This is a genomic window from Corallococcus sp. CA041A, from assembly GCF_003612075.1.
Taxonomy (GTDB): Bacteria; Myxococcota; Myxococcia; order Myxococcales; family Myxococcaceae; genus Corallococcus; species Corallococcus exiguus.
On record NZ_RAWF01000048.1, the window covers coordinates 1 to 42,089 of the forward strand.

28 protein-coding genes and 2 pseudogenes are annotated in these 42,089 nt (G+C 68.0%); 9 read left to right on the plus strand and 21 right to left on the minus strand.

What is annotated here, in order from left to right; genetic code table 11:
• The first annotated feature begins 247 nt into the window (after positions 1–247).
• The gene (locus D7V77_RS44250; protein WP_169820494.1) at positions 248–955 is read left to right on the plus strand and encodes a hypothetical protein; all 708 of its coding nucleotides are present in this window, start codon (positions 248–250) and stop codon (positions 953–955) included.
• A 63-nt stretch (positions 956–1,018) separates the two neighbouring features.
• Here D7V77_RS44250 and D7V77_RS44255 read toward each other — a convergent pair.
• The 3 genes and pseudogenes from D7V77_RS44255 to D7V77_RS11135 all read right to left on the minus strand — a co-directional run.
• Positions 1,019–1,456, minus strand: a pseudogene (locus D7V77_RS44255) (thermonuclease family protein); the annotation flags it as partial.
• Positions 1,453–3,147, minus strand: coding sequence for a lamin tail domain-containing protein (locus D7V77_RS11130; protein ID WP_306770472.1), 1,695 nt, complete (start codon positions 3,145–3,147; stop codon positions 1,453–1,455). The pseudogene D7V77_RS44255 and the gene D7V77_RS11130, both read right to left, overlap by 4 nt.
• Positions 3,148–3,159: 12 nt before the next feature.
• Positions 3,160–5,184 (minus strand): hypothetical protein, encoded by a 2,025-nt coding sequence (locus D7V77_RS11135; protein ID WP_172814329.1) that lies wholly within the window; start codon positions 5,182–5,184, stop codon positions 3,160–3,162.
• A gap of 192 nt (positions 5,185–5,376) precedes the next feature.
• On the opposite strand from D7V77_RS11135, the gene D7V77_RS11140 reads away from it, so the two are divergent.
• Together D7V77_RS11140 and D7V77_RS11145 are read left to right on the plus strand one after the other, a co-directional pair.
• Positions 5,377–6,150, plus strand: coding sequence for an alpha/beta hydrolase (locus tag D7V77_RS11140; protein ID WP_120576248.1), 774 nt, complete (start codon positions 5,377–5,379; stop codon positions 6,148–6,150).
• A gap of 10 nt (positions 6,151–6,160) precedes the next feature.
• Complete coding sequence (locus D7V77_RS11145) at positions 6,161–6,739, plus strand: DUF2378 family protein (protein ID WP_233596808.1); 579 nt, start codon at positions 6,161–6,163, stop codon at positions 6,737–6,739.
• A gap of 3 nt (positions 6,740–6,742) precedes the next feature.
• Here D7V77_RS11145 and D7V77_RS11150 read toward each other — a convergent pair whose 3' ends face one another.
• Positions 6,743–7,903 carry an acetyl-CoA carboxylase biotin carboxylase subunit family protein gene (locus D7V77_RS11150; protein ID WP_120576250.1) on the minus strand — a complete coding sequence of 387 codons (1,161 nt, stop codon included), beginning with the start codon at positions 7,901–7,903 and terminating at the stop codon, positions 6,743–6,745.
• A gap of 129 nt (positions 7,904–8,032) precedes the next feature.
• Here D7V77_RS11150 and D7V77_RS43680 point away from each other — a divergent pair, with 129 nt between their 5' ends.
• Positions 8,033–8,179 carry a hypothetical protein gene (locus D7V77_RS43680; protein WP_158624381.1) on the plus strand — a complete coding sequence of 49 codons (147 nt, stop codon included), beginning with the start codon at positions 8,033–8,035 and terminating at the stop codon, positions 8,177–8,179.
• Between the two features lie 580 nt (positions 8,180–8,759).
• Here the strand turns inward: D7V77_RS43680 and D7V77_RS11160 are convergent.
• From D7V77_RS11160 to ettA, 10 genes and pseudogenes are all read right to left on the minus strand, one after another.
• Entirely contained in the window at positions 8,760–15,941 is a 7,182-nt protein-coding gene (locus D7V77_RS11160; RefSeq protein WP_158624382.1) for a polymorphic toxin-type HINT domain-containing protein, read from the minus strand.
• A gap of 258 nt (positions 15,942–16,199) precedes the next feature.
• A complete protein-coding gene (locus tag D7V77_RS11165) occupies positions 16,200–16,979 on the minus strand; it encodes a putative metal-binding motif-containing protein (protein ID WP_233596809.1) in 780 nt (259 codons plus the stop codon).
• Between the two features lie 90 nt (positions 16,980–17,069).
• Positions 17,070–17,306, minus strand: a pseudogene (locus D7V77_RS45940) (hypothetical protein); the annotation flags it as partial.
• 531 nt (positions 17,307–17,837) lie between these two features.
• Positions 17,838–18,623 carry a zinc metalloprotease gene (locus D7V77_RS11170; RefSeq protein ID WP_233596810.1) on the minus strand — a complete coding sequence of 262 codons (786 nt, stop codon included), beginning with the start codon at positions 18,621–18,623 and terminating at the stop codon, positions 17,838–17,840.
• Between the two features lie 180 nt (positions 18,624–18,803).
• The gene (locus tag D7V77_RS43240) at positions 18,804–19,133 is read right to left on the minus strand and encodes a hypothetical protein (RefSeq protein ID WP_147452042.1); all 330 of its coding nucleotides are present in this window, start codon (positions 19,131–19,133) and stop codon (positions 18,804–18,806) included.
• Positions 19,134–19,152: 19 nt separating this feature from the next.
• Positions 19,153–19,422 (minus strand): hypothetical protein, encoded by a 270-nt coding sequence (locus tag D7V77_RS11180; RefSeq protein WP_120576256.1) that lies wholly within the window; start codon positions 19,420–19,422, stop codon positions 19,153–19,155.
• Positions 19,423–19,486: 64 nt separating this feature from the next.
• Positions 19,487–19,777: a DUF3349 domain-containing protein gene (locus tag D7V77_RS11185; RefSeq protein WP_120576257.1), complete on the minus strand. Its 291-nt coding sequence runs from the start codon at positions 19,775–19,777 to the stop codon at positions 19,487–19,489.
• A gap of 45 nt (positions 19,778–19,822) precedes the next feature.
• Positions 19,823–20,551: a hypothetical protein gene (locus D7V77_RS11190; protein WP_120576258.1), complete on the minus strand. Its 729-nt coding sequence runs from the start codon at positions 20,549–20,551 to the stop codon at positions 19,823–19,825.
• A 19-nt stretch (positions 20,552–20,570) separates the two neighbouring features.
• Positions 20,571–21,668, minus strand: a complete 1,098-nt coding sequence (locus tag D7V77_RS11195) for an AAA family ATPase (protein ID WP_120576259.1) — start codon at positions 21,666–21,668, stop codon at positions 20,571–20,573.
• A 72-nt stretch (positions 21,669–21,740) separates the two neighbouring features.
• Positions 21,741–23,420, minus strand: a complete 1,680-nt coding sequence (gene ettA / locus D7V77_RS11200) for an energy-dependent translational throttle protein EttA (RefSeq protein WP_120576260.1) — start codon at positions 23,418–23,420, stop codon at positions 21,741–21,743.
• Between the two features lie 188 nt (positions 23,421–23,608).
• Between ettA and D7V77_RS11205 the strand changes: the two genes are divergently transcribed.
• The 3 genes from D7V77_RS11205 (at position 23,609) to D7V77_RS11215 (ending at position 27,082) form a co-directional block, all read left to right on the plus strand.
• Complete coding sequence (locus D7V77_RS11205; RefSeq protein WP_120576261.1) at positions 23,609–24,550, plus strand: ABC transporter ATP-binding protein; 942 nt, start codon at positions 23,609–23,611, stop codon at positions 24,548–24,550.
• Positions 24,551–24,576: 26 nt separating this feature from the next.
• Positions 24,577–25,338, plus strand: coding sequence for an ABC transporter permease (locus D7V77_RS11210; protein ID WP_120576262.1), 762 nt, complete (start codon positions 24,577–24,579; stop codon positions 25,336–25,338).
• Positions 25,339–25,468: 130 nt separating this feature from the next.
• A complete protein-coding gene (locus D7V77_RS11215; protein WP_120576263.1) occupies positions 25,469–27,082 on the plus strand; it encodes a serine/threonine-protein kinase in 1,614 nt (537 codons plus the stop codon).
• A gap of 54 nt (positions 27,083–27,136) precedes the next feature.
• Here the strand turns inward: D7V77_RS11215 and D7V77_RS11220 are convergent, their stop codons facing one another.
• The 4 genes from D7V77_RS11220 to treZ form a co-directional block, all read right to left on the minus strand.
• Positions 27,137–27,556, minus strand: coding sequence for a VOC family protein (locus D7V77_RS11220; protein ID WP_120576264.1), 420 nt, complete (start codon positions 27,554–27,556; stop codon positions 27,137–27,139).
• A gap of 68 nt (positions 27,557–27,624) precedes the next feature.
• Complete coding sequence (locus D7V77_RS11225; RefSeq protein ID WP_120576265.1) at positions 27,625–29,055, minus strand: M20 family metallopeptidase; 1,431 nt, start codon at positions 29,053–29,055, stop codon at positions 27,625–27,627.
• A gap of 153 nt (positions 29,056–29,208) precedes the next feature.
• Positions 29,209–30,471: a discoidin domain-containing protein gene (locus tag D7V77_RS45670; RefSeq protein ID WP_120576266.1), complete on the minus strand. Its 1,263-nt coding sequence runs from the start codon at positions 30,469–30,471 to the stop codon at positions 29,209–29,211.
• A gap of 148 nt (positions 30,472–30,619) precedes the next feature.
• Positions 30,620–32,464 (minus strand): malto-oligosyltrehalose trehalohydrolase, encoded by a 1,845-nt coding sequence (gene treZ / locus D7V77_RS11235; RefSeq protein ID WP_120576267.1) that lies wholly within the window; start codon positions 32,462–32,464, stop codon positions 30,620–30,622.
• 214 nt (positions 32,465–32,678) lie between these two features.
• Between treZ and D7V77_RS11240 the strand changes: the two genes are divergently transcribed.
• Positions 32,679–33,827 carry an AAA family ATPase gene (locus tag D7V77_RS11240; protein ID WP_120576268.1) on the plus strand — a complete coding sequence of 383 codons (1,149 nt, stop codon included), beginning with the start codon at positions 32,679–32,681 and terminating at the stop codon, positions 33,825–33,827.
• A 132-nt stretch (positions 33,828–33,959) separates the two neighbouring features.
• Positions 33,960–34,337, plus strand: a complete 378-nt coding sequence (locus D7V77_RS11245) for a DUF5335 family protein (protein ID WP_120576269.1) — start codon at positions 33,960–33,962, stop codon at positions 34,335–34,337.
• An 83-nt stretch (positions 34,338–34,420) separates the two neighbouring features.
• Here the strand turns inward: D7V77_RS11245 and D7V77_RS11250 are convergent, their stop codons facing one another.
• The 3 genes from D7V77_RS11250 to D7V77_RS11260 form a co-directional block, all read right to left on the minus strand.
• Positions 34,421–35,236 carry a matrixin family metalloprotease gene (locus tag D7V77_RS11250; protein ID WP_120576270.1) on the minus strand — a complete coding sequence of 272 codons (816 nt, stop codon included), beginning with the start codon at positions 35,234–35,236 and terminating at the stop codon, positions 34,421–34,423.
• Positions 35,237–35,551: 315 nt separating this feature from the next.
• Entirely contained in the window at positions 35,552–36,946 is a 1,395-nt protein-coding gene (locus D7V77_RS11255) for an MBL fold metallo-hydrolase (RefSeq protein ID WP_120576271.1), read from the minus strand.
• A gap of 292 nt (positions 36,947–37,238) precedes the next feature.
• Positions 37,239–42,074 (minus strand): DNA topoisomerase 3, encoded by a 4,836-nt coding sequence (locus tag D7V77_RS11260; RefSeq protein ID WP_199733765.1) that lies wholly within the window; start codon positions 42,072–42,074, stop codon positions 37,239–37,241.
• Positions 42,075–42,089: the final 15 nt, after the last annotated feature.

A 42,089-nucleotide genomic window follows, 5' to 3' on the forward strand; every position in this document is an offset into this window, starting at 1 on the left:
GTGGGGTGGGTTGCCCACCTCTGGGATTGAACCCGGGGACATGGCGGGCAGCCATGGGAGGCCTCCGTGAACCGCTGGGCCCCGTCAGTGACCTGGGGGAGACTGACTCCCAAGAACACGGGAGGCAGCAGGTCATGGCATTCGCGGAACGTAGGACCGGCGGGCAGGGCGCGCGCACGCTGGCGACGGGGCGGTTGCCCCCGAGGACGTGGACCCGAGTACACGTCCAGAGGGGCGAGGGCCGGTCATGAGCACGACCCAGGCGGTGGATCCACTGGAGTCGCTGGCCCGGGGCCCCGTGCGCAGCGTCTGGGAGGTGCTGGAGGCGATGAGCGTCCTCATGCGCCGCCGCAACGAGGGCCTGCCGCTGAACCTGCCGCAGGTGTCGCTGTTCCTGCGCAGCGGGCGCGAAATCACGGGGCTCGTCCGGGAGTACGGCGAGTTCCGCCAGGGCCGCGGCGTGCTGCTCATCACCTCCGGGGGCTACGGCTCGCGCGGGGAGAACCTGGACGTGACGTTCGTCCCGGACGGCGTCATCGAGGCGCTCACGCTGCACGACGCCACGGTGCTGGACACGCCCGCGAAGTCGATGCCCGAGTCCTCGCCCATGCACCTGCGCCGCCACCTGCCCGCGCTGGCCGACAAGTTGTCCACCGCCTGGGGCACGAAGGTGACGGCGGAGTTCGGCACGGCCGCGGAGCTGGAGCAGGAGGCCCACATCCAGCCCCTGGCGTGGCTCGTCGAGCGCACCGGCGAGGTGCTGGCCAAGCTGGCCACGACACCCGACGTGGGCGACGTGCTCCGGGAGCGGGTGCGCAGGGTGCGGCTGTCCGTGGGGGACGACTTCGGGGCGAGGCTCTCGGATGGCACGCTGGCCCTCACCACGTCGCGCCGCCCGGCGGCCTGGCCGCTGGAGTCGGAGCTGGCCCGGGCGGTGATGGACACCTTGCCATAGGGTGGACGCTGACGAGCGCCGTCCCCGGGGACACGGCGCCGGGCAGCGACCCCACAGGCCCCGGCGTGCGCGCCGGGCCTCCAGCTCCAACGCTTCGAACTCGCCGCGCCGGGAGGCTCCGGCCGGCGGGATGAACAAAGTGCACGCATAGCCCCGTTGCACGAGCAGCGCGTTCACGTCCTGGCCGTCCACGGACACGTAGGCGAGCCGCCGCCCGTAACGGTCCGTGCACGCCTCCGCGTCCCGCAGCCGCACCGTGCGGCCCTCCACCAGCGAGCGGTTGAACGCCGTGGCCTCCTCACCGAAGCAGTCGTCGTGCCCCTTCGTCGTCTCCGGGGTGTCGGCCAGCAGGTAGCGGATGCGCTCGCCGTCCTGGAGCACCACCGTGTCCCCGTCGATGACCTTCGTCACCACGCCCGTGCTCGGACCGCACTCCCCTTCCTCGCCACCACAGGCGGACAGGACGGTGAGCAGCATCCCTCCCAGGACAAGAGTCCTCATCGCGTGCACGTGCGGTTCTCCCGGCCCGGGGTGCCCCGGTCGCCCGTGCCGTAGGTCACGCCGGCGGGCGTGGGACAGAAGGCCCCGGCCGCGTCGTTGCCGGCGGCGTCCCTCACGCGCGCATCCAGCTGCGACGACACGCCGGCACTCGCGGCATTCGTGAAGGCCACCGAGTCCAGGACGGTGCCCTGCGCCGACAGCTTGAGGACATGGGCCCCCGCGCTGTTGCCCAGGCCGAACGCGAACGTGCCGAGCACCGAGGGCAATCCACCATTGAGTGAGGCATCGTCGCTGCGTGCGAGGACCGCGAAGCCTCCTGCCTTCATCGACAGGCACAGTGGGGACTCCAGGACGGAGCTGCCCGACTCGTTGGCGAGCGTCACTCCGTTGAGGTCCACCTCGCGCAGCGCGAGCACCTCCACCCATTCCCCCTGCGCATCCGGGACGGCGGCGGGGTCGGCCATGAACTCGTTGAGCACCAGGGAGCCCACGGTGGGAGCTCTGAGCGCACGGGTCTGCCCCGTGGTCCGGTCGATACAACCCGCCTGCGCCGTTCCCGCGTCCGCTCCCGTGCACGCACGGTTGGTCCGTCCCGGCGTGCCCAGGTTGCCCTTGTCGCCGTAGGCCTGCGTGGCCGCGCACCAGGATGCAGTGACGTCGTTGTTCTTCGCATCGGCGGTGAGCGGCGCGGACACCTGGGTGGCCACGCCGTCCTGGGCCGGGCCATACAGCGCGCTGTCGATGAGCACGCTTCCCGCACGCACGGCGACCATGCCGCCCGCGTTGCGCAGGTCCACGGAGAACGTGGCCAGCGGCTCCGGCAGGCCACCGTTCACCTCCGGCTCCCGCCTTCGCGCGAGCAGCGCGGACTCTCCGGCGGCGAGGGACAGACAGCGCTCCGACTCCAGGCGTGTGCCGGACGTGTCCGTTCCCACCGTCAGCCCATTGAGGTCCACGGGCACGGTGGCGCGGACCTCCAGCCACTCGCCCACGGTGTCGTCGCCGCGCGGGTTGGCCATCACCTCGGTGATGATCAGCTCTCCGGGTCGCGGGGACTGGATGTCCCGGGGAGCGCTCGCGCCCGGCGGCAGGCACGTCGCTCCGGAGGTCACTCCGCCATCCGGCAGCGAGGGGCACGGCGCGTTCGCGACGCCTGGACTGCCCGGCGCATCGCACCAGCCCGACAGGCCGTCATGGGTCCGGGCCAAGCCCGACTTCGCAGGCGCTTCGAGCACCACCGAGTCGAGCACGCGCGTCCCGCACCGCAGACCCAAGAGCCCCGCGCTGTTCCCCAGCGCGCCGAGCGCATCCCCATAGGTCTGATCCACATGCTCGGGCAGCGCGCCCTCACGCACGTCGCCCAGCACGACGTAGGCCCCCGCGTCCACCGGCAGGCCCGTGGTGAACGTGTAGACCCGCTCCTGTGCCGCCTCGTCGCGCGCGGTGAAGAGCGTGACGCCCAGGAGGTCCACGGTCTCCCCGGTGGGGTTGTGGAGCTCCACGTACTCCTTTCCCGTGTCCGAGCCCACGGGGTCGTTGAGGTACTCCGTGATGACCAGGTCCCCCGGCAGCAGCGCTTCACAGGCCGCTGGCTCCTCCTCCCATGTGGGCAGTCCGCACGCCCCCATCCACCCCAGCACCCATCCCAATCCCAACCGCACGCCCCATCCCCGCACTGCCCAAGCCGCCACACTCCGCTCCCTTCAGAACCGCGTCTCCACTTCCAGCGCGAACAGGTGCCGGGGCGCATCCGGCGGCGTCCGGGCACCTCTCGCGTCCTTCAAGTCCACGACCCACGCGTACCGGGCCCGTGTCGTCACGGCGTCCGCCGTCCAGCTCGCATCGAGCGTGGCCCGGAAGGCCTGCTCCAGCCGGTTGCGCGTCGACAGGTCCTCGTCCTTCCACACGGCGCGGCCGCGCAGCCTCACGGCATCGCAAGGCCGCACCTGCGCCTCCACCACCGCATGCGCGTCCTCACGCACGCCCCGGTTCACCGGATCATCCACGCGGGCATGCGCGTACTGCGCGGCTACGGACACGGCGTCGTGAAGCTCCGCCTTCACCCGGGCCGTGATGCGCAGCAGCGACCCTGAACAGGGGTCCTCGCCCGAACCGTCGAAGCAGTCCCCCGCCACGCCGACGTCCTTGTCCCGGTACTCGGTCCACAGCGACGGTTGGAACAGCGCGTGCGCCCGCCAGTCCACCCGGGCCGAAGCCCGCAGGTTCACGGTGCCGGCACTGCCCACCGCCGCGCCGTCAGCGGGCAGCGTCCACGCATCCACCTCACCTCGAAGCCGCAGCGCGCCCTCCACGCGGTGCAGGTAGCGCACGCGAGCGCCCACCTCATTTCGCGCCCGTGAGCCCTCCAGTTCGTCCGGGCCGGACATCGCGCCCGTGTAGGGATTGGCGAAGCCGCGCCCGTAGGCACGCAGCGACAGCTCCAGTTCCTTCGATGTGTCCGCCACCACCGTGCGTTGAAGCGCGCCGTAGCCACCGCCTCCGCCCGGCGCCGAATCGAACGTGCGCGCCGCTTCCACGAAGAGGTCCACCGGCCCCAGCCCCCACGCGCCATCCACGCCCACCGCGCCGAAAGCGCCGCCCGCCGGGTAGCCCGCCGTGGAGCGGAAATCGAGCGCCGCGCCCTCCACGTTCCACACGGGCCGCGCGCCCCAGGCCGTCACTCCAGCCTGCGCCCGCCGGGTCCACGCCATCGCCGCGTGGCCGCCTCCCGCCCACTCGTGGAACACACCGGGCAGCGTGCGCGACACCACGCGTCCCATGGGCGAGCCCGTCCCCTCGAGCCACACCGCTGGCGCCTTGCAGGCAGTGCCCGCACAGGACGCCCGCTCCATCAGGGCATGCGAGAGCAGCGAGCGGGACTGGTACGAACCGAAGCCCGTCACGGACACGCCCGAAGAGGTCCGCACCGTGCCCACCACGCCCCGGAAGCCTTCGTCCCACTGGAAGTCCGGCGTCACGTCCGCGGCGCGCTCCTCGGGGGTGCAGGCGCCTTCTCCCAGGAAGCACCAGCGCTCCACGTCGCCCGGCACTCGCACGGCATCGTCGGGCAGGAAGCCGTCCGGCGTGGGAAGCCCGGTGGTGTCCAACGTGAGCCGCTGACCGAAGCCCAGCCGGTACGAGCCCACCAGCACGGAAGCCCGCTCGCCCGTCCACTGACCGTGGAACTTGGGCACGGCCACCGACACACCGGGCGCCTCCGCCACCAGCGCTCGCCGGTTCGCATCCCGGTGCACCGCGCCCAGCCGGCGCCGCGTGAGGGACGTGAGCAGTCCCACGCGCCATCCTTCCGGCCCCGCCACGCGCACCTGGAGCGCCATTGGAGGAAGCACCGGATCCGACGCGGCGAACGCCGTCAGCAGCCGCGCATCCCCCGTCACCCGCTCCGGCGCGGAGGTCGTCAGGAAGGGCGCCAGCCGTCGCCGCTCCTCCTGCGTCAGCGTCCCTGAAGCCTCGACCCCATCCACGCGCGCGTACGTCAGCCCCGGCAACGCATAAAGCGAGGCGCGCGACGCATGCGCCGGATCCACTCCCGAGCGCCGCAGCACCAGCAGCGCGGACAGCGTCTCCGCCGTGATGGCGCCATCCTCCCTCAACGCGAACAGCGCCTGCTCTCCCGTGTCCTCGGGGTCTACCTCATAGGTCGCGCCGAGCACCGTGAAGGGAAGACCCAGCAGGAACAGCCACACGCAGACGAGGACGGAACGCACGCGGCGGGCCCTCTGCACGAGCGGGACCACCCTTCCCTACAGCGAAGGCTCTACGCGCGGTCCATCCCTTCCTCGGACCCGCCGTCCAGGCCAGGGACGGCGGTCCACGCTTGCCGCGTCGCGTGGGGCGGTGCGGCTATGCTGCGGTGACATCCTCGCGAGGCCGGTCCCGTCCGGCCCCAGAAACAGCGCATGGGCTACGTCCACATCCTTCGCCACTTCCCCTCTCCCCAGGAGGGCTTCAACCGCACCGTCCGCATCTACACGCCGGACGCCTACGACTCCTGGCAGGACCACCGCTTCCCGGTGCTCTACATGCACGACGGGCAGAACGTCTTCGCGCATCCGGAGTCCGCCGTCTTCGACACGTGGTGCGCCAACCGCGTCGCGGAGGAGAGCGTCCAGGCGGGGCGGATGGAGCCGTGGATCATCGTCGCGGTGGACTCGGGCCCCGGCCGCTTCCAGGAGTACTCGCCGTGGGACGAGCCGCGCAACGGCGTGTCCGCGCGAGGCGAGGCCTACGGGCGCTTCCTCGTGGAGGAGCTCAAGCCGTACATCGACCGGACGTACCGCACGCGTCAGGGCAGCCAGTGGACCGGCGCGATGGGCTCGTCGCTGGGAGGGCTCATCTCCCTGTACCTGGGATGGAAGTTCCCGCGGGTGTTCGGGCGCATCGGCGCGCTGTCGCCCACGGTGATGTGGAGCCAGGGCCGCCTGTTCGACGCGTGGCGCGAGCACAGCCAGCGCTGGACGCGCATCTACCTGGACGCGGGCGCCACGGAGTCCATCCACGCGGGCGGCATCCCCCTGGACTACGGCCGGGGCACGCGCGACTTCTTCCACCACCTCAAGGGCCTGGGCTACGGAGACCACGAGGTGTCGCTGGTGCTGGAGCCCGGCGGCGAGCACCACGAGAAGGACTGGCAGCGCCGGCTGCCGGGCGCCATGCAGTGGCTGCTCGGGTGAGTCCTCTTCCGTGACACGACGGCCCCGCTCGGTGCCGCCCGAACAGCGGCAGGTCTATGTGCAGGTCGTGGAGGGCCTCCTCCAGCACGGCCTGAGAGGCCAGGTGTCCCCCCGCCTGCGTGAACGGCTGCGCCAGGCGGGCGTGGACCTGGACCGGCCGCTGTTGCCGCTCTACCCCGTGCCGCTCTGGGCGAGGTGCCTGGAGATCGTCGTCGAAGAGGTGTACCCGGGCCTGCCGCAAGCGGAGGGCTTCGCCCGGCTCGCCCGGGCACACGTGGAAGGCTACGGGGCCACGCTGCTGGGGCGCGCGGTGATGAGCGTGATGCGCGTGCTGGGCCCCCGGCGCATGGTGCAGCGGCTGCCGGAGGTGCTGCGCGGCACGGACAACTACACGGAGGTGACGCTCGTGGAGCGCGGCCCCGCGCACTTCGAGCTGCACTTCAACTCGAGCCTCAAGGGGCCCGGCTACGTGGAGGCCCTCTTCGAGGCCCTGCTGACCGCGGGCGGCGCGAAGGCGCCTCTCGCGACGAAGCTGTACGACGACGGCGAGCGCACCGAGTACTCGCTCACCTGGACGCAGGAGCCCTGAAGCTCACGTCGCCTGGATGAAGCGCACCGCGTCCTGCATGGATTCCGTGTCCGTGTGGCGCGTGAGGTACATCTCTTCACCCAGCAGCGAGTGGTAGATGGGCGGCAGCTCACGGTGCACGAGCAGCGACTTGCCCAGCCGTTCGACAATCTGCGCGTGGGAGTGCTTGTAGCGGCGGCCGTGACGGCGGGCGCTATGGCAGACGTGGTGGCGCGGCGTGTACTGGAAGTCCGCCACCGGGTCGCCCGTCACCACGCGGGCATAGAGCCGGTACACGTCGATGTCGCACGTGTAGTTCATCATGTCCGTCATGAAGCCGCCGGGCGGGCGCAGGTTGGCCTCCAGCACGACGAAGCGGCCGTCTGGCAGGCGGAAGAACTCCAGGTGGAACCAGCGCTCGCGCAGGCCGAACGCGGCGACGACCTGGCGGCCCAGCACGTCGAGCGCGGCGGGGATGTGCTGAAGGCTCCAGAAGGAGATGTCGCGCCGTTCGGTGACGGTCTCCATGCCGCCGTCGCTGTATTCGTGGCTGAGGTTGAAGACGATGACGCCGTGGCGGTCCACGATGCCGTCGTAGGTGACGATGGTGCCGCGCACGAAGGGCTGCGCGACATAGGACGTGGGCAGCGGGTGCGCGAGCGCGGCGTCCACCTCCGCGTCACTGGCGACCTTGAACGTGTGGGCGGCGCCCACGCCCACGTCGGGCTTGAGCACGAGCGGATAGCCCACGCGGGCGGCGAACTCCTTCACCTGGTCCGCGTCGCGCACGCGCAGCAGGTCCGGGTGGGGGACGCCGGAGGCGTGGAAGACCTCGGCCATGCCGGACTTGGAGCGCAGCTTGAGGATGTCCGAGGGCTGGAGGCCGGGGACGTGGAAGTCCTCGCGCAGGCGGGCTTCGAGTTCGAGCCAGGACTCGTTGAGGGACTCGATGCGGTCCATGCGGCCGTGGCGCCAGGTGAGGTAGCCGGTGGCGCGCAGGAGGGCGTCGTAGTCGGTGAGGCTGGGGACGAAGAAGTATTCGCGAAGGGACTCGCGAAGCTCCTGGCGCAGGGACTCGTAGGGGGTGTCGCCAATGCCCAGCACGGTCACGCCACGCTCGCGCAGCGCGGTGGCGAAGTGGAAGTACTGGGAGGGGAAGTGGGGGGAGATGAAGACGAAGTTCATGGCTCCTGGCGGGCGAGTCCTCCGCTGGGGTGGACCATAGCGGTCCCACCCGCGCCCTAGAAGCCCGCTGGGGAACAGTGTCCACCAGCGGCACTCGCACGGAGGGCTTGCGCCAGGAACACTCGCAGCATGGCGGAGGATTCCAAGGCGTTCACACAGGCGCGCGAGGCGATGGGAAGGCACACCATCCCAGAACTCATCGACCTGCTGGAGAGCGAGGACGTCCGCACGCGGTTCCTGGCGGAGATGTGCCTGAGGGACGCGACCTCCACCTGACTCCACTTCCAGCCCGCGGGTCCGCGGGCCGAAAGGGAGGCAGCGGTGAAGGAGTGGCGCGACTGGTGGGCCGCGCGGAGGGACACGTTCAAGAAGCGCTGGGGTGAATGGAGTGGATAGGTTCGGCCTATAGGGACGGTCCGCTCATGCTCGAACGGTGCCTGTAGTAGGCAGTGAGCAGGCCCAAGCGGGAGGTGGACATACAGACTTCAGCATAGCTACGGACTGCCGACCCGCTGGCAAACCGCAGCAACTACCGGCACACCAACCGTACAAACATGTCTCCCATCTTGGACCTGAGCGCCCCCTCGGACTGGGACTTGCATCTAGCTGCCAGGCCCATCCAATAGCCCCTGAGGAAGCAAGCCAGGGAACTCGACTTCGAAGGCCCGAACATCCTTGACGAGCTGCCGGACAGACTCGTCGCGCAGCTGCCCTTGGTATTGCCGGGTGTCTGCACATCGGGAAAGCAACCACTCAATGTCCAAGACCGGGACGCTTGGCCTTCCCAAAAGCTCTTGAAGAGCTCCGGCCAAGTCGCGAGCCCATTTGTCCTTCTCACTGCCCGCCATCTCGCCTCCTACCTGTGAGTATCCTTAACCGTCCACTTAAGCCTGCCGGCCTCTTCCTTGTACAAGAAACGAAGAGGATTGTTTCGCCCAGCGATGTCCAATGAAGTCCAACCTTTCAAGTTCGAAGTCAGCTCATGAGGAGTCCGGGCCGCCAGACGCGCTGCAGCCGCCGCATCACCAGCGCGGGACGCCATCAGATCGGATATGATATCAAAAATCTGGGGATGAAGCTCCTTGGGAACGCCTGCAAATGGGTGAGGAGTAGTGCCTGTCTGGGGCGGCCTCAAGCCTGGAACGATCTCATGCGGAAGTAGGTAGTCCGCATTGTGGACCCACGCACCAAGTCCACCCACAAAATATGTGTGATATCCCTCTACCCTGAAGTTGTATACCTCAGCGCTCACAAAGCGCCACGCAACACGGTGAACGCGGAGCAGCCCTCCATGGGCACTTGGAATCAGCTGTCCCGGGGAGAGATGGCTTGCCGCCACCCAGCCTTTCCCCTCAACCCAGAATGGATGATCCGCGGTGACGCCATAGAGTTCTGTCGTCCCATTTTCTGCTTGAAGCTCCAGGTCGAGCACTGACTGGCTCGTGCGCACAAAGGTGCGCTCGACCTCTCGCCAGCCGAACTCCCCGGACACATCACTCCGCGACCAGACGAAATCTCCAGGCTGGACCTCTTCGATGGGCTTGAGCCCATCCTGCGTCCAGATAAGTGTTCCGGCGACAAAGCATTCTCCGCTCCGAATACCGCACGGACCGACGCACCCCTTTGCGGCGCTAGGGCCGAACATGCCTTTCGCCGCTTTTAGCCCCTGACCGGCACTGCGCGACAGAGCGGAGGCACCACTAGCAATACCTTCACCCGCCGCATAAATCGCGGCGCCAGACATTGCGACATAGAAGGCAGACTTGCCAACCCCCATTGCGCAGCCAATTGCACCGGGAGCATTGCATGCTGTCCATGTTGACTTGACGCTCTCGCCTGCAGTCACGAACGGAATGAATTCGTTGACGGCATAACTGACCGCCGCGAACTTGCTGACGGGCGCGTAGTGGTCGTAAGCCTGCGAGGCCTTGAGCATGGTGTCGACCTGCCCCCTGAGACCGCTCATGCCGGAGCAGGCAATGAACAGATTGCAGGCAAAGCTGTCCGAGCCGGGGAGGGTCACCGCCTTGGAGACTGTCGTCAGCACGGACGTCGCACTGGAACGGTAGGGCGCGGAGCTCTGGCCCACGTCATTCGTGTAGTGCCCCGCTGGCGCCACCTTCGCATCGTCCAGGGCCTCCACACTGGGCACCCTGAAGTCCACGCTGGGCAGGAAGAGCGTGGCCCCCGGAGCGAGCATGTAGCGATCCACCAGGCTCATCGCCGGGCTCTGCATCGGCGTGGAACCGCCCAAGTCCCCATCCCACCGACTCACCAGCGTTCCACCGTAGGGGATGAAGCCGCTTGGGTCGGTGTAGCGGGTCGGGTTGTTCAGGACGTAGGAGTACGCGTTGTACGCCTGGACCGAGCCCGGATCCACGACGACCGGATCCACGCTGAGGAACTTCATCAGTCGCGGGTCGTAGATGCGCCCGCGCATGTTGATGAGCCCCAGCTCGTCGTCGTGCTCATGCCCCGTGTAACCCTTCCGTGCGCCCGAATGGAAGGCATTGGGAGCCTGCGCCAGGTTGCTGACGTTGCGACGTGCGCCGAACGGGTCGTACTTGATGCGCTCCACCACTGCGCCTGATGCGTCGGTGACCGTGTCCGGGCTGCCCTGACGGTCGTTGAGGAAGTAGCGCACGTTCTCCGTGCTCGCCCCCTCATCCCAGGACAGCTCTCCAATGACGCCCTCGGGGCTGGGGATGCTGAGGACGTGCGTCGTCGTCAGCCCCTGCGTGCGGCGCTGGTAGAGGCCCCCCACATAGAGCACGTCCTCCTGAGCGCTCTTCTTCCGAACACGAGCTCCAGACGCGTCGTAGCCGAAGGCCACCGTGTCGCCCGCGGTGGTGATGCTCTTCGGCAAGTCAAACGAGGTGTAGTCGACCGACCGGACGAGAGCACCCGTCGCATCCCGAGACGCGAGCTGGTTTCCCCGGTGGTCATATTCATAGGTGAACGAGTCACTCCCGAGCTGCGCCTGCTTGACGGCGTGAGGCCCGCCGCTCGTGCCCCCGTTGTAATTCAGCAGGGCGGACGGCTCCCAGCCCATGACCGGCGAACGGCTGAGCAGGTTGCCAAGGCCGTCGTACTGGAACTGGCTCTCGAAACGCTGGCAGTTCTGCTGCACCCGCCACCACTCCAGCCGGTCGAGCACGTCGTAGGAGAACTTCTCCGTCACCCCTACCATCAGGTCATGTCGCGCGGCCAGGTTGTCATTGGCCGTGTACTCATAGGCGAGCCGCTGGACATTGGCGCCATTGCGCTTCGCCTCCAGGAAACGCAGACGCCCCCGGCTGTCGTAGCGAGACTCCCGTTCGACGCCGTTCCCGTACCGCGTCTTCTTCAGACGTCCAACGCTGTCCCGCGCAAGCGCTGACCAGTAGGTCGTGAAGGCGCCCGTCCGATAGATGCTCGAGAGCGCACCGCGCGCGTTGTAGGCGTAGCTGATGGACACCGGCTGCCCGTTAAGCATGACGGGATAGGTGAGCCGGCTCAGCCGGCCGAAGTCATCGAACTGTCGGCTCACCACCAGCGAGTTACCCGCTACGTCTTGCAGGGTGTCCGTCTCGCGGCCGAACTCGTCGTAGATGTGATGCGTGGTGACGAGCTCGGGCGGCCCACCCAGAACCGTGCGGGTCGCCTTCGTCAGGCGCCGCATCGCGCCCATCCCCAGGTCGTACTCGTACGCCAGTTCCTCCTGGTTGTTCTTCGCGCTCAGGACGCGCCCCAGCCGGTCCCGCTCGTACGTGGTGGCAAGCAGCCCCGCCATGCCGTCCAGGCCGTCCGCTTCACGCTTCACCTCACCGAAGGCGTTGTACCGGTAGGTGCGCGTCCCGGCCCCTGGATCCACCGACCGCTCCAGCCGTCCCTGGGCGTCGTAGATGTTCAGGCTGCGGTTGCCTTGAGGATCGTCCGTGGTCTCCAACCGGCCAAAGGGGCCATAGCCATACGCCATGGTCGCTTCCTTGGCCGTCTCCACGGCCTCGGTCGCCGTCACCATCAGGCCCCGGAAGTCGAAGACACTCTTCTTCTCCAACCCCAGCGCATCCGTCACGGACGTCTGGGTGGAGTAGGCGGTCGGAACCGTGTAGGCGAGGCGCTCGACGAGCGTCCCCGTCGGGGAGGAGATGCCGTCTCCCATGCGGCGCACGGTTAGACGATTCAGGGCGTCGTACTCGTAGGACTCCCAGGTCGGGCTCTCGGTGCTGGTCCGCGGAGCCTCCAGCTTCTCAACGCGTCCGTGCGCATCGTATTTGACGCTGGAAACAACCGTCTCACCGTCAAACCGTGGCCCCTGACTCGAAACCGGCCGGCCCATCGCGTCGAACCGGGTGATGGTTTCAGTCAGGGTCCCCACACCCGTGGCCACCTGCGTGCGCTGCTGCAACAGGGCCCCGTTGCGCTCGTAGAACGTCCGGACGACGGACTGGTCACCTGGCGCGACAGAAGGCCCACGGTAGAGCGAAGTGACCACGCGCGGACGGCCGAAGCCGTCGTACTGGAAGCGCGTGTGCACACCGTTGGGATCCGCGGCCTGCGCGAGCACGCCCAGCCCCAGATGGTACAAGTACTTCCAGGTCGCCCCTTCCGCATCAGTGGAGGAGATCACCTGCGTCTGGTCGACGTCGTCATACGTGACCGACTCGGAGCGTTTGACGCCGCCCCCCTCACGGTCGACGCTGCGGACCAGTCCGCGCGAATCCCGCAGGAAGGTCGTCTTGAGATAGGATTCGGAGGTCTCCGGCGGCAGGCTGCCCTCGCCGCTGCGCGAAGGCTCCAGTTCCACGATCTCAACCTGCCCACGGCCGTCGAACGTGAACGTCTGCGTCCGCACGTTGGCCGCATCCGCTCCGCCCACGCAGCCGACCGCTGGCGACCTGGAGCAAGACGTCCAGGAGCTGGCCACGGACCAGGTGCCCTGGGGCCTCCACATCTCCGGGTCGAAACCGAGGGCGCCCACGGTGGTGACCTGCTCCACCTGCTCGGTCTTGTTGGCGCCATGGACAAGCTGGGTGCTCTTGACGGGCGTGCCGTACGCATCAAGCTCCGTGAGGGTCTCCGTTTCAGAAACCACCGTGACGGTGCCGCCCTTGATCTCCTTCACCGTCTCCACGAGCCGGCTGGCGTACTGCCGGTAGGTCGGTGCATACGTCGCCGGACTCCGGCTGTAGGTCCACGTCCGCTGCGTCTGCTGCTTCGCGCCCCCATTCAGGGGCACCTCGACGGTCTCCTCGCGCGGAAGATGCGCCAGGGGAGCCGCCGCCCTCCTGGGGTAGACAATGTTCGAGTTGTACTGGTGGCCGACCGGCTCTCCCTCCAAGGAAGTGTTCTCATAGACCGTCGTCGTCCGAGCCCCGGTCAGCTCATCCACGACGACCCGCGAGCCAAAGCCAAGCCACCCCAGCCCCTGTGTATCGGAGCGCCCGTCCCGATAGAGATAGCGCCAGCTCCGCTGCTGCTGTTCATTGGAATTGAGCGACATCCGCGAAACCACGCGCATCGACTCGGGCGCCAATCGCAGCCAGGGCCTGAAGGGGGCATTCAGCACCTCCGTCGTGTAGAACGGCTCGCTGGGCGCGACGTTGCCGTGGGGATTCGATTGAGAGAGCGGAGCGTATTCGAACGAATAGTTCAGGCCCGAATAAAACTGATAATTCATGACCTGGGTGTTGCCGTGCACCCGCTTGAGCACATCAATGGCCTTGGTGCGCCGCGCGACCTTCAGCGAGTTCCCCTGGCGCCAGGTGAAATCGAGCAACCCATCGTTGTTGACGTCAATGACCTGGGCCCATTCCGCATTGTCGCCACTGGGGACCACCGCCGGAGACACCAGGGTGCCGAAGTTTCCTTGAGTCCCTGCGAGCAGGAACTGAACCAACTCCCCATTCTTGAAGATGGCGAAATCTACCCGTCCATCGCCGTCGAAGTCCCCGTGCTCCGTCTTGGCCCCAATCAGGCGGCTGGCAATGTCCCCAGGCAGTGCAAGCTCACGGGACTCGGTGAATCCCGCCCCGGTGTTGAGCTGCACCGTGAGCCGAGGAGCCGTATCGGAAGAACTCCTCAAGCCCAGCATCACCGCATCCGCGAGCCCATCGCCATTGACATCCACGAAGTCGAAGGTCGAGGCATAAACGTCGGGCACCAGCGGGGGAATCGCTGGAGGCTTGCGGATGGTGGTCTTGAACGCGTCCATCGTTGGAGACACACTGGTCCCGCGATCGTGATAGGCGAGCCCCTCCAGGAAGGTGTTCCCATTGGGGCCCACTCCCAACAGGCGCATCTTCCCGCTCCCATCCAGGTCCACTGCACGCAGGCCGAACCGAGACGGCTGGAAGAAGCCAGTGGGGGATTCCTTGGGCTCCTTGCCGGACGCCGACTTGACGACCACGCGGCGCTTGGCCGGGACCATTGAATCGGCATCCCCCGTCAGATCGATTTCGTGTTGTCCCATCCACACGCGATCGTTGCGACCGTCACCATCGACATCAAGCCAGTACTGGAAGTTCGGCTCGGAGCCAACGGCCAGGAATTCATCCGATCCCATGCGGCTGTGGCCATACATAGGTGCAAAAAAGAGAGAACTCTTTGGCACGCCCCACTTACACGACAGCGACGTGACCGTGGAACGGCCCGTGCCATCCCAATCCGCCACCAATGGAAAGAGATTGCGCTGAGCACGGTTTCCGCAGTAGTCCCCAGGGTCATTGTCTCCGAAAATGGCATCCCAGATGTCGTCGGCCCAGTTCGTCGCCGCGATGTTGAAATAGGGGTACCAGAGAGCTCTGCCCGTGACGTTGGAGACCGTCAGCGTGGGTGATGCGGCGTCCGGGAACTGCAGCAGGCGCATCGTGTCCTCCCAGATCTGCGCCGTGAAGCCCGTCGTCGTGCCGACCCTGTCGGTCATCTCAAGGTCTTCCTCAGACATCTTCTGGGACTTCACAAAGTACGCGAGACCCTGGCGGCCCGCGCCCAGCCCGAAAGCATGCACGCCCACACCCTGGGCCGCGTCGCTGACGTTCTGAGCCGGCGGGTACTCAAATTCCCAAGAGCCCTGCTCCCAGTCGAAGCGCACTGGCGCCTTGCACACGTTCTTCCCGTCGCACTCTCGAAGCTCCGTCAGCAGGCTCCGGTTGCTCGTCTCGCTCGGGTGGTAGGTCAGACTGTAGGAGCGCAGCACCACGGTGGGCGGAGAACCCGAACCGGTGGCGATTCCGGGCCCCTTCATGTCGATGCCCGTGAGACGGAAATCTCGGCCGACCTTCACGCCCGCCAGGTATCCCTTGAAGACATCCGTCCTCGGTCCGTAGTGGAACTTGACCTCACGCGTGCCTGGCTCGAGCGTTCCGGAGTCATTGTGAAGCTGCGTGTAGACAATCCGGTCAGGCCGATGCCAGGCCCCAGGCTCGGCGCCCACAGGCGCTTGGTCGTAGAACACATCCATCCGGTTTCCGGGATGGTCTTCCACGGCCGCGAGCGCCCATGCGAGCTTGACCGTCTTACTCTCCGTCACCTGGATGGTGCCGTCCGGTCCCTCGCCCAGTTTCTCGTAGAGGCCCTGGATGAGGGCGTCTTCACGCGACAGCGTCTTCCCGTAGGTCCGGATGAGGCCGTCACGTCCCCGGACCTCGAAGGTCGTCGGATCCTGGGGATCCGATTCAGCGGGGATGCGAATGGAGGCGTAGCTGTCATGCTCGGTCTTGAAGGAGCGCGGATCGTTCTCGGACGGAACGAGCCGGACGCCGTCCAGGCAATACGTCCGGGTGTAGCGGTCCCTCACGGGCAACGCCATGTCCGGAGAGAAGTCGATGGCGATGGTCTTCTCGTCTCGCGCGAAGGAGTTGGGGCACAGGCTGATCTGCGACAGCCCGGACAGGTTGAAGCCAGGGCCCAGGAGCCCGTCGCTTCCCTGGCTGTCATAGACGATGGAAAGCGAAGGCTGGATGCCCGCGCGTCCCGCCGGAACCCAGAGGGGCACCGTCACGGAAGCGGAGCCATTCTGCGTCACATCCGCCACGAAGGGGGTGATGCCCGGCACGTCCCCTCCGGAGGTTCCTGTGTCGAGGATGGTGTCCGGCCCCAGCTCGAAGGGGATGCTCGCCGACACGACTCGCGAGCGTGCCCTGGACAGGCCGTCAGTGCCATCCGAGGAGGTTGGCTCGGGAAGGCAGCCCCCGAGGAGCTGTGCACCGTAAAAGAACAACGTGAGTCTGGCCGCGAACCGCTTGCGGCGCTCTGGAGGTCGTGAGGAGTGGCTCATAGGGAAATACCGGTGCTGGAATGGAATGAGGGATTGCTATTGGCAGACGGACTGTTCGCAGACGCTGGACTCGTCCACATCACCGGAGCAGTTGTTGTCGATGCCGTCACAGAGTTCAGCGGCCCCTGGTTTCATGTCGCTCCGCGTGTCGTCACAATCCCCTGAGACCCTTGAGGTGTTCGGAGGCTGTCGACACGCCAGTTCTGCCCCCCAGCTGGCGCCGACGCCGTCATGGTCCCGGTCGGGATAGAAGGTGATCCAATCCGCTTCGTCACTCGCGTCGTCCGCGGAGCCGTTGCAGTCATCGTCCAGGCCATTGGCGCATAGCTCCTTGGACGGAGTGCCCGGGGTGCACCGACCGTAGTTGCCCCACTCACAGACCACCTTGGGCGGCTTGCCGTCCTGGCCCTCCACGGTCTCGCACAGTTCGCCGCAGGCCGGCGCCGAGCGCATGCAGCCCCCCTGGCCACAGGTGATGGGCGGGACGTCATCCACCTTCCCATTGCAATCGTTGTCCTCGCGATCGCATACCTCTGGGCTGGGGGTGCCCGGGGTGCAGGTCCGCTCCACGCCGTTGACGCACGCCTGGACGGATGCAGCGCAAGCGCCCACGCCGCACTGCTTGATGGCGCCCGGCTTGACGGCCGCATTGCTGTCATTGCAGTCGGTTGCGTTCGTCACGTAACCGGCGGGACGCCCACAAATGTCGATCCAGTTGTTCGGCGCCCCATAGCCGTCCCCGTCCGCGTCCCGGTAGAACCTGGCGACCTGCCAGACGGACGCATTGGAGTCGTTGCAGTCTAGGTTGTTGGTCACCCAGCCGAGGCCAAGGGGGCACCCCTGAATGCTAGCGCCCGCGCCATAGCCATCCCCATCCGCGTCCCGGTAGAGAGTGCGCAGCAATCCCTCGTCGATCTTTCCATCGCAGTCATTATCGACGCCGTCACAAACCTCCGGCTCACACTCCGGCGGCGGCGGACAGTCCGGGCAACCGCTGACCTCCTCCGGAGGTGGCTCCGAGGGATTGGCGGCAAAGACAACCGAGGAAACGAGGGTCGCTGTCAGGAACAGGAGGGTGGACAGCAAAGCCCCATATAAGCCAAGGCTCCGCCCACTCACGCGGATGCATGATTTTCGTGTCATTGATTTTCTTTCGCTCTTGAACGGAACGGAGGCCGCGCGGCGTGCGCTTGGGGCAGGCAGGGCTCAACCGGTTCTCAATGGGGATTGCTACAAGGAGCCCCTCCCGGCGCCTCTAGGAACACGGAAGGTTGTCAGCAAGACACAGGCCAATGCCGCGGCCCGCCTTGTCCCAAGCGCCGAGCGGATCCCACCGTCGAGATTCGGGTTGCCCCATCCCGCTTCATGGACGCCCCCAGTCCGGGCTCCGAAGGTCCAGCTACGGGACGGAGCCCTTCACCGATCTGCGTGCAGCCAGGGGCGTAACGGACCCACAGAGTCATGACGCCTGCGGGCAGGGTGAAGTCGAGCATGGAGCCCAGGGATGCGCGCAGTGCGTCCACATGCGCATCGGCGGGCGCGACTGGTGGACCGCGCGCCGGGACACGTTCAAGAGGCGCTGGGGTGACCGGAGCGGCGGCTGACGGCCGAGCGGGCAGTCTTGCCGCGACAGCCGTGAGGGAGGCGCGCCCAAGCGCCTCCTTCGGCTCGGGGCTACTGCGCCAGGTCCGGGCGGTAGGTGGCCAGGGTGCAGCGCATGCGCTGGACCTGCTCCGCGCTGAAGCCCGTCATGCAGGCGTCGTCCGTCAGCTCCATGTAGTTCTGGATGGGGACCGGCACGCCGCCGCAGCTGGTGATTCCCGCGGTGCACCCCTTGTGGGAGGTGGCGTTGGGCGGGGTGTCGCAGATGCGGTCTCCGGTGGTGTAGCAGTCCGGCGCGGTGGCCGTGCCGCATCCCGAGTAGTACGTGTGGAACAGGCCCAGGTAGTGGCCCACCTCGTGCGTGACGGTCCGCCCGTTGTGGTACGGCACGACGGGCCCCACCCGTCCGAAGGCCAGCCAGTTGATGACCACGCGGTCCTGCGGCTGACCAACCGCCCCCGTGGGCTCCGCGGGGAGGAAGGGCACGTACCCTCGCGAGCCGCCGGCGCTGTTGGTGTAGATGTTCACGTAGCGCGTTGGATCCCACGCGGTGCTGAGCCAGTAGCTGCCCGTGTCCTGGTACCAGGTCGTGTTGCAATAGCGCTGGATGCCCGTGGTCGGGTTGCCCGAGGGGTCCACGGTGGCAAGGAAGAACTCAATCTTGCTATCCACCCCACTGCCCCCCGGAGTGCCAGTCAGCGCGCGGAAGTCCTCATTGAGGACCGCGATCTGACTGTGGACCAGCGCATCCGACACATTGCCATTCACGCACGCAGTGTCCGCGACGACATGGACCACCACCGGGATGCGTCGCACCGCCACGGGCAGCCACAGAGGGCCGGGGACGGTCGAGTCCATGGAGCAATCGGAGGCGGAGGGAGAGAACTTCGCCACAAAGGAAGGCGCAGGCTCCGGGGCGGCACAGCTGTTGGGGGCGGCGCCGGACAGGAGCGCCAGAGCATGACCAACCATCATGGAAAGAATTGTCATTTGAACCCAGGATACCTTGGGCTCACGCGCCAATCGTAAGGGGCGTCCTCACTCAGGCTGAATCCGCACAATCTCCAGGACTCGAGCAGAACCGATGACTCGAGCCCCGGCATGCATCGGAATCTCCATCCCCTGAGCCACGTGCAGCCAAGGCTCGGACAGAAGCGGCTCGATGACGGCCTCCTTCTCCTGTCCCGGCACGAGAGGTCCGGCGTCATCCAATGTGACGAAGCCGCCGTCCAATGCCATCTGGCCATCGTCGGCGCGGCTTCCAACGTTCCAATTGGGCCTGAACTCTTTTCCCATGGGGCCATGGGAGCCGCCCTCTTCAGGCGTCAAGAGTCTGACCACTGCACGGATGAGCAAACGCTGTCGCATGGCACTCTCCTGGACGACGCTAGCGAACTTCGAAGACCGCACCTTCCACAGCATCGGGCGGCTCCGCTCCGCTTAACTCGATTTGAAGCGTGACCGTTCCGTCCATCCGTGAGCGTCCACCCTCAAGCGCGACGGAGCGCACCACCATCTCCACAGGCATGCCAGAGACCATCGCGTAGGCACGCGCGCCAGGCACCACTACTCCAGACAAGATGTCCACCGCCGCAATCGTCACCCCCAGGGTGGTCAGCCGATGGACATGAAGTACTCGGAACATGGCGGTCGTCATGGCTGCTCCTGGAGGCCACTCAGTCGGGAGGTCGTGTCCCGTATCTTTGCGGAAGCCCCCTGAATCATTCTTCCTTGATCCACTCCTCAAGACCTGCGGCGACAAGCCGAGCCTGAACAGCAGCCACTGCGTCTGGACTCGCGGGTTGGGAGCCGCCGCCTACGCCATAGATGTCATTCAGGACGAGCGGATAGTCCTGCCCCACAAAGTGGCCGACAACCCTCGCAAGAGCCCTGTCCGACATATGTGGGTACAGCACAGTCAGCAGGGGCAGGTAGTCCGCCTCCGTCACACCGTCAGGGAAGGCTCTCCTGATCAGGGCTGCAGTGCGCTCAAGACTGGGATGAAGGTCCATATGGCGTTCCACTCAAAGGGACAGCGGTGGAGGAGACCTTGAAGTCTACTTCTCGCCGCGCTGGGAACCGCCCATCACGGGAACCAGGCGTTCGCTGAGTTCGGACAGGAACCGCGTCAGTCCGACCTGTTCACCGCGTTGCCTCAGCGTCTCCAACGGAGTGTCGCGCAGGCACTCACGCTCACGCTCCAGGTTCCCCGAAGTGAGTTCTTCCAGCGCCTTCTTGGCGTCGTTCTTCGCGCCGTGCTCCCTGGCGGTCAGCTTGTGGGCGTCACGGACGGGGTGGAAGGAGAGCCGCTGCTCCACCTGCTTGAGGGTGTCCTCTTCCGATTCACGGGCGTCGAATCCGGCGAGCACCCAGCACTCCCTCTTGGGCTCCGCCACACCGATGACGACCGGGAACGGCCAGGGCCTGTCCGAGCGAGCCTGTTCGAGTCCGATACGTCGACGCTCGTCCGCATCGCTGTCCCGAACCAGCATCACGGCTTGGGGCTTCGGTTCCGAGCCCGCGAAAAGCAGGAGTGCTCGGCGGGCGACCAGGGCATCCGGCTCGGCGGGCTTGTTTCCAAAATGGCCAAAGAGGTTCTTGAGCCCAGCGTTCGTGGCTTCCGCCCGCACGGAGGCCCAGCGCAGGAAGGGCTCTGAAGGCGTCAGCCCTCGCCAAAGGCGCTGAGTGTCCAGCAGTCCCTCGTCGAGCCAATCAATGTCATCCACCAGCACACGATCGGCAAGCACGCAGGCCGTGTCCCGGTCCGCGCGGGCTTCGCAGACCACTCCGAAGTCGTATGAGGGATCACTCATGCGGCGCTGACGCGGGCACCTTGCCGATCCAGCTCTCGCCCACGGTGCTCCAGAACTCGCCGGGGCTCATCAGGTCCTTCCACTTCTCGAACTCAGGATGTGCCGTGAGCTTCTCGCAACGAGCGAACCCGTTCTCCGCCAGGAAGGTCATCCGGATCTCCTCTGGCTTCAGGTAGTTCAGGATGAAGGGCGAGTGGCTGGTCGCCACGATCTGTAATTCGGGATTGTTCTTCTGGATGGCACGCAGAACCTCAATGAGTTTCCCCTGCGCCACCGGATGGAGGGCCAGTTCAATATCGTCCAAGAGAAGGAGCCGGGGGTTCTGTGGCCCAAGCAAGACGGTCAATAGGCCAAGCGCCATCAGCGTGCCTTCACCCACGGAGTCCGCCGAAACGCCCTTTGCTCCTTGCATGTCCAACACAACTCGGTTTCCCCAAACCCTCCGTTTCTCGGACACCTGCGTCGTCTGCTCATCAAGTGCAATCGTCCGCAGACTGCTTTGCTCAACCGCAGCACGCTCAATGCGAATTTTCTGAACAGAAGGCACTATCTGCTTCAAGGCCGATTCGATCTCTTCGAACAAGTCCTCATGGCTTAGCTTGAGAAACGCAATCGCAGAGGCAAGTCCCTTGCCGTCACTTGCGACTGTTGGCACCTGCTCTTCGCTATACGAGGCATCCGCCAGACTCCTCGACTCGAAGCGCAATAGAGCAGCAGTGCTCAAGAACTCATGCAACCTGGCACTGGTCCGTTTGCTCTCCTGAATGGTTGCTTCGCTGAATGTGGCATCGGCAAAAACAAGCACCTCTTTTTGTGGCCCCTCCCCTCTGACAGTTACACTCCCTCCCCGTCGGGCATGGAAGCGCAATTCAGTTGGCTGACTTGAACCAAACGAACGAAAATCCGTTGGAATAAGTCCGGCCTTCGCAGACGGAGTATTGAGGTCAGCAAGGAGAGGCAAAATACGCAGCCCCTCCAGCAGCGTCGTCTTGCCCGAGGCATTCGGCCCCACCAGCACGGTGAAGGGCTCCAGGTCCAGATCGAGTGAACGGTACGCCTTGAAGTTGCGGAACTGCACCTTCTCGATCACGCGTGCACCCTCCTCCCGACGACACCTCCGCCCCGGAATCACTCACAGGGCGGAGCACAGCACCGACAAATCTCAGCCCTTCGTCAGCGGGCGGTACCGGATCCGGTGCGGCTCCAGCGCGTCCGGGCCCAGGCGCTTCTTCTTGTCCGCTTCGTAGTCCTCGAAGTTGCCCTCGAAGAAGAAGGCCTTGCTGTCGCCTTCGAACGCCAGGATGTGCGTGACGATGCGGTCCAGGAACCAGCGGTCGTGGCTGATGACCACCGCGCAGCCCGCGAAGCTCAAGAGCGCGTCCTCCAGGCTGCGCAGCGTCTCCACGTCCAGGTCGTTCGTGGGCTCGTCCAACAGCAGCAGGTTGCCGCCGGCTTTGAGCATCTTCGCCAGGTGCAGCCGGTTGCGCTCGCCGCCGGACAGGTCCTTCACCCGCTTCTGCTGATCCGTGCCCTTGAACGCGAAGCCCGACAGGTACGCGCGGCTGGGCACCGTGCCCGCCTTGCCCAGGTCGATGAGGTCCAACCCCCCGCTCACCTCCTGGAACACCGACTGCTCACCGTCCAGCGAGTCGCGGCTCTGGTCCACGTAGGCCATCACCACCGACTCGCCAATCCGCAGCTCGCCCGCGTCCGGCTTCTCCGTGCCCGTCATCATCCGGAACAGCGTCGTCTTGCCCGCGCCGTTCGGGCCAATCACGCCCACGATGCCGCCCGGCGGCAGCTTGAAGTTCAGCTCGTCGATGAGCAGCCGGTCGCCGTACGCCTTGCGCAGGCCCTTCGCCTCCACCACCAACCCACCCAGCGGCGGACCCGGCGGAATCATCACCTCGCCCGTCACGTCCCGCTTCTGCTGCGACTGGTTGAACAGCTCCTCGTACGCGGCGATGCGCGCCTTGCTCTTCGCCTGACGCGCCTTCGGAGACGCCCGCACCCACTCCAGCTCGCGCTTGAGCGTCTTCTGACGGTGGCTCTCCGACTTCTCCTCCAACTCCAACCGCTTCTGCTTCTGGTCCAGCCAGCTGGAGTAGTTCCCCTTCCAGGGCACTCCCTCGCCGCGGTCCAGCTCCAGGATCCACTCCGCCACGTTGTCCAGGAAGTACCGGTCGTGCGTGATGCACACGATGGTCCCCGTGTAGGCCTTCAGCGCCTGCTCCAGCCACGCCACGCTCTCCGCGTCCAGGTGGTTGGTGGGCTCGTCCAACAGCAGCAGGTCCGGCTTCTCCAGCAGGATGCGGCAGAGCGCCACGCGGCGCTTCTCACCGCCGGACAGCTTCGTCACGTCCGCGTCACCCGGAGGCAGCCGCAGGGCGTCCATCGCCATCTCCAGCGTGCGGTCCAGCTCCCAGCCGTTCGTGGAGTCGATGAAGTCCTGCAGCTTGCCCTGCTCGGCGAGCAGCTTCTCCATCGCCGCGTCATCCATGGGCTCCGCGAACTTCGCGCTCACCTCATTGAAGCGGTCCAACGCCTGGCGGATCTCCTTCAGACCCAGCTCCACGTTCCCCTTCACGTCCAGCTTCGTGTCGAGCTGCGGCTCCTGCGCCAGGTAGCCCACCTTCACCGTGGGGTCCGGCTTCGCGATGCCGAAGAACTCCGTGTCCACCCCCGCCATGATGCGCAGGAGCGTGGACTTGCCGGAGCCGTTGGGGCCAATCACGCCAATCTTCGCGCCCGGGAAGAAGGACAGGTAGATGCCCTTGAGGATGTCCTTGCCGTTCTTGACCTTGCGCAGGTCTTGCATCGTGAAGATGAAATTCTGGGCCATGGCGGAAGGCCTCCTGGGATTCGCCGAAACGGTGAGCGGGGCCAGCGGATAGCAGGGAGCCCCATCCGGCTCAAGGCGCCTGCGTCAGCGCAGTGTCCGGTTGGACGGGGCGCGTCACGCGTCCAGGAGCGAAAACGCCTGCTCGCTGACCAGCGAACCCAATTCGAAGGTGTTAGAGGAAGCGCCCCATGTCAGAGCCGACGCCCCCCGCCCTGGAGCTCAAGGGCCTCTCCAAGGCCTACGGAAAGTTCACTGCCCTTCACGCCGTGGACCTCACCATCCGCCCCGGTGAAATCTTCGCCCTCCTGGGCCCCAACGGCGCCGGAAAGACGACCCTCATCGGCAGCGTGTGCGGCCTGGTGAGGAAGTCCGCTGGCACCATGAAGGTCTTCGGCAAGGACCTGGACGTGGACCCCACCGGGCCCCGCTACCAGGTCGGCCTGGTCCCGCAGGAGATCAACTTCGACCCGTTCTTCTCCGTCGCGGAGTCCCTGCGCATCCAGCAGGGCTACTACGGCCAGCCCCGCGACGACGCGCGCATCGACGAGGTCCTCACCGCCTTGAACCTCCAGGCCAAGAAGGACTCCCTCACGCGCGCCCTGTCCGGCGGCATGAAGCGCCGGCTGCTCATCGCCAAGGCCCTGGTCCACAAGCCCAAGCTCGTGTTCCTGGACGAGCCCACCGCGGGCGTGGACGTGGAGCTGCGCCGCGACCTGTGGACGTACGTGAAGAAGATCGCCAGCGAAGGCACCACCATCGTCCTCACCACGCACTACCTGGAAGAGGCCGAGGAGCTGGCGGACCGCGTGGGCATCATCAACGAGGGCCGCCTCCTCATGACCGAGGACAAGTCCTCGCTCCTGCGCCGCTTCGGAGAGAAGCGCCTGGTCGTCACCTTCGCCGACCCGCAGGCCGCCATGCCCGCCGCGGGCGCGCGCTTCGCCGCGAGCCTGTCCACCGACGGCCGCACGCTCACCTACGTGGAGCGCGACAACTGCGCGCCCTCCGGTGAGCTGCTCCGCTCGCTCTACGCGGATGGGCTGCCCATCTCGGAAGTGGAGACGCGGCGGTCGCGCCTGGAAGACGTACTCATCGAAATCCTCCGTGGCCGCCCCTCGCAGGCCGCCTGAACCCCCGCTCCTTCGAAAAACACCCCATGAACGTCCTCGGGATGCAGACGCTGTTCGCGAAGGAGGTCCGGCGCTTCATGCGCGTGCCGGGCCAGACCATCCTGTCGCCCCTCATCAGCACCACGCTGTACTTCATCGTCTTCGGCTACTCGATTTCCGGCCGCGTCCACGAGGTGGAGGGCCAGCCGTACCTGCACTTCATCGTGCCGGGCCTCGTGTTCCTGGGCATCGCGAACAACGCGTTCCTCAACAGCTCCTCGTCGCTGTTCATCACCAAGATTCAAGGCACGGTGGTGGACCTGCTGGTGGCGCCGCTGGGGCCCGGTGAATTGATGGTGGGCTTCATCGGTGGCGCCATGGTGCGCGGCCTGGTGGTGGGCCTGCTCACGTGGATTGTCGCGGCGGTGTTCTCCGGCTTCAGCCTGGAGCACCCGCTGGCGACGCTCTACTTCCTCATGCTGTCCAGCTACGTGTTCAGCGTGCTGGGCATGCTGGCCGCCGTGTGGGCGGAGAAGTTCGAGCAGATCAACTTCTTCCCCACCTTCGTGATGCTGCCGCTCACGTTCCTGGGCGGCGTCTTCTACTCGGTGCGCGAGCTGCCCTCGCCGTGGAACCACATCAGCCTCTTCAACCCCATGGTCTACATGGTGGAGGGGCTGCGCTACGGCATGCTCGGCAGCAGCCTGTTCTCGCCGCTCGTGGGTGGGGCCATCCTCGCCCTCACCGCGGCGGTCGCGACGGGCGTCACATACGCGGTGCTGCGCTCCGGCTACAAGATGAAGGCCTAGGCGTCAGTAGCCCGCCTGCCTCCTCAACGGGTAGGAAGGCGGGCCCCTCCCTGCCGGACAGAACCCCGGTCATTTTGGAAGTCGGCTGTTTCCCGCCCGGTGAGAAAACGCGGTATCCTCCCGGACACCCATGGCGGTCGGTTTCGGGAAATACGAGCTGCTTCGAAAAATCGCGTCGGGCGGAATGGGACAGGTGTTCCTCGCCCGGGAGCACGGGACAGGGTTCGAGCGACTGGTCGTCCTCAAGCTCATCCTTCCCCACCTCGCCGAGGACGAAGAGTTCCTGGAGATGTTCCTGGACGAGGCGCGGCTGGTGGCGCGCCTGTCACACCCGAACCTCATCACCATCCTCGACCTCTCGGAGATTGAGGGCCGGCACTGCCTGGCCATGGAGTACGTGCAGGGCGAGGACGTGCGCCGGTTGGATCGCTTCGCGCGCAAGCAGGAGCGCCCGCTGCCGGTGGGCCTGGTGGTGCGCATCATCGCGGACGCGGCGGCGGGGCTGTCCTACGCGCACGGTGCGCGGGACGGGCACGGCCAGCCGCTGATGCTGGTGCACCGCGACGTGTCTCCGCAGAACGTGCTCGTCGGGTTCGACGGCGGCGTGAAGGTCATCGACTTCGGCGTGGCGAAGGCGGCCACCAGCGGTCAGCAGACGGCGACGGGCGTGCTCAAGGGCAAGTACCCGTACATGTCGCCGGAGCAGGCCAACGGGATGGCGGTGGACGGCCGGAGCGACCAGTTCGCGCTCGGTGTCGTGATGTGGGAGCTGCTCACCGGCAAGCGCCTGTTCAAGGGCGACACGGACCTGATGACGCTGCGGCTGGTGCGCGACTGCCAGGTGCCTCCGCCGTCGCAGCTCAACCCCAAGCTGCCGCCGGGCCTGGATGAGATCGTCCTCAAGGCCCTGGCGCCCACGCCGGAGGGCCGCTACGCGGACTGCGCCGCGTTCCGCCTGGCGTTGGAGGACTGGACGCTCAACCTGCGGCTGCCGTCCAGCAGCGCGCACCTGGCCGCGTACCTGCGGGAGCTGTACGCGGACCGCATCACCACGGAAGCGGACCCGGCGAAGTTGGATCAGCTGGCCGAGGACGTGGACCTGGACGCGCAGTCCAACTCGTCGCGGGACGGGATGCCCACGTCGGGTGCGCGAGGACAGGCCGCGTCGCGCGCGTCGAAGCTGGTGGGGCCGCCGTCCCGTCCGCCCACGCGCGTGGAGCCGGAGAAGACGCGGAACACCGCGGCCCTGATGCCGCCGGAGGCTCCGAAGCGGCGCGCCTGGCTGCCCCTCGTGGTGGGCGGTGTGGCGCTGGTGGTGGGCGGCGCGGCGGTGGTGCTGGTGCGCGGCAACTCCGAGACGGTGACGCCGCCCCCGGTCGTTGCCACGCGGCCCCCGGATGAGGTGCAGGGCCGCACGCCGGAGACGCCCACGCGCACCACGCCGCCGGAGAACACCGCGCCCCAGCCGGTGCGCCTGATGGTGACGAGCGAGCCGCCCGGCGCCACGGTGCAGATCGCGGGCGAGGAGCGCGGCATCACGCCGGTGGCGCTGCCGCTGGTGCCCGGGGAGCCGTCGGTGGCGGTGACGCTCGCGCTCAACGGCTACGAGCCGGTGACGCGGCACATGTCCGCGGCGGACGCGCCCGGGGTGGCGGTGGCGCTCCAGAAGCGGGCGGCACGGCCGTCGACCCCGCCGAAGAAGCCGCCGTCCACGTCGTCGCTGGGCATCAAGACGGGGCGCTGAGGCGCTTCTTCGTGCCGCCGGTCCGGCGGACATGCACTGCCCGGGTGAGGCGCGTCAGGAGCGCTTCGCTCGCGACTCCGCGGCCACGACGACGACGTAGCCGTCCGGGTCCTTCGTCCAGAACTCCCAGCGGCGCGAGTTCGGGTTCACGTGCGGCTCTTCCACCCACTCCACCTTCAGCGCCCGCGCCGCGTCCACGCACGCGTCGAAGTCCGTGGTCTCGAACCACAGCAGCACGCCGTGGCCTCGCGGCGCCGAGTCAGGCCCCATCAGGCTCGCGTGCTCATCCAGGTCCCACGCGTGGAGCTGGAGCACGAGCTCGCCGTTGTTCAGCAGCATCTCGTACTCGGGCCCGCCGTGCCCGCTCTCACAGCCGAGCACCTCCTGGTACCACCGGCTGCTCGCCTCCACGTCGCGCACCGCGATGAGGGGCTGCGAACGGACGTGGCCGGTGCGGCGGGGCTTGCTCGGCATGGGGCGCTCCGGAAGGCCAGGCTGGGAGAAGGACGGGGCGCATGCGGCCCCGTCCTTCCGGTGAGGCACTACCGCTTGAAGTGGTCCGCGACGACGCTCGCCACCGCGGCGGTCAGCTTCTTGCCCGTGGGGATGTGCAGGAACTCATTGGGCCCGTGCGCGTTGCTGCCCGGCCCCAGCAAGCCCGTGATGAGGAACTGCGCCTCCGGGAAGCGCTCGCCCAGCATGCCCATGAACGGGATGGTGCCACCCTCGCCCATCGCCATCGCGGGCTTGCCGAAGCACGCCTTGGACGCGTTCTCCACCGCGTTCGACAGCCAGCTGGCCAGCGGCGGCGCGTCCCAGCCCACCGACGCCTTGTCCCCGTCGAACGACACCTTCGCGCCGTACGGCGGATCCTTCTCCAGCGTCTCCTTCAGCGCCTTCGCGGCCGCCTTCGGGTCCACGCGCGGCGGGATGCGCATGGACAGCTTCCACGTCGTGAAGGGGCGCAGCACGTTGCCCGCGCTCGCCAGGCCCGGCACGCCCTCCACGCCCGTCAGCGCCAGCGCCGGACGCCAGGTGCGGTTGAGCACCAGCTCCTCGCCGTCCGTCGTCACCGGGTTCGCGCCCTCCACCCAGGGGAACTTCGAGAACAGCTCGTCGCCCATCGTCTGGGCCGCGGCCTTCGCCTGCTGGCGCCGGCCCTCCGGAATCTCCGTGTGCAGGGCCTGCACCTTGATGTGGCCCGTGGCCTCGTCCTCCACGCGCGACAGCAGCATCCGCATGATGCGCATGGAAGACGCCACCACGCCCGTCGCGTCACCGGAGTGCACGCCCTCCGTGAGGATGTCCACGCGCAGGTTGCCGGCGATCATGCCGCGCAGGCTGGTGGTCATCCACAGCTGCTCATAGTTCGCGCAGCCCGAGTCCAGGCACACCACCAGCGACGGCTTGCCGATGCGCGGCGCCAGCGCCTCGATGTACGCGGGCAGGTCGTAGCTGCCGCTCTCCTCGCACGCCTCGATGACGATGGCGCAGCGCGCGTGCGGCACGCCCTGCTCCTTGAGCAGCCGCAGCGCGGACAGCGACGCGAACGCGGAGTAGCCGTCATCCGCGCCGCCGCGCCCGTAGAGCTTGTCGCCCTCGCGCACGGGGGTCCACGGCGTCAGGCCTTCACGCCAGCCGGTCATCTCCGGCTGCTTGTCCAGGTGTCCGTACAGCAGCACGGTGTCGTCACCGCGCGTGCCCGGCACCTCCATGTAGATGACCGGCGTGCGGTCCTTGCCGTCCGCCGTCTTCAGCCGCACCACCTCCACCGTCAGGCCCGGCAGGTGCGTGGCCTGCGCGCGGCACCAGTCCGCGATGAGCTGGACGGCCTGCTCCATGTGGCCGGACTTCACCCAGTCCGGGTCGAAGGCAGGCGACTTGTTGGGAATGCGGATGTAGCGCTCCAGCGCCGGGACGATTTCCTGCTCCCAGATGCGCTCGGACGAGGCGAGGGCTTGGTCGACGTTCATGGCGGCGCCATGCTGCCCACCCCGGCGCCCCCTGTCGATGGAAAGCCCCGCCTCCCGAGTGGCGGAGGCCCCCGTTCTGAACCTCCCCGCCCGCCCGACACGCGGCCTGCCGTCCTGCGTCAGGCCGCGTGCGGGTCCAACTTCACGCAGGGTTCAGGGCTGGATTTCGCGGACGCTCAGCCACTTGAAGTCCACGTCCGTGGCGTTGTCCCAGCGGAACACCGCGATGGGGCCACCCCAGGTAATGGGCGCGGCGGGCACGGCGCCGCCGCAGTGCTGGGCGTCGCCGCCCCACCTGCCGGCGTCCGTGGTGTCGTAGGCCTTCTTCCACGTCACCTTGTCCGCGTTCTCGTTGACGTACAGCTCCAGCTTCACCGCCGTCTGGCCGCTGACGGTGACGTTGCGCATGACGGCCTTGAAGCCCACCCAGCGGCCCTTGAGCGCCGAGGTGGCGGTGACGTAGGGCGTCTGCTCGTAGGAGACGTGCCAGGTCTCCTTCTCCCAGCGGGCGCGGCCGTCGTAGTGCAGGCCCGCCTTGTAGCTGCTGCCCTCGCAGCCGGAGTACTTGTCGTTGTGCTTCCCGCCGCGCGCGTACCACGCGAAGTTGTCCTTCACGTCGGCCACGGCGTTGACCTTCACGAAGCCGGTCATCTCGATGTTCTTCCAGTCGTTCGGCGCCTGCATGTAGCCGCGGCTCGCCAGCACGTCCCGGTCGTAGGTGGGAATCCTCCGGTCGTCGTAGCCCGTGGACGTGAAGACGCTCATCCGCACCTGCTTGTCCTTCATCTTCCAGGAGCCGTCGCTGTTGCGCGTAATCGTGTCCTGCGGGTCGAAGCGCGCGTCCGCCAGCGCGTTGTCCGCCAGCGTCCACGCTTCGCCCCCGGACTTCGAGGGGTAGAGCATGGTGACGCCGAAGCGGTCCTGGCCCGCCGTGGGCGTGGCGGCGCTGGTGATGGCGGCCCACTCCGCGATGCTGGCCCAGGTGTTGACGGAGTTGCCATTGACGGTGACGCGCACGTAGCGGGCGTTGCGCGCGGTGAAGCTGTAGCGCTCGAAGTTCGCGGTGGTGCCGGACGACTTCGTGGACACAGCCGTGGACCAGGTGGTGCCGTCCGTGGACGTGGCGAGGACGAACGTGTTGGTCCGCTCGTTGCCCCGGTGCCAGGCGATGTCCACCGCGGACAGCGACTTCACGCTGCCCAGGTCGCCCCGGAGCCACTGCCCCACGCCGTCGCTGGACCAGCGCGTGGTGAGGTTGCCGTCGACGGTGGCGGACGGCGGGTTGCCGTCATTCCCACTGGCGGTGACGGCGGTGAAGCCCGACGCGGCGAGCGCCGGTGCCGCGGACCCGAGCAGCAGGAGCGCGCTCGTGGTGGTGAGGTGCCGCTTCCACGGTGATGGATGAGATTGAGACAAGGTGCTTCCTCCTGGCGGCCGAGTACCGGCCTGGCTCCGAGGGCATTCCTTGTCGTTGCCTGTTTCACGGAGGGAAGAAGCGGCGGCCCGCCCCCCTGCTTCCGGGAGACGGGCCGCGCGTGAAACCGTGTCTGTCTTTGCGTGCGGGCTACTCGCGCAGCCTCACCACCGCCGCGGAGGGGCCTTCCAGGCGCACGACGTTGCCGGTGAGCGGAGACGCCTCCACGGTGCCGCCGTAGCGCGGGTTCTCACTCCACGCGACGATGCCCGCGCTCGCGTGCGTGGGCAGCGTGTGCACCAGCGAGCCCCGCAGGTTCACGAAGATGAGGAACGTGTCCCCTTCCGCGCGCCGCTCCAGCACGAACGCGTCCGGTCCCAGCGCGCGGGCGTCGTGCGTGCCCTGACGGCTGGTGAGCACGGGCTCCGTGGCGCGCAGGCGCAAGAGCTCCTTGTAGAGCGTGTGCACGCCCGCGGCCTCCGCCCCGTCCAGTTCGCCCCAGTCCAGCGTGGAGCGGGTGAAGGTGTCGCGGTCCTGCGGGTCCGGCACCTGCTCGCCCTTGAAGCGAGAGAAGCCGGCGAACTCCTTGCGGCGCCCTTCCGTGACGAGCTTGCCCAGCTCCGCGTTGTGGTCCGTGAAGTAGAGGAACGGCGTGCGCGCGTTCCACTCCTGGCCCATGAAGAGCAGCGGCGTGAAGGGCGACATCAGGAGCAGCGTGCTCATGGCGCGGTAGGCGGCCGGGGACACGTCCTCCGACAGGCGGTTGCCGAAGGGCCGGTTGCCCACCTGATCATGGTTCTGGATGCAGTGGACGAAGTGCCACGGCCCCAGCCCCTTCGGGTCCGTGCCGCGCGCGTGGCCCAGGTTCTTCGACTTCTGGCCCGTGTAGAACCAGCCCTGCCGCAGCGTCGCGGCCAGGTCCTCCGCGCTGCCCGTGTAGTCCTGGTAGTAGCCCTCGTGGTCGCCCGCGAAGGCGCGCCGCAGCTGGTGGTGCAGGTCATCCGCCCAGACGCCATCCAGGCCGTAGCCGCCCTCCGGCGCGGGCGTGACGAGCTTGCGTTCGTTGCGCTCGTCCTCGGCGATGACGACCACGCGGCGGCCGGAGGCGGAGGCGTGGGCGCGCTCGGTGATTTCGGTGAGCAGGTGCGGCTGGCCTTCATCCACCAAGGCGTGCGCGGCGTCCAGGCGCAGGCCGTCCGCGTGGTAGTCGCGGATCCACATCTCCACGTTGGAGAGCACCAGCGAGCGCACGAAGCGGCTGCCCTCGCTGTCGTAGTTCACCGCGTCGCCCCAGGGCGTGTGGTGCTTGCCGGTGAAGTAGTGCGGCGAGTACGCGCGCAGGTAGTTCCCGTCCGGTCCGAAGTGGTTGTAGACGGCGTCGATGAGCACCGCGAGCCCGTGCGCGTGCGCCGCGTCGATGAGCTTGCGCAGCCCCTTCGGCCCTCCGTACGTGGCCTGCGGCGCGAAGAGGTCCACACCGTCGTAGCCCCAGTTGCGGGCCCCCGGGAAGCTGGCCACCGGCAACAGCTCCAGCGTGTTGACGCCCAGCTCGCGCAGGTGGGCGAGCTTCGGAATGAACGCCTCGAAGGTGCCCTCCGGCGTGGCGGTGCCCACGTGCACTTCGTAGATGACCAGGGCCCGCGGATCCGGTCCCTTCCAGTGCGAGTCCGTCCAGCCGTGGTCGGAGCCCACCACCTCCGACGGGCCGTGCACGCCCTTCGGCTGCGAGCGGGACCACGGGTCGGGGAAGGGGTCTCCGCCGTCCACGCTGAGCTTGTAGCGCGCGCCCTCGGCCAGGTCTGGCAGCGCGCCGCCGAAGCAGCCGTCCGCCTCGGCGGTGAGCGGCACCTTGCGCAGGACGCGCTCCTCCGCGTCGTAGAGGACGACGTCCACGCCCTTGTGGCCGGGCGCCCAGACGCGCCAGCGCACCGAGGGACCCTCCACCCACGCACCCAGCCGGGGCGCCCGCGACCGTGCTTCAATCGATTGAGCCATGTCGCGTCCCTGTTAATGCGCGAACGCGGGCCCGGGGAGCACCCCTCGCCCTCAAGGCCCACCGCTGTTCACGGGCCGACCTCTCCGGGCCCACGAGTGCGGACCGGCGGACGGAGGAGCGCACGCCCTCCGCACAGGGAGGATGGCTTGTGGCGCCCGGGCACGTCCCGGATGATGGGCGCCGCCGAGCCCGCCACTCCTGGAGTCCACCGCGATGTCTCCCCGTTCCGGCGTCGAACCCTCCGCCTTCCCCGAAGGCCCGCCCATCCAGGAGCGCGTGGCCGCGCTGGAGGTGCTGTCGCCCCAGGAAATCGACGCGCGCCTGGGCGACCTGGGTTACCGGGGCCAGCCCGAGGCCCGCCGCGCCGCCTCCGTGCTCGCCTACCGCCACCTGCGCCGCATCCGCCGGCTGTACCTGGAGGGACTGGAGCCCGAGCCCGGCACCCGCGAGAACGCCCTCTTCCTGGGCCCCACCGGCTCCGGCAAGACGTTCCTCGTGGAGCTGATGTTCCGGGAGATTCTGGGCGTGCCCACCGTGCTCGCGGACGCCACCCAGTTCTCCGAAACGGGCTACGTGGGTGACGACGTCAGCACCCTGCTGTCCCGCCTCTACGAAGCCGCGGAGCGCGACGCGTCGTGGGCCGCCTGCGGCGTCATCTGCATGGACGAGTTCGACAAGCTCGCCACCAGCCGCTCCGACAGCCGCTTCTCCGGCCAGCAGACCACCAAGGACGTGAGCGGCTTTGGCGTGCAGCGCAGCCTGCTGCACCTGCTCTCCGCGGCGCAGGCCACCTTCCCGCCGGACTTCGGCTTCACCAGCCGGATCCGCTCCGAATCCCTGGACATGGGCTGCATCACCTTCATCGCCTGCGGTGCCTTCAGCGGCTTCCGGGGCACGGCGGCGACCATGAACCACGTGGAGCGCGTGGGCTTCGGCCGCGAGCCCGGCAAGGGTGGCCAGAAGGACCTGGAGTCCATCGCCACGCGCATCACGGAAGAGCACCTGGAGAACACCACCGCGTTCTCCCGCTACGGCTTCATCCCGGAGCTGATTGGCCGCTTCAACCGGCTGGTGTCCTTCAACCCGCTGGACGCGGCCACGCTGGGGGACATCCTCCAGAACAATGTGCTGCGCACCTGGGAGCGCGAGTTCGCCCACGAGGGCCTGGAGCTCACCGTGGACCCCGCCGTGCGCGAGTGGATTGTCGCCCGCGCCCTCAAGCGTGAAACAGGCGCTCGCGGTCTGCGCACCACCCTGGCCCCCGTGCTGGAGCAGGCCGCCTACGAGCACTTCGGCCATGGCAAGGCCGCCACCGTGCGCCTGGTGTTGAAGGACGACGCCGTGCACGCCGTGCGCGGCTGAAGGCGGGAGCAGCCAACGCGCCGGGGCCCGGTCCGCGGGGTCCCCGGAGCGTCGTTCAGCCGGGCCCGTCCTTCACCCGCGAGTCAGACGCCTTACGGTTGAGGCACACGACAGCCGCGCGGAGGCGGACCCATGGCACACATCAACCAGGAAATTCCCCGGGAGCAGTGGGAGAGCTACCTCGCCGGCATCAGCAGGCAGGACGCCACCCAGTGGGTGCGCGTGGAGTCCATCGACGCGGAGACCGGCGACCAACCCCTCGCCGACCGCCTGCCCCTGGTGGACATCTCCCTGGAGCGGAAGGGAAGCGACGCGGGCGCGGTGCAGATCATCGTGGGCCGCGAGGACGGGCGCATCACCCACCGCATCCTCGAACCGGACCACCTCTACGCGGAGCTGGACGGAGAGTCGGGCGCGCTGGAGTGCCTGGAGATTGGCGAGCGCGGCGGCAAGACGCTCGTCTTCTTCGAGCGCGCCACCGAGGCCGATGAGGCCTCCGCCCGCTTCTAGCGCCCGAAACGGCACGAGGCCGACGGGCGCGTCGCGAAGACGCTCCCACCGGCCCCTGCCCCCTCACAAGCGTGACGCTTGAATCACGGGTACAGCGCGCGGGCGCCCTGCTTGTCCAGGGTCGTCAGCACGAGGTCGCCCGTCTGGGTGCCGTTGCACTGCGGGTAGTGCATGACGGAGGAGCGGTCGTAGGTGGAGGTCAGCGCGCGCCACTGGCTGTCCTCGTAGCAGCCGCTCGCCGTGGAGCGGGTGTGCTCGTGGCGGAAGCCCAGCGTGTGGCCCAGCTCGTGGCGCAGGATGCCCGTCAGCGTCCAGGGCGACAGGTTGCCGAACGCGCTGCTGTCCACCAGCACGTTGCGGCCAGAGCGGGCGGAGTTCGGGAAGAACGCGCGCGCCACGTAGGACTGGCCCGACACCGGACGGATGTCGAACAGCACGCCCGCCTGGGACGCGGTGCAGGACGCGTCGTACTGAGACAGGTAGACGAACTTCACGTTCGCCGTGGCCTGCCAGGCCGCCGTCGCGTTCGCCATCGCCGTCACCATCTTCGACTTGTTCGTGCCGAAGTTGTTGCTGATGCAGTAGGTGAGGTTCAGCTTCTGGGTGGCGTTCCACTTGATGTCGCCGCCGATGTAGTACACGGCCAGGCCGTCCTGCGACTTGCCCAGCTGCTGCTCGACGATGTTGTGGAAGTAGGCCTGCAGCTCCTCCTCGGACTCCAGCGCCTCGTCACCGTTGACGATGTACTTTCCGCCCTCCCACGGCTCACGGTACGCCTGGGCCTTGAACTCCTCCCACGTGGGCTTGACCTCGGACTCCTGCGCGGACTCGGGACCACCGCACGCACCGAGCATCAGCGAGACGCCGGCCAGCATCGCAACAGAGCGGAACTTGAGCATGGGAACTCTTCCTGTGTGCTTCGAGGGATGCGCGGCCACCACCTGGCCTTCCCGCCAGGCGCGGTCCGCCGCGCGCCGGGCCATTGAGCAACTGTCGGGCCAACGGCGCTCCCCAGGAGAAAAACAGGAAACGCGGGGATAGCTGGAGCGCCCCCGCTCCAGCCCTCCCCACGTCAACCGTCACTTCACGTGACGTTTACAAACCCAAGTCCCCTGAAAGACTATGATTTTCCGGGCAACCTCTTACTGTCTGAGAAAGAGACAGCAAGGTGTCCTGATTCCGGTCAGGCCTGCCAGGGGGTTTCCAGGGAATCCCTAGAGGATGGCGCGGCGCATCTTCCAGTAGGTCTCCTTGGCCATGCGGAAGGTGTTGGAGCCTGGGGGCAGCAGGGCGCGCAGGAGCTCCGCGGACTGAATCTGGAGGGGGCGCACGCAGTGGGCATCCAGCTGGTGGCGCAGGTAGCCCACCATGTCTCGGCTCCGGTACTCGTTGAAGTAGTTGCGCAGCTCGGCCTCCGTGCGGGCCTTGCCGTTGTCCGCGTACTTGGCCACGAAGGGGCTGAAGTCCGGGTAGAGGCTGCCCTTGCCGAAGCCGCCGTGCACGGTGGTCTTCATGAAGTTGCCGATGAGCAGGTCGTCGAACACCTGGTACTTCACGGCGGTCATCAGCGAGTTGCGGGGGGCCTCGAAGGTGATGCCCTTGTGGAAGCGGCGCTTGTTGAACTCGATGACGTGCTCCTGGCCGCCCACGCGGAAGCGCAGGAAGTCCATCACCGTGCCCAGGTGCTCGACGGCACGGAAGTACTGCTCCAGCTGCTTCACCTCGTCCGCTTCCAGGCGCTCGCTCCAGTCGTCCCCGAACTCCCTGGAGTCCACCGGCTTGATGGCGCGCTCCCTCGGGTTGATGGAGACGGAGGAGTCGTTGGTGAAGTCGTGGCGCAGGAAGGCCGGGAGCATCTCGCAGGAGTTGGAGGCGAAGCCCCGCGCGTAGTCCGGCAGCGTGGTGGTGTACTCGGAGCACCAGACGCTGTCGGAGCGCTGGTACTTGTGCATGGAGCTGAAGGGGACGAAGTAGCGGGCGCCGTACGTCTCCGCCATGCGCGCGATGGTTTGTCCCACGGGCGTCTTCGCCGCCGCGTACGGGAGGATGCGCCGCCCGTCCTCGGTGAAGAAGTTCATCATGTCCGCGTCGCCGTAGCCGGACAGGGCCAGCAGGTACGTCTCGCTGTACTCCTTGATGACCCGGCGCACGAAGCGGCCCTGGCCGCGGTCACCGGAGTCGTTGAGGTTGACGATGAGCCGGCCGCCCACCTCCACCAGCAGCACCGCGTCCTGGTTCACGTCCGGGATGCACAGCACGCGGATGCGCGGGGACAGGCGCGTCCATTCACGGTCCTGAAGCACCTGGACCTTGAAGCCCGCCTCGCGCAGGTCGTCGCGGATGCGGCCGCCCACGTGGTTGGGGAGGAGCAGCGTGCGCTCGCGCAGCTTCTCCAGCGAGGCCATGCTCAGGTGGTCCGGGTGGCCGTGCGACAGCCACACGTAGGGGCAGTCCAGGATGGACTGGCGCTGCTCTTCGGGAATCTCGTGGGACAGCGTCCAGCTGCCGAAGTACGCGTCTCCGTCCGTCCACGGGTCCGTCACCAGCACCGGCCCGTTGTCGTGACAGATGAGTGTGGCGTTGCCAATCGTCTCGAAACCCAGCTCCATTGCGCGCCCCCTTGAACCCCTCACGCCGCTCCCAATGCGCGTGTGGACGAGAAGGTGGCACCCGGACTTTTGCCTACAAGCTTGGGAAACAAGCTTCACGCCTGGCTGGTAGCCCTCCGCGCCTGCGGCCCAGGAAAGGGCTTTCCCTTGTCAGGCGGTTCGCGGCGGACGGCACGCCCCGCGGCGGATCCACGCTGTCCCCCGGCAGCCCATCCCGGGGCACGACGCTGCCCTGGAGGGGCGGATCCACGCGCCCCTGTCCACCGGCGGACACGCGGATCCGCGCCTGCCGTCAGCGTCGGCGGGACACGAGCGAGAGGATCTGCGGACCGTAGCGCTCCGCGAGGGTGGGGCCCACGCCGTGGATGGACATCAGCTCCGCACCGCTGGAGGGCCGGGCGCTGGCGATGGCGTCCAGCACGCGGTCGGTGAGGATGCGGAAGGCGGGCACCTTGCGCTTGCGGGCCTCGGTGAGGCGCCACTCCTTGAGGGTCGCCACCAGGGCGGGGGACGCCGGGGGCACTTCGAAGTCCGGAGGCGCGTTGCGGGACGCGTTCCAGGAGGCCCGGGGCCCCAGGCTCGGTGATGCGTCCGGCGTCGAGCGCGCCTTCCAGCCGCGGGCCGGAGGGGCATCCGCGGGGAGGGACTCCTGGCTGAAGTCCGCGTCATGGGAGGCGCCGCGCGGGGCCCAGGCCTCCGAGGCGCCCCGGCGGCCCTTGCCGCGTGCCCGGGGCGAGGCCGCCGCGGTGGAGGCGGCGCGCTTGCGGGGCGTGCGCTTCGTGCCGCCAGCGGCCGTGCGGCCCTTGCGCTTCTTGGAGGGCACCTCGCGCGCCTGGGGCAGCACGACCTGTCCGGGGGCGATGACGCGGGCGCGGCGGCCGGTGTCCGTGAGGGACAGCCGCTGGAAGAGGATGACCTGGCCGTCCTTGTCGAACGAATCCGAGTCCAGGCGCACCAGCCCCGAGCGCACCAGTCCGCCCACGAGCCGTTCGAAGTCGCGGCGGTGGAGCTGTTCTCCGAAGAGCTCCCGGTGGAGCCGTCCGGTGGCCTGGCCGTCGCGGGCGTGGAGGGCCTCCAGGATGCGGCCCAGCGCGTGGGCCTCCAGGGCGGAGGGCTCCTCGAAGCGGACCACCTCGCAGGACTCGGGGGCGCAGACGTCGCACAGGCCGCAGGCGGCGCCGGAGTCCTGCACGTCGCCGAAGTGCGCGACCAGGTGGCGCATGCGGCAGTCATGCGCCTCCGCGTACCGGCCCATCTGTTCCAGGTGGAGCTGCTTGCGCTCGCGCTGCGCGATGTACGCCACGGCCCAGCCCGCACGGCCGCGCCGCACGTCCTCGTCCGGGGTCATCTCCACGCCGCCGTGGATCCACAGCTGTTCCAGGGCCTTGTCGAAGATTTCCGGGTCGCCGCGCACGCGGGCCTGGATGGAGGCCTTGGGCTCGAACTCGTTGGAGGTGGCCTGGTAGATGCGTTCCAGGACGGAGGAGTCCGGGTAGTCGCGGCGGTGGAAGAACTCGTGGGTGCGCCGGTCCACGAAGGCGTGGAGCAGCACCGCGCGCGAGTTCTTGCCGTCACGGCCCGCGCGTCCCAGCTCCTGGTAGTAGCCCTCCAGGCTGGCCGGCAGCGCCGCGTGGATGACGGTGCGCACGTCCGCCTTGTCGATGCCCATGCCGAACGCCGTCGTGGCGACGATGACCTCCAGGTGTCCCTTGAGGAACGCGGCCTGGATGCGGTCGCGCTCGGACGGCTGGAGGCCCGCGTGGTACGGCGCGGAGTGGAAGTCGTGCGCGAGCAGGTCCGCGTACTGCTCCGCGTGCTTGCGCGTGGACGCGTAGACGATGGCGGGCCGGTGCTCCGGATTCTTGAGCAGGGACAGGATGGCGTCGCCGCGGGCACCCGGGTTGAGCTCTCGCACCTCGATGGCGATGTTGGTGCGGCGGAAGCCGTGGATGAAGGTGTGCGCGGCGCCGCCGCGTGAGCCGCGCAGGCCCAGCTGTTGGACGATGTCCTTCTGCACGTCCGGAGTGGCGGTGGCGGTGAGCGCCACCACGGGAGCGGGGCGCAGGAGCGGCAGGCGCGAGCCCAGCAGCCGGTAGTCCGGACGGAAGTCGTGGCCCCACTGCGAGATGCAGTGCGCCTCGTCGATGGCGATGAGCGAGGGCGTGCGGCGGGCCAGCAGCTCCACGAAGCCGGGGACGCCCAGGCGCTCCGGGGCGATGAAGAGGAAGTCCAGGCGACCTTCGAGGTACTCGGCGCAGACCTGCCGGGAGGTGGCCCGGTCGCGGCCGGAGTGGATGCGGTCCGCGGCGAAGCCCAGCGACTGGAGCCGCAGCACCTGGTCCTCCATCAGCGCGATGAGCGGGCTGACGACCAGGGTGGTGCCCGCGCGAGCCAGGCCCGGCAGCTGGTAGCAGAGCGACTTGCCCGCGCCCGTGGGCATCACCAGCAGCAGGTCCTCGCCGGACGTGGCCGCGCGGCAGACCTCTTCCTGGTACGGGCGGAAGTCGTTGAAGCCGAAGGCCTCCTTGAGGAGTCCACGCAGCTTGTCCGGAGGCGTGGGAGCGCGGTGCACGCGCTCCGGCCGGGTGCTGCCCATGTTCACGGTTTGAGGCTGGCGCTTGGCCCGGCCGAAGCCCTCGGAGGAGGCCTGCACGAAGGCGGTGCGCACCTCCGCGGAGGGAATCGTGGGAGGGCGCTCCTGCATGCGCGGAAACGCGGCCGGAGGGGTGCTCCCGGTGGCTCCCGCGTGGACGTCGGATCCGCCGTGGAAACCGTGAGCCGGAGCGCCCGCCGCGAACTGCGAGGCACCGTGGGTGGATGCCCCCGCGTGACGTGCGTCACCGAGGTGGGTCGCGCCGCCGTAGCCACCACTGGCGGAGGTGCCCGCTGCATGACGTGCATCCGCAGCACCGACCTCATTGCGCGCGGTGTTGGCGCGGGCCGCGGTCCGGACGGTGGCGGTCACGGCCTCACGGGTGCGGAAGAGCTCCTCGGCAGGGGCCTGCGCGGGATGGGGACGGGTGGATTCAAAGCGCCCGCTCGCGGCCGAGGCTTCGTTCCGAGACCCCGGACCAGCCACCGGCGTGGGCGGCAGCGAAGTGGGCGCCTGGCCCACGACCTCCCGCACATACGCCTCGATGCCGCTCATGAACGAATCCAGCGCGCCCTGCCCGCGCTCGATGCGCTGGAGCCACGCTTCCCACTGCCCCGTCATCACGGGGGACTTCACGTCCGGGTGCACCACCCCGATGAGCTGGATGCCCTTCTCCGTGGCCACCAGGCGCTTGCCCTCGCGGGTCAGGTACTCGCGCTCGAGCAGCAGCTCGATGGTCGCGGCGCGCGTGGCGGGCGTGCCCAGCCCCGTGTCGCGCATCGCGTCCACCAGCTCCTTCTCATCCAGCGTGCGCCCCGCGGACTCCATCGCCGTCAGGAGCGTCGCCTCCGTGAAGCGCGGCGGCGGACGCGTGCGCTTCTTCACCGCCTCCACGTCCTCCACCGTCTGCGCCTGTCCGCGCGCGAGCCCCGAAGGCAGGTCCTGCGGCTCGTCGTCCGGCTCCTCTTCCTTGTCCTTGTCCGCGCCCTTCTTGCCCTCCGGCTTGAGGCGCGGCGCCTTCTGCCCGCCCCCCACGTCCAGGACCTTCCAGCCCACCTTCTCCACCTGCGTGCCCGCGCTGTGGAAGCGGTCCACCGCCGGCCCCGCGTCCCCCTTCGACGTCACCGCGGTGATGACCGTGGTCACCTTCCAGACGTGGTCCTCGTGCCACGCCTGGAGCAGCCGCCGGCACACCAGGTCATAGAGGCGCTGCTCGTCCGGAGACAGCCGCACGCCGGACGCCGGCATGGGCGTGGGGATGATGGCGTGGTGGTCCGTCACCTTCGAGTCATCCACGTAGCGCTTGCCCAGCGGGCGCTCGCCCGTGCCCGGCGCCAGGTCCTCCTGGTAGGGCGAGGCGATGGCACGCACCACCTCTGGCAGCGTGTCCGCCACCGTCTCCGACAGGTGCCGGCTCCCGGTGCGCGGGTAGCTCAGGAGCTTGTGCTTCTCATAGAGCGCCTGCGCGACCTCCAACGTGCGCTGCGCGCTGAAGCCGTAGAGCCGGTTCGCGTGGCGCTGCAGCTCCGTGAGGTCGTAGAGCAGCGGCGGAGGCATCCGCTTCGTCTCCGCGTCCAGCGACTCCACCACCGCGTTGCCGCTGCGCACGCGGTCGATGACCCGGCCCGCCTCCACGCCGTCCGCGTCCAACCGGCGCGCCTCTCGCACGGAGTCGTAGCCGGGCGGAATCACCGGCTTGCCGTCCGGCCCCGAGCGGAACCACGTGCCCTGGTAGCGGGCCCCCACGGGCGAGCCCTTGCCGCGAGGCGAGAAGGTGGCCACGACCTCCAGGTAGTCACGGGGCACGAAGTCGCGGATGGCCAGCTCGCGCTCCACCACCATGGCCAGCGTGGGCGTCTGCACGCGGCCCACGGACAGCATGTTGCCGTAGGTCCCGCTCGCCAGCGTGTAGAGGCGCGACAGATTCATGCCCACGAGCCAGTCCGCGCGGCTGCGCCCCATGGCGGCGGCGGCCAGCGGCGCGTAGGCCTTGCCGTCCTTGAGGTGCTGGAAGCCGTCGAGGATGGCGCGCTCGGTGAGCGACGACACCCACAGCCGCCGCACCGGCTTGCGGCACGCGGCGGCGTCGTAGATGTAGCGGAAGATGAGCTCGCCCTCGCGCCCGGCGTCCGTGGCGCACACCACGGCGGACACCTCCGGCGCGTTCATCACGCGGCGGACGACCTCGAACTGGTCCTTCGTGGAGGACGACACCACCAGCGGCCAGTCCCCCGGCAGCATGGGCAGCTGCGAGCGGTGCCACTTCTTCCACTCGGGGCGAATCTCATGGGGCTGGGCCAGGCCCACCAGGTGGCCAATGGCCCACGTCACGACGTAGCCGTTGCCGCGCAGGAAGCCCTCGCCGCGCTCGGTGGCGCCGAGCACCCGGGCGATGTCGCGCGCCACGGAGGGCTTCTCCGCCACCACCGCGAGGACGGAGCCCCGCCCACCGCGAGCCGTCCCACCGTCCACGCTCGCGTCCCGCGCCACCGACCTGTCCCATCCGGGCGACTCGCCCATCTCATCCCACCTCATGACCTGTCCCCTCCC

Excerpts from the sequence above, each read along its gene's own strand:
- D7V77_RS11170 (WP_233596810.1), bottom strand. The coding sequence starts at position 18,623 with ATGGACTCGACCGTCCCCGGCCCTCTGTGGCTGCCCGTGGCGGTGCGA.
- D7V77_RS11255 (WP_120576271.1), bottom strand. The coding sequence starts at position 36,946 with ATGGAGCTGGGTTTCGAGACGATTGGCAACGCCACACTCATCTGTCAC.
- D7V77_RS11140 (WP_120576248.1), top strand. The coding sequence starts at position 5,377 with ATGGGCTACGTCCACATCCTTCGCCACTTCCCCTCTCCCCAGGAGGGC.
- D7V77_RS11180 (WP_120576256.1), bottom strand. The coding sequence starts at position 19,422 with ATGACGACCGCCATGTTCCGAGTACTTCATGTCCATCGGCTGACCACC.
- D7V77_RS11205 (WP_120576261.1), top strand. The coding sequence starts at position 23,609 with ATGTCAGAGCCGACGCCCCCCGCCCTGGAGCTCAAGGGCCTCTCCAAG.
- D7V77_RS11220 (WP_120576264.1), bottom strand. The coding sequence starts at position 27,556 with ATGCCGAGCAAGCCCCGCCGCACCGGCCACGTCCGTTCGCAGCCCCTC.
- D7V77_RS11250 (WP_120576270.1), bottom strand. The coding sequence starts at position 35,236 with ATGCTCAAGTTCCGCTCTGTTGCGATGCTGGCCGGCGTCTCGCTGATG.
- treZ (WP_120576267.1), bottom strand. The coding sequence starts at position 32,464 with ATGGCTCAATCGATTGAAGCACGGTCGCGGGCGCCCCGGCTGGGTGCG.
- D7V77_RS11225 (WP_120576265.1), bottom strand. The coding sequence starts at position 29,055 with ATGAACGTCGACCAAGCCCTCGCCTCGTCCGAGCGCATCTGGGAGCAG.
- D7V77_RS11185 (WP_120576257.1), bottom strand. The coding sequence starts at position 19,777 with ATGGACCTTCATCCCAGTCTTGAGCGCACTGCAGCCCTGATCAGGAGA.
- ettA (WP_120576260.1), bottom strand. The coding sequence starts at position 23,420 with ATGGCCCAGAATTTCATCTTCACGATGCAAGACCTGCGCAAGGTCAAG.
- D7V77_RS43680 (WP_158624381.1), top strand. The coding sequence starts at position 8,033 with ATGGCGGAGGATTCCAAGGCGTTCACACAGGCGCGCGAGGCGATGGGA.
- D7V77_RS11215 (WP_120576263.1), top strand. The coding sequence starts at position 25,469 with ATGGCGGTCGGTTTCGGGAAATACGAGCTGCTTCGAAAAATCGCGTCG.
- D7V77_RS11245 (WP_120576269.1), top strand. The coding sequence starts at position 33,960 with ATGGCACACATCAACCAGGAAATTCCCCGGGAGCAGTGGGAGAGCTAC.
- D7V77_RS11260 (WP_199733765.1), bottom strand. The coding sequence starts at position 42,074 with ATGAGGTGGGATGAGATGGGCGAGTCGCCCGGATGGGACAGGTCGGTG.
- D7V77_RS44250 (WP_169820494.1), top strand. The coding sequence starts at position 248 with ATGAGCACGACCCAGGCGGTGGATCCACTGGAGTCGCTGGCCCGGGGC.
- D7V77_RS11150 (WP_120576250.1), bottom strand. The coding sequence starts at position 7,903 with ATGAACTTCGTCTTCATCTCCCCCCACTTCCCCTCCCAGTACTTCCAC.
- D7V77_RS11240 (WP_120576268.1), top strand. The coding sequence starts at position 32,679 with ATGTCTCCCCGTTCCGGCGTCGAACCCTCCGCCTTCCCCGAAGGCCCG.
- D7V77_RS11210 (WP_120576262.1), top strand. The coding sequence starts at position 24,577 with ATGAACGTCCTCGGGATGCAGACGCTGTTCGCGAAGGAGGTCCGGCGC.
- D7V77_RS43240 (WP_147452042.1), bottom strand. The coding sequence starts at position 19,133 with ATGCGACAGCGTTTGCTCATCCGTGCAGTGGTCAGACTCTTGACGCCT.